Annotated in this window: 34 protein-coding genes; 5 read left to right on the forward strand and 29 right to left on the reverse strand. The window is 44.5% G+C overall.

What is annotated here, in order from left to right:
* Positions 1 to 109: 109 nt before the first annotated feature.
* From codY to sigK, 6 genes are all read right to left on the reverse strand, one after another.
* Positions 110 to 904, reverse strand: a complete 795-nt coding sequence (gene codY, locus LKD42_RS08605) for a GTP-sensing pleiotropic transcriptional regulator CodY (RefSeq protein ID WP_022118873.1) — start codon at positions 902 to 904, stop codon at positions 110 to 112.
* Positions 905 to 1066: 162 nt separating this feature from the next.
* Positions 1067 to 3142, reverse strand: coding sequence for a type I DNA topoisomerase (gene topA, locus LKD42_RS08610; RefSeq protein WP_248835445.1), 2076 nt, complete (start codon positions 3140 to 3142; stop codon positions 1067 to 1069).
* Between the two features lie 72 nt (positions 3143 to 3214).
* Positions 3215 to 4387 (reverse strand): DNA-processing protein DprA, encoded by a 1173-nt coding sequence (dprA, locus tag LKD42_RS08615; protein WP_226911816.1) that lies wholly within the window; start codon positions 4385 to 4387, stop codon positions 3215 to 3217.
* Complete coding sequence (locus LKD42_RS08620; protein WP_248835446.1) at positions 4338 to 5861, reverse strand: YifB family Mg chelatase-like AAA ATPase; 1524 nt, start codon at positions 5859 to 5861, stop codon at positions 4338 to 4340. Before LKD42_RS08620 ends, dprA begins: the two co-directional genes overlap by 50 nt.
* 113 nt (positions 5862 to 5974) lie before the next feature.
* A complete protein-coding gene (locus LKD42_RS08625) occupies positions 5975 to 6505 on the reverse strand; it encodes a 4'-phosphopantetheinyl transferase family protein (RefSeq protein WP_173887176.1) in 531 nt (176 codons plus the stop codon).
* Positions 6506 to 6619: 114 nt separating this feature from the next.
* Positions 6620 to 7270 carry an RNA polymerase sporulation sigma factor SigK gene (gene sigK / locus LKD42_RS08630; RefSeq protein ID WP_147631621.1) on the reverse strand — a complete coding sequence of 217 codons (651 nt, stop codon included), beginning with the start codon at positions 7268 to 7270 and terminating at the stop codon, positions 6620 to 6622.
* A gap of 176 nt (positions 7271 to 7446) precedes the next feature.
* Between sigK and LKD42_RS08635 the strand changes: the two genes are divergently transcribed.
* Together LKD42_RS08635 and LKD42_RS08640 are read left to right on the forward strand one after the other, a co-directional pair.
* Entirely contained in the window at positions 7447 to 8646 is a 1200-nt protein-coding gene (locus LKD42_RS08635) for a metallophosphoesterase (RefSeq protein ID WP_248835447.1), read from the forward strand.
* 250 nt (positions 8647 to 8896) lie between these two features.
* Positions 8897 to 13459: a glycoside hydrolase family 2 TIM barrel-domain containing protein gene (locus LKD42_RS08640; RefSeq protein WP_248835448.1), complete on the forward strand. Its 4563-nt coding sequence runs from the start codon at positions 8897 to 8899 to the stop codon at positions 13457 to 13459.
* A 122-nt stretch (positions 13460 to 13581) separates the two neighbouring features.
* Here LKD42_RS08640 and LKD42_RS08645 read toward each other — a convergent pair whose 3' ends face one another.
* The 9 genes from LKD42_RS08645 to mtaB all read right to left on the reverse strand — a co-directional run bounded on the left by LKD42_RS08645 (position 13582) and on the right by mtaB (position 20434).
* Complete coding sequence (locus LKD42_RS08645; RefSeq protein ID WP_248835449.1) at positions 13582 to 14808, reverse strand: peptidase U32 family protein; 1227 nt, start codon at positions 14806 to 14808, stop codon at positions 13582 to 13584.
* Between the two features lie 19 nt (positions 14809 to 14827).
* Entirely contained in the window at positions 14828 to 15475 is a 648-nt protein-coding gene (locus LKD42_RS08650; protein WP_147631675.1) for an O-methyltransferase, read from the reverse strand.
* Between the two features lie 4 nt (positions 15476 to 15479).
* On the reverse strand, positions 15480 to 15866 hold the full coding sequence (locus LKD42_RS08655; RefSeq protein WP_248835450.1) for an endolytic transglycosylase MltG: 387 nt from the start codon (positions 15864 to 15866) through the stop codon (positions 15480 to 15482).
* 47 nt (positions 15867 to 15913) lie between these two features.
* The gene (locus tag LKD42_RS08660) at positions 15914 to 16273 is read right to left on the reverse strand and encodes a YlbF/YmcA family competence regulator (RefSeq protein WP_147631626.1); all 360 of its coding nucleotides are present in this window, start codon (positions 16271 to 16273) and stop codon (positions 15914 to 15916) included.
* Between the two features lie 15 nt (positions 16274 to 16288).
* Positions 16289 to 17953, reverse strand: coding sequence for a ribonuclease J (locus LKD42_RS08665; RefSeq protein WP_022118860.1), 1665 nt, complete (start codon positions 17951 to 17953; stop codon positions 16289 to 16291).
* 37 nt (positions 17954 to 17990) lie between these two features.
* Positions 17991 to 18245 carry a DUF1292 domain-containing protein gene (locus LKD42_RS08670; protein WP_147631627.1) on the reverse strand — a complete coding sequence of 85 codons (255 nt, stop codon included), beginning with the start codon at positions 18243 to 18245 and terminating at the stop codon, positions 17991 to 17993.
* 28 nt (positions 18246 to 18273) lie between these two features.
* Positions 18274 to 18738 (reverse strand): Holliday junction resolvase RuvX, encoded by a 465-nt coding sequence (ruvX, locus tag LKD42_RS08675; protein WP_022118858.1) that lies wholly within the window; start codon positions 18736 to 18738, stop codon positions 18274 to 18276.
* Positions 18723 to 18992 (reverse strand): IreB family regulatory phosphoprotein, encoded by a 270-nt coding sequence (locus LKD42_RS08680; protein ID WP_022118857.1) that lies wholly within the window; start codon positions 18990 to 18992, stop codon positions 18723 to 18725. Before LKD42_RS08680 ends, ruvX begins: the two co-directional genes overlap by 16 nt.
* A 128-nt stretch (positions 18993 to 19120) precedes the next feature.
* A complete protein-coding gene (gene mtaB / locus LKD42_RS08685; protein ID WP_022118856.1) occupies positions 19121 to 20434 on the reverse strand; it encodes a tRNA (N(6)-L-threonylcarbamoyladenosine(37)-C(2))-methylthiotransferase MtaB in 1314 nt (437 codons plus the stop codon).
* Positions 20435 to 20531: 97 nt separating this feature from the next.
* Between mtaB and LKD42_RS08690 the strand changes: the two genes are divergently transcribed.
* Positions 20532 to 20765: an HPr family phosphocarrier protein gene (locus tag LKD42_RS08690; protein ID WP_022118855.1), complete on the forward strand. Its 234-nt coding sequence runs from the start codon at positions 20532 to 20534 to the stop codon at positions 20763 to 20765.
* Positions 20766 to 20863: 98 nt separating this feature from the next.
* On the opposite strand, the gene thiI is transcribed toward LKD42_RS08690, so the two are convergent.
* The 9 genes from thiI to hrcA form a co-directional block, all read right to left on the reverse strand.
* The gene (gene thiI, locus LKD42_RS08695; RefSeq protein WP_248835451.1) at positions 20864 to 22042 is read right to left on the reverse strand and encodes a tRNA uracil 4-sulfurtransferase ThiI; all 1179 of its coding nucleotides are present in this window, start codon (positions 22040 to 22042) and stop codon (positions 20864 to 20866) included.
* Between the two features lie 69 nt (positions 22043 to 22111).
* Positions 22112 to 23269 carry a cysteine desulfurase family protein gene (locus tag LKD42_RS08700; protein WP_022118853.1) on the reverse strand — a complete coding sequence of 386 codons (1158 nt, stop codon included), beginning with the start codon at positions 23267 to 23269 and terminating at the stop codon, positions 22112 to 22114.
* A complete protein-coding gene (locus LKD42_RS08705; RefSeq protein WP_248835452.1) occupies positions 23269 to 24015 on the reverse strand; it encodes a 16S rRNA (uracil(1498)-N(3))-methyltransferase in 747 nt (248 codons plus the stop codon). Before LKD42_RS08705 ends, LKD42_RS08700 begins: the two co-directional genes overlap by 1 nt.
* Positions 24016 to 24030: 15 nt before the next feature.
* On the reverse strand, positions 24031 to 24987 hold the full coding sequence (prmA, locus tag LKD42_RS08710; RefSeq protein ID WP_173898044.1) for a 50S ribosomal protein L11 methyltransferase: 957 nt from the start codon (positions 24985 to 24987) through the stop codon (positions 24031 to 24033).
* Positions 24988 to 25181: 194 nt separating this feature from the next.
* Positions 25182 to 27695, reverse strand: coding sequence for an LPXTG cell wall anchor domain-containing protein (locus LKD42_RS08715; protein ID WP_248835453.1), 2514 nt, complete (start codon positions 27693 to 27695; stop codon positions 25182 to 25184).
* A gap of 267 nt (positions 27696 to 27962) precedes the next feature.
* A complete protein-coding gene (gene dnaJ, locus LKD42_RS08720) occupies positions 27963 to 29132 on the reverse strand; it encodes a molecular chaperone DnaJ (protein ID WP_022118849.1) in 1170 nt (389 codons plus the stop codon).
* 167 nt (positions 29133 to 29299) lie between these two features.
* Positions 29300 to 31168 (reverse strand): molecular chaperone DnaK, encoded by a 1869-nt coding sequence (gene dnaK / locus LKD42_RS08725; protein WP_173866101.1) that lies wholly within the window; start codon positions 31166 to 31168, stop codon positions 29300 to 29302.
* A 56-nt stretch (positions 31169 to 31224) separates the two neighbouring features.
* Positions 31225 to 31839, reverse strand: coding sequence for a nucleotide exchange factor GrpE (gene grpE, locus LKD42_RS08730; protein ID WP_248835454.1), 615 nt, complete (start codon positions 31837 to 31839; stop codon positions 31225 to 31227).
* A gap of 12 nt (positions 31840 to 31851) precedes the next feature.
* Positions 31852 to 32895: a heat-inducible transcriptional repressor HrcA gene (gene hrcA / locus LKD42_RS08735; RefSeq protein WP_022118846.1), complete on the reverse strand. Its 1044-nt coding sequence runs from the start codon at positions 32893 to 32895 to the stop codon at positions 31852 to 31854.
* 209 nt (positions 32896 to 33104) lie between these two features.
* Here hrcA and LKD42_RS08740 point away from each other — a divergent pair, with 209 nt between their 5' ends.
* Complete coding sequence (locus LKD42_RS08740) at positions 33105 to 33827, forward strand: SGNH/GDSL hydrolase family protein (RefSeq protein ID WP_248835455.1); 723 nt, start codon at positions 33105 to 33107, stop codon at positions 33825 to 33827.
* Between the two features lie 108 nt (positions 33828 to 33935).
* Here LKD42_RS08740 and hemW read toward each other — a convergent pair whose 3' ends face one another.
* The 4 genes from hemW to gpr form a co-directional block, all read right to left on the reverse strand.
* The gene (hemW, locus tag LKD42_RS08745) at positions 33936 to 35093 is read right to left on the reverse strand and encodes a radical SAM family heme chaperone HemW (RefSeq protein ID WP_248835456.1); all 1158 of its coding nucleotides are present in this window, start codon (positions 35091 to 35093) and stop codon (positions 33936 to 33938) included.
* 1 nt (position 35094) lies between these two features.
* Positions 35095 to 36909 (reverse strand): translation elongation factor 4, encoded by a 1815-nt coding sequence (gene lepA, locus LKD42_RS08750; protein ID WP_248835457.1) that lies wholly within the window; start codon positions 36907 to 36909, stop codon positions 35095 to 35097.
* Between the two features lie 80 nt (positions 36910 to 36989).
* Positions 36990 to 38249 (reverse strand): stage II sporulation protein P, encoded by a 1260-nt coding sequence (gene spoIIP, locus LKD42_RS08755; RefSeq protein WP_022118842.1) that lies wholly within the window; start codon positions 38247 to 38249, stop codon positions 36990 to 36992.
* 43 nt (positions 38250 to 38292) lie between these two features.
* Positions 38293 to 39207: a GPR endopeptidase gene (gpr, locus tag LKD42_RS08760; protein WP_022118841.1), complete on the reverse strand. Its 915-nt coding sequence runs from the start codon at positions 39205 to 39207 to the stop codon at positions 38293 to 38295.
* Between the two features lie 255 nt (positions 39208 to 39462).
* Here gpr and rpsT point away from each other — a divergent pair, with 255 nt between their 5' ends.
* Complete coding sequence (gene rpsT, locus LKD42_RS08765) at positions 39463 to 39726, forward strand: 30S ribosomal protein S20 (RefSeq protein ID WP_022118840.1); 264 nt, start codon at positions 39463 to 39465, stop codon at positions 39724 to 39726.
* Between the two features lie 79 nt (positions 39727 to 39805).
* On the opposite strand, the gene holA is transcribed toward rpsT, so the two are convergent.
* Complete coding sequence (gene holA, locus LKD42_RS08770; RefSeq protein ID WP_147631643.1) at positions 39806 to 40783, reverse strand: DNA polymerase III subunit delta; 978 nt, start codon at positions 40781 to 40783, stop codon at positions 39806 to 39808.
* Between the last annotated feature and the right edge of the window lie 152 nt (positions 40784 to 40935).

Genomic DNA, 40935 nt, shown 5'->3' on the forward strand with positions numbered 1-40935 from the left:
GAGCGTTTATCTCAGTCGGAGATTGTACTCCCACTGAGAAAGACTTGTTATTACTCACCACTTGCAGAAGTGGGAGTTTTCTCGACTGAGATAAAACAATTTTACGTGCTTATCCCTGGGCGTTCTCTTTTCGTTTCTTTTTAATATCATCCAGTTCCTGAAATACCACATCATTCAGGACTTTGATGTACGTTCCTTTCATTCCGGAGGAACGGGACTCAATCACACCTGCACTTTCAAATTTCCGAAGTGCATTTACAATAACCGAACGTGTGATTCCGACACGGTCTGCGATCTTGCTGGCTACCAGAATGCCTTCTGTTCCGTCCAGTTCATCGAAAATATGGATGATCGCCTCAAGTTCTGAGAAAGAAAGTGTACTGATAGCTGATTTTACGATTTGAACTTTACGATTCTCCTCCGCATTCTCTTCATGCACAGAACGCATCATTTCCAGACCGACCACGGTCGTACCATACTCGCTGAGGATGATATCATCAATATCATATCCTTCTCCGCATTTGTACATAAATACCGTACCGAGACGCTCTCCTGCAATATCGATCGGATTGATAATCGCCTGATATTTTTTCACATCTCCGCTTTCAAATCCCAGTGTCTCCAGATTGACATTTTCTTTTGTAGATAAAACACCCAGAAAACGTTCATTCAGAAGTTCATCAATGTGGCCCCCAACTTCATCATCGATCAGTTCTTTGATTTCTTCTACGTTTGGTGTGATGCTGATTCCAAGTACTTTTCCTTTTTTGCTGATCACAAGCACATTGGACTCCAGAATTTCTGACAGTACTTCACAGATATCATTGAATACGACTTTACTGCTGTTGTTGTTGTGTAAAAGTTTGTTGATTTTTCGAGTCTTGTCTAATAACTGTACACTCATCGCTCTTCTCCCTTCTGCCTTTTTTGTCTTTTGCACGATTTCCCCTGCTATTCTTGGCATATTTTTAATTTATCATAATTCTTTTGAATTTTCAATATATTTAACGCAAAAAAGCTGCAAACAGCAGCTTTTTTTGCTTTTCTGGCGTGAAATTTCGCACAATTATTCTTTTTGAAATTTATTCTCAATATAACCGCATGCTTCATTGATGCAAAGAAGCTTATTTCCCTTCTCAACCATAATGCCTCCGCATTTCGGACATTTTTCTTTGGAAGGTTTCTGCCAGGACATGAAATCACAATCCGGATTATTTTCACATCCATAATACTTTCTACCCTTTTTGGTCTTTCGAAGCACAATGTCTTTGCCGCATTTCGGGCATGCCACACCGATCTTTTCCAGATAGGGTTTGGTATTTCGGCACTCCGGGAATCCCGGGCAGGCAAGGAATCTGCCATGCGGACCATATTTAATGACCATGTTGCGGCCGCACTCTTCACAGACAATATCGGTCACTTCGTCTTCAATCTTGACTTTTGCAAGTTCTTTCTCTGCATTTAAAACTGCTTCGTCCAGATCCGGATAGAAATTGCTGACAACCGTTTTCCAGTTGACCACGCCTTCCTCCACTTTATCCAGCAGAGATTCCATGTTTGCTGTAAAATTGACATCCACAATACTCGGGAATGCCTGTACCATGATATTGTTTACGACTTCTCCAAGTTCTGTCATATACAGGTTTTTATTTTCTTTTGCCACATAGCGGCGGTTGATGATCGTGGTGATCGTCGGTGCATAAGTACTTGGACGTCCGATTCCAAGCTCTTCCAGCGTTTTGACAAGAGCGGCCTCTGTATAATGTGCCGGCGGCTGTGTAAAATGCTGCTTTTCCTCAAAACTCTTAAAGTTCAGCTGTGTCTCTGAGGAAATTTCTTTCACGAGAAGATTTCCCTCGCCCTTTTCTTCTTCGTCCTGCACATAAACTGCCATAAAACCGTCAAATTTTTTCTTGGAGGCGGATACATGGAAACGGTATCCGGCTGCATCGATTTTAACGGAAGTCGTAGTATACTGTGCATTTGCCATACGGCTTGCGGCAAATCGTTTCCAGATCAGCTGATACAGACGGAACTGATCTCTTGTGAGCGATTCTTTTAAAGCAAACGGTGTCCTCGTGATGTCCGTCGGACGGATTGCCTCATGAGCATCCTGGATCTTTTTACCGCTCTTTTTCTCCTGCACAGCTGCAGAAACGTATTCTTTTCCGTAGTTTTCTTCGACATAAGCTCTCGCTGATGCATCGGCTTCATCGGAAATACGCGTGGAATCCGTACGCAGATAGGTGATGATACCAACGGTCCCGCTGCCCTTTACATCCACTCCTTCATATAACTGCTGTGCAACACGCATGGTTTTCTGTGTGGAGAAATTCAGCACCTTGGAAGCTTCCTGCTGAAGCGTACTGGTTGTAAACGGAACCGGAGCTTTTTTGGTACGTTCTCCTTTTTTCACTTCCGCCACCTGGTACTTTGCACCTTCCAGCTTTTTCGTGATCGTATCCAGCTCTTCTTTTGAATGAATCGTTTTCTTTTCTTTTTCCGTACCGTAAAATCTGGCAGTCAGCGGTTTTCGCTCTCCCGGAATCGTAAAATCGGCATCCAGGGTCCAGTATTCTTCCGGTATAAAGGCTGCGATTTCTTCCTCGCGGTCTGCAATGATCCGTAGAGTGACAGACTGTACACGGCCTGCACTTAAGCCTCGTTTGACTTTCGCCCACAGAAGCGGACTGATCCGGTATCCAACCATACGGTCCAGCATACGTCTTGCCTGCTGTGCATCCACCAGATCCATATCGATCGCACGCGGATGTTTCAGAGATTCTTTTACAGCTGTTTTCGTAATTTCATTGAAGGTAATCCTGTGGATATCTTTTTCTTCCAGTTTCAGTGCCTTTGATAAATGCCAGGAGATTGCTTCTCCTTCGCGGTCAGGGTCCGTTGCAAGATATACTTTATCTGACTTTTTTACAGACTTGCGAAGTGCTGCCAGAATATCTCCCTTTCCGCGTATGGTAATATATTTCGGTTCATAATTATTTTCAACATCAAACCCCAGCTGACTTTTTGGCATATCACGTACATGTCCGTTTGATGCTGCGACATCATAGTTAGAGCCAAGAAATTTTTTGATGGTTTTTACTTTGGTAGGTGACTCAACAATAATCAGATATTTTGCCATATGTTTACCCCTTTTTCAACTGTTTACGCCCAAAATCGGTGCAACGGCTTTCACAGTGCTTATTGTTTTTCCTCAGACCTTCGAATAATGATTTTTTACATCCTCCGCAACAAGCCCGCACAGCATCAGGCGAACCAGTATTGCACTTACTTTCTGCGGGGTGAGGTTTGTCTCATCTGCTATGCTCTGAAGATTTTTCGCCTGAAATTCCAGAACACTATACACCAAATTTTCTTCGCTTTCAAGTGCAATGTATGTTTTTTTTGTGTTTGTATGATTTTTTTTCTTAATTTTAAGACGTTCCAGGATCTGATCTGTGGAGAGAAAAATGCCGGCTCCCTGGTCGATCAGGCGGTTGCATCCGGCACTGAGTGCATCTCCGGCTCTGCCCGGCAACACCATAACATCTCTGCCCTGTTCCAGTGCCTGATCTGCTGTGATGAGTGATCCGCTTTTTTCTCTTGCCTCTATCACGATCACCAAATCCGAAAGGCCACTAATAATGCGATTTCGCATTGGGAAATGAAAAGGAAGCGGACTGCTTCCCGGCGGATATTCCGATAAGACTCCTCCATTTTTCAGTAAATTCTGATACAGATCCCGGTTCTGCATCGGGTAACAGATATCCGGTCCGCATCCAAGTACCGCATAGCTCTTTCCGCCTCCTTTTATGGCAGCTCTCTGGGCAGTGCCATCGATTCCTCTTGCCATGCCGCTTACAAGTGAAATATCATATCCTGCCAGCTCTTCTGCGATCTTTACCGCAAAATGTCTGCCATAGGCACTGCACAGTCTGGCACCGACGATCGCCACGGTCTTCTCATTTTCCTTTGGAAGCTCACCTCTTATAAAAAGTCCGAACGGATAATCATAAATTTCTTTTAATTTCTGCGGATAGGATGTATCTTCACAGCTGATAAAACGTATGCCTTTTTTCTGCATTTCATTCCATGCCTTTTTCGCATCCCAGGCAGCTTTTTCACGAAAAAAGGCTTTCTTATGTTCTTCATTTTTCCAAAAAACTTCACCGATTTCTCTTTCATCGGCCTGCCATATTTCTTCCGGCGTACCGAAAAAATCCAGCAGCATCTGTTTTTCTTTTCTTCCAAAGCTTAAGATACTGCAAAGCCAGAACCATTTTTCTCTCCGTTTTTCATCCTCTGTTTTTTCTTCTTTTTCCTGCATCCCTTCTGTCTCACCTCCAGATCTGCCGCTGTTCAAAAATGCGGTAACCGATCGCCTCATACAGATGTTCTTCGGCAATCTGTTCTTTCTGCTCCATATCCGCAATAGTACGGGCTACCTTCAAAATCTTATGACACGCTCTTGCCGTAAGATCCATTTTCTCATAAGCATCCCGTAAAACTTTCTTTTCTTTTTCTCCGGTCCTACAATATTTTTTAATACCCGCCGCATCCAGATCGGCATTATAGCGATAACCGGTATCCCGATAACGCTCCCTCTGGATCTGCCCCGCCAGCTCAACTCTTTTTCGTATCGTCTTGGAATCTTCACTCTTCTTTTCACAGATCAGTGCATCGTAATCTACTCTTACGGCCTCCACACTGATATCCATGCGGTCAAGGATCGGGCGGCTGATCCGGCTCTGATAACGGCGTATCTCCGCCTCACTGCAGATACATTTCTCAAGATTGGGAAAATTCCCACACTTGCAGAAATTGGTGGCTGCAACGATCATACAGTCTGCCGGAAACACATAGCTCCCATACACTCTTGAAATATGGACTCTTCGCTCCTCCATAGGCTGCCGCAGGATTTCGATCGTTTCTCTTTTAAATTCTGCCAGTTCATCCAAAAACAGGACACCTTTATGTGCAAGACTGATCTCTCCCGGCCGCGGAATCCTGCCTCCGCCTGCCAGGGCAGAAGGCGATATGGTATGGTGCGGTGCACGGAATGGACGGTTTCTGATCAGCGCCTGTTGACTGGACAGTAAACCTGCCACACTGTAAATGGAAGATACTTCCAGACTCTCTTCCATTGTCAGGGACGGCAGAATACCCGGCATACATTTTGCAAGCAGCGATTTCCCGGCTCCGGGCGGTCCCATCATCAGAAAATGATGTCTTCCGCCGGCCGCAATCTCTGCGGCTCTCCTCACTGCACTCTGACCGTGAATATCTGCAAAATCAGGAATTTCTGTTTCTTCTATATTATATACATCTTTTTTGATTTTCCCGGGGATTGTGCCTTTCTGAAGATAGTGCAATACTTCTTTTAAGGTACTTACTCCGACAATGTGGATATCCGATACCATTTCTCCTTCTGTGCGGTTTCTCTCCGGCAGGATACAGGTATGACATCCGTTTTTTTTTGCCAGCTGAACAATGGGCAACGCCCCTTTGATCCCTTTGACTTCTCCATTTAATCCCAGCTCACCTGCCACCAGGACACCTTTTAAAGTCTCCATGGGCAAAAGCTGGTACGCTGCAAGAATGGCAAGTGCTACCGGAAGGTCATAGCTGCTGCCGTCTTTATGTATGTCTGCCGGAGAGAGATTGACTGTGATTCTTTTCGGACGAAGCTGGATTCCGCTGTTGCGAAATGCTGTCATAACCCGATCCTGTGCTTCTTTTACTTTCGCTGACAGATCTCCCACCATGGAAAATCCCGGAAGCCCTTCACTGACATCTGCTTCTACAAAAATCGGCAGACCCTGGATTCCGCAGATGGCTGCGGATAAGACTCTGCTGAACATATTCTTTTCTCCTTTGATTCGTTGTGATAATGTGCCGAAATGGCGGAAATAATGATAGATTGTTTCCAGTTTATCATATTTTCTTTTAAAATGCAACACTTTCTTTTCAAACGTTACAGATTATTGTTTTCATTTTCTTCCATATAAATAACAGAAAGGTTCGAAAGCATTTTTTTTGTTTTCAGACAGACTGCCGCCTGAAAATCTTCTCCGTCCAGAAAGAAAAAATGATACACTTCCTCATAGGTCTTTCCATCGAGCACTTCGGAAAGATCCAGATTCGAAAGCTTCTGCCGGATGCCTGTTCCGATGCATTTCAGATAACTTTCTTTTGCCGTCCAGATTTTGCTGAAATATCTGATCTGCACGGCAGGATCTTCGATTGCGAGTAACATCTTTTTTTCATTTTCATGGCATACCGCACGGATCAGACGTTCCGTCGGATGGATCAGACGTTCTATGTCCACGCCAAGCGGTGTTTCTGCAATCCCGCATAAAATGCCGGCATCCGCATGACTGTAATTAAAACAAATCTCCGGGTATTCCGGAAAGTAAGGCTTTCCGTAGATTCCTTTTCCAATAGCCGGCAGTTCCTTTAACGAATATTCTTTTCTGATGCCGTAAAGGAGTACTCTTTTTGCCATATTGCTCTGTATTTTATGCCGTGCGGCACTTTTTTCCATTCTTTCTTTTGTTCTCATAAGATAGATCACGTTCTTTTCCTCCTTCGCACAGTGTAACACGCTTTTTTTTTCCTGTCATCTGCTTTCGCGTATGCCTGTTTTTCCTTTTTCCCGAAAACAGGAACGCAGTTTGCTCAGGGCATTTTTCTCAATCCTGGAGACATACGACCTGGAAATACCAAGTTTCTGTGCAATTTCCCGCTGTGTTGTTTCCTTCTGTCCAAAGATCCCATAACGCAGACTCAGTATCTGTCGCTCCCTTTCATTTAACTGTGCCATATAATGATACATTTCACGGATTTCCTGCTTTTTATTGATCATCTCTGCCAGGTCTGTATTTTTTCCTTCCACGATATCTACCAGGCAGATTTCATTTCCTTCTTTATCCATACCGATCGGTTCGTAGAGAGAGACTTCTTTTGAAGTCTTCTTTTTTAACCGCAGCATCATCAGCAGTTCATTGTCAATGCATCTTGCCGCATAGGCCGCCAGTCTGTTGTTTTTCGTATGATCAAAGGTCAGGACTGCCTTGATAAGGCCAACCGTCCCTATGGATATCAGATCATCTGCATCTTCATCCGGATGCTGATACTTTTTAGCCACATGGGCAACCAGCCTCAGATTACGTTCAATGAGAATCTGCTTTGCCTCCTCGTCGCCTTCTTTATACTTCTGGAGATAGTATTTTTCTTCTTTGACGGTAAGTGGTTTTGGAAATGTCTTCAAAGAAAAACCTCGAAGCAGATTTATATTATCATATGCTGATTTTCTTTTTGCTGTGCCTTTCCACTTTTTTCTTTTTTAATCCTGTGCTATACTGACAGAAAAGATATTGAGATCAAAAGGTCTTTTGACCCTGGCATCACAGAAAGTAAAGTTTCACGATCACAAAGGAGATTCTTATGGCCGCACTTTTTCTTGCACCCTTTTATCTTGCGGTGTGCTTTTATGTTTTAAACTGGATGTTAAAATGGATGGCCGTCTGCAATAATATTTTTGCTCTGGCTGCTTTCCGCTATGGATTTTCTGCCCTGTACATTCTGACAGCTACCACTTTGCTGTCTTCTTTTCTGATCAAAAAGCCGGATGGACTGCATCGGACTTTAAAACACATCAGCAATCTGTGGCTGGGCACATTTCTCTATGCCCTGATCGGTATCGGCATTGCAGATTTCATCCGCATCCTGCTCTATTTTTCTCCGCTTGCCGATGCTTCTTGGTTTCATTCCAAACTGATGTTTGCAGCCACCGGCTTTTTTACCGGCGTTCTGATCCTTTTTTTCAGTTTTTATGGATTTTTTCATGCCAAAAAACTCTACACAACAACCTGGAATATCTCCTCTGCCAAAAGCTGCAGCGGACATGACACTCTGAAGATTGCCCTGATTGCCGATCTGCATCTGGGCTATAACACAGACGAAATTTTTCTGAAACGCCTTGTAAAACGGATCAACAAACTGCAGCCGGATCTGATCATCGTGGCAGGGGATACGTTTGACAATGATTTTCATGCGATAAAACATCCTCAAAAATGTGCATCCATTTTATCCGCTCTGAAAAGCACGTACGGAACTTACTGCTGCTATGGAAATCACGATCTGGACGAGGCGATTCTCGCCGGTTTTACCTTCGGCGGACAGAAAGAAAATGCCGATGAACGGTTTGAGCAGTTTTTTCACGATGCCGGCATGACTCTGCTGGATGACGAAGTCCGTCTGATCAAGAACCACTTCTATCTAATCGGAAGAAAAGATCCTGCACGCTGCAAAAAACTGATTTCCGAAAAAGAACGCTTAACTCCGAATCAGCTTACACAACATCTGGACAAGTCCAAACCGATCCTGATCATCGACCATCAGCCAAAAGAACTTTCGCTTCTTGCGGATGCCGGTGCTGATCTGATCCTTGGCGGTCATACGCACAACGGGCAGCTTTTCCCCGGCAATCTGCTCCTGCCGCTGATGTGGGAGAATCCTTACGGTCTTCTGAAAAAAGGAAATGCCTACAGTGTTGTTACCTCAGGTGCCGGTGTATGGGGACCGAATATGCGTCTTGGAACAAAAAGTGAAATCTGTCTTGTAAAAATGCAGTTCCATTCTTGAACAGTTCTTCTTTAAGACAAATTTTCACCGATTTTATATGGTAATTGTGAAATCTTTTCACAGTTGCCATATTTTTTATTTTAGGTATGGTCATTTTTACCTGTTAGTGTTAAAATTGTAACACACGTTTGTACATCAGAAACAAATTTGCCCTTTTCAAGTCGAACGCATATGAGTTCTGGCATATTTGCACTCTGTATGCTACAACGTCTGCAACCAAAGATTCTATATTCATTCAAAGGAGAGTTCTATGAAAAAGAGAATGAAACAATTGATGGCCGTTATGCTGTCAGTTGCCCTGTGCGTTCCGGCAATCCCGGGTGCATATGGATACGCTGCCACTTCCGGCACGACCTTCACACAGGAAGAGGAAATTGCCCTTTCCGGACTTGGTTCCGAAAGAAGTACCCTTTTTAATGATGGATGGAAATTTTCCCTTTCTGATCCTTCCGGTGCAGAAAGCACCTCTTTCAATGACGGTTCCTGGGATGCCGTAACCCTTCCGCACGATTTCAGCATCAGCCAGAATTTCACAACATCCGGCGAAGCAGAAAGCGGATTCTTACCGGGCGGAACCGGATGGTACCGTAAAAGCTTTACCGTACCTTCAGGATGTGACGGAAAGTCTGTTATCCTGAGTTTTGACGGCGTTTATCAGAATGCCTATGTCTATGTCAACGGCAAACAGGTTGGTGAAAACCACTACGGATACACCTCTTTTGCTTTTGATATCAGCAAATATCTGGTATGCGACGGTCTCACAGACAACGTGATCGCTGTCAAAGTTGTCAACAAACTTCCTTCCAGCCGCTGGTATTCCGGAAGCGGTATCTACCGTGATGTAAAACTGATCGTTGCCGATCAAATCCATGTAAGCCAGAACGGCACACAGATCACAACCCCGGATATCGAAAATGGTGTCGGAACTGTTTCTGCAAAAGTAAAGGTTGCAAACAGTGGAACCTCTTCTGCAAACATCACTGTCCGCAATACCGTTTACGACAAAAAAGACCAGAAAGTTTCAGAGTCTGCCGAAACTACTCTGACGGTTGAAGCCGGTTCTTCTGCGGAAGCTTCTACAAACAACGTTGTCACCAATCCGTCCCTCTGGTCTTTGGATGATCCGACGCAGTACTATGTACGCACAGAGATCCTTTCCGGCGGCAATGTGATCGATACTTATGATACCGCATTTGGCTTCCGCTGGTATAAATTTACAAAAAATACAGGATTTTCTTTAAATGGTAAAAATGTAAAACTGAACGGTGTGTGCATGCATCACGATCAGGGAGCTCTCGGCTCTGCTGCCTACTACGATGCCATGTATCGCCAGCTTTCCATTCTGAAAGATATGGGCGTGAACCTGATCCGTGCTACACACAATCCGTATGACGAAGATTTCATCGATATCTGCGATGAACTTGGTATCCTTGTGATCGAAGAAGCTTTTGACGGATGGGAACTTGCAAAGAACGGAAACAGCAACGATTTCTCCGTTTACTTTAACAAGACTCTGACCGGTGACAATGAGATCCTGGACGGTGACACTTCCATGACCTGGGCAGAATTTGCCATCAAATCCATGGTAAAACGTGACCGCAACGATCCTTCTGTGATCCTCTGGTCTCTTGGCAATGAGATTGACGAGGGATGTTCCGGAAGTACTGCAAACTATCCGACCATCGCCGAGAACCTGATCAATTGGATCAAAGAAGTAGATACGCAGCATCCGGCGACTCTCGGAAGCAACCGCAAAACAACGATCGGAAATATTGCCGGTGCCATGGCTAAAGTTGTTGCAAGCGGCGGTATTGCCGGTTACAATTACGCAAGCAGCAGCGATCTTGACCGTCTTGCAGACTATAACGGCGGCGTGATCCTGGCAAGTGAGACTTCTTCAGCTACCAACAGCCGCGGTATTTATGTTTCTACCGCAAACAACCAGAACGTAGACGGCAAACTCCATCTGACATCTTATGATACTTCCAAAGTAGGCTGGGGTAAAACAGCCCATGACTCTATCTGGGATACCGTAACGAAAGATAAAGTTGCCGGCGAATGTGTATGGACCGGTTTTGACTACATCGGTGAACCGACTCCTTGGAACGGTACCGGCACTGGTTCCGTATCCGGCGGCAATCCTTATCCGAACAGCAGCTACTTCGGCATCGTTGAAACAACCGGTTTCCCAAAAGATACTTACTATCTGTATCGAAGCCAGTGGAAACAGGATGACACGACCCTTCATCTTGTAACTGCATGGGACAGCGACAATATGATCAACAAGAACGGCAAAACTCCGGTATGGGTTTACTCCAATGCTGCAAAAGTGGAACTTTACCGCAATGGCAAAAAAGTCGGTACTGCAACACGTAAAGTCAACACAACCGCAGCAGGTCATAAATATTATACCTACACAACACAGTCCGATGACAGCAGCGTATGTACAACTGGGTCCGGAACAAATTCCACATCTTTGTACAGTGTATTCAACGTAGCTTACGAAAAGGGAACGATCTCTGCAAAAGCTTACGATGAATCTGGCAAAGAGATCACAGAGGTGAACGGAACTTCTTCTGTCAGCACACCGGACGCACCGGCAAAGCTTGCTGTAAGCAAAGATAAAGAAACCATCACCGCTGATGGAAGCAGTCTTTCTTACATCACAGTAGATGTCACCGATGCAAACGGAAATCTGGACACAACTGCAACAAACAACATCCGCTTCACTCTGACCGGCGACGGTGAGATCGTTGGTGTTGACAACGGTGACCAGGCAACAGTAAGCAAATATCAGCAGGCTTCTGTCCTCACTGGCACAACTTCCGCAAACATCAATGCCTATGCCGGAAAAGCTCTGGTGATCGTACGTTCTACAAACAAAGCCGGAAACTTTACCGTAAAAGCAGAATCCGACAGTCTGACCGGCGGTGAAGCTACCGTAACAACCGTCAGTGCTTCGGATGGCAGCAACACTTCCATGACAAGCTACCGTATGACAAAACATCTGTATGCACCGGTCGGATCTTCTGACATTGAGCTTCCTGCAAGTGTGACTGCTTCTTATGCAGACGGAACAACAAAAACCTGCAAGATCACATGGGGCACCTATGACAAAGCATCTTTGAAAACAGCAGGTTCTTTCCGTATTGAAGGTTCCTTCACAGACGGAACAGAAACCGTAGATGTTTACATAACCGCACATATTTACGGCAAGATCAAAGTTGCAGAAAATTATTCCTGCATCACAAAACCAAATACCATTCCGGAACTTCCAAAAACTGCCATGACTTACTACGCAGACGGAACTGCTTTTGAAGCACGCGAGATTACCTGGGATATGAACGGTGTCACCGCAGATACTTTCAAAAATATTGGTGATATTGTAACCATCAACGGCAAGGTTTCTGCTTTTGGTGAGACCTACCCGATCACTGCAAGCGTACGTGTTGCAGAACCGGAGGTTGACAAATACGATAACGTGGCAACTGCTGCCCTGCATCTGACTGACAACGGACCATACAATGATACACTGAGAGCCATCATTGACGGAAATCGTTCTGACAATGGTTACAGCGACTCCCGCTGGAGTACCTGGGGCAAGCGAAACGATTCCACACACGGCGATGCTGTGATCACCATGGACTGGGCAACTGCGGTTGCTACCAACCAGATCAACCTGTTCTATTTCTATCAGCCAGCCACCGATTCTCTCTCTACACTGCCGACAAAGGTAAAATTTGAATATACACTGAGCAGTGGTTATGAAAACGGCGAAATTGTTTCCAATGACTGGAAAGAAATCACACCGGTCGGTGAACCGGAAGAGATCAATGATTCTTCTCTGCATCAGTGGACCAAAGGTCTGAGCTACAAATTTGCAGAAACGATCAACCCGATCGCAATCCGCATCACCTTCAGCTATACCGGTTACATCGGTCTGAATGAATGTGAGGTGATGAGTCCTAGCACTTCCTACTATGCAAAGACAAGTGCAGATTTAAGTGCAATCAAGATTGGCAATACCGAACTTACTCCGGGAACCGATAACAGCTTCGAGATCGAAGAAACTTCCTTTGACGGACTGAGCTTCACCAATCCGGAAAATGCTTCCGTCACCGTTATCCCGGTAAGCAACCGCGAAATCAAAATTGTTTCCGTAGCTGAAGACGGAAAGAGTCGCAGAACTTATTCTGTTGTTCTGAAAAATGTACCGCTGATCCCGGAGGAAACGGAAACTCCGGACTCTCCGAAAGAAACCGAAACTCCGAATACAAAAGAAACAGAGACTCCAAACACCAAACCGGACACACCTTCTACGGACAAACCGCAGACACCTTCCACTCCAGCTCTCAAAAAAGGTGACACCTTTAAGGTTAAAAACATCCAGTACAAAGTCCTGAATGTTTCCAAAAAGACGGTAGCCGTTGTCAAGGGAACAGACAGAAAACCGGGTAAAGTAACAAAAGTAACGATTCCAAACACTGTAAAAGATGCTGCAGGCAAAACCACCTTTACGGTAACTCAGATCCAGGCAAATGCATTTAAAAACTACAAAAATTTGAAATCTGTCATTATCGGAAAGAATGTTACGTCCATTGGCAAAAACAGCTTCTACGGATGCCAGAAACTTAAAAAAGTAACTTTCAAGGGAACTTCTGTAAAAACGATTAAATCCAAAGCCTTCAAAAAGACGGCTTCCAAAGTGACCGTAAGTGTTCCAAAGAGCATCCGGAACAATAAGAAAAAAGCGGCTGCTTTCCAGAAGAAGCTGACCAAGAGTGGCATGAGCAAAAAACTGAAGCTGAAATAAGAAAGTTTGATCATCATACAGCAAAAAAGATGCGAGTCCATTGCGGATTCGCATCTTTTCGTTTATAAAGGACTATTTTCTTTCATTTAATTGTTTTCTCATCTAAAGCTTTTTGGGTCATCTTACTCTTTTCTTCTTAAAATATCATATGCTTCTGCCCTGCCGCCTTCCAGCTCTATATGCAGGATCTGTTTGGAATGCGGTGCACTTTCCTGTTCTTCACCGTCCTCATTGAGGATCCTCTTTACTGTAACCTCTACATTCTGACCGTCCGGTTTCATGATCTCAATCTGTTCACCGACACTGAATTTATTTCTCTGCTCAATGCGACAGCGACCTTCTGCATCGACTTCCCCGACGATACCAAGATAGGTATATTCTTTCACGTAAGTATTGTTATCGTATATCTGCGTGTTCTCATCCGGTCTTCCATAAAAGAAACCGGTCGTGAACTGACGGTAGGTACAGCTTGCAATCTGTGTGCGGTACCACGGCATATGCTCTTCATAAAGTTTTGGATCTTCCAGATAATCATCGACCGCTTTGCGGTACGTTCTTGCAACCGTTGCCACATAGAGGGCCGTTTTCATTCTGCCTTCGATCTTAAAGCTGTCAATCCCCGCATCAAGCAGATCCGGGATATGTTCGATCATGCAAAGATCCTTGGAATTAAAAATATAGGTGCCTCTTTCATTTTCATAAACCGGAAGATACTCACCCGGTCGTTTCTCTTCCACAACTGCATATTTCCAGCGACACGGATGCGTACAGGCTCCCTGGTTGGCATCTCTGCCTGTAAAATAACTGCTGAGCAGACATCTTCCGGAATAAGAAATGCACATAGCTCCATGCACAAAGGTCTCAATCTCCAGACCCTCCGGAATGTTTGCACGGATCTCTTTGATTTCCTGCATGGAAAGCTCCCTTGCAGAAACCACTCGCTTCGCTCCCAGTGTATGCCAGAAATGATAGGTAGCATAGTTTGTGTTATTCGCCTGGGTACTGATATGGCGTTCGATTTCCGGACAGATACGTTTTGCGATCTCAAACACCCCCGGATCGGCAATGATCAGTGCGTCCGGTTTCACTTCTTTTAATTCTCTGAAATATTCCTCAACGCCCTCCAGATCCCGGTTGTGTGCCAGGATATTGGCTGTCACGTAAACTTTCACGCCATGCTCATGGGCAAAGGCAATGCCCTCTTTCATATCTTCCATCGAAAAATTCTTGGCTTTTGCACGCAGTCCAAATGCTTCGCCTCCAATGTAAACGGCATCCGCTCCAAAGATGACCGCCGTCTTTAATACTTCCAGGCTACTTGCCGGCACCAGCAATTCCGGTTTCCTCATCGTTCTTCCTCCCATTTATCTATTCCTTTATTTTCACGCTGAGTGTTGCTCCATCCCCGATCGGCACAATGCTGGTCATCAGATGCTCATTATGTTTCAGTTCATAGAGATACTCCCGCATCCGTTTGTATATTGTCCTGTTTCTTCGCTCTACTGCATAATGGGACTCGATAATGTCACCATCCTGCAGCACATTATCCGAGATCAGGATGCCGCCGACTTTCAGCAGACGCATCACATCCGGCAGAAAATGAATATACTGCCCTTTTGCAGCGTCCATAAAGATAAAATCATAAGAACCCTCAAGTTCTGCAAGAATCTCTGTGGCATCCCCTTCCAGAAAACGGATCTGTGACTCCTTCCCGGCTTTTCTGAAATTTTCTTTTGCGATCGGAATGCGTTTTTCATACTTTTCAATTGTTGTGATTTTGGCTTCTTTTGGTGCATATTCACAGAACAGCAGTGTGGAAAATCCAACTGCTGTCCCTACTTCCAATATATTGACCGGACGCTGCATCTGCAGCAGCACCTTGAGAAAGCTCTGCATTTCTCTTCGTATGATCGGCACATGATCTTCCAGTGCTTTTACCTCAAGCTCCGTCAGGAGGGGGGTATTTCCCGTATCCAGGGAGTTGATAAAAGCTGTCATTCTTTCATCTACTATCATATCGTTACTCCGTCTCAGTCTCTTTTTCATCCGCCCGGCTCAGTACTCTCAGCATCTCTTTTGCTGTCTGTGAGGTGTTCAGTACATAGCTTCCGGGCTCAATTTCTCCTTTATATTCAGAAAGCAGATATTGAATGCGAAAAACATTCTTATCTTTGATCAGTTTCTTCTCTTCCAGAAGCTTTGCGATTTCACCAAAGGACATATCTTTGGTGATCGTAACTGCTACCTTTTTTCCGGGAGCCTCACTCATCGCTTCCTGTGCAAATATCTGATATCCGAATGTGTAGGCCCGTCTGCCGGTAAAAATCAGAACAAGCACAAGAACCGCCAGCAATACGATTTTCACGGCAATGCCGACTGCAATTGATTTTGCACTGTTCTCTTTCATGCACCCTCTCCTGTCTTACCAGTACATTAATCCTGCAAGGAACAGTACTAGTCCGTTTCTATGATATCTGCAAAATTTTCAATTTCCATATCCACAGATGTCAGTATCTCATCCGCACATCTCTGAATGATCCTGCATATCTGAAGCTCCGCTGCCAGATACTCCTGTATAACCGGATTCTTCCGCATATCTTCGTATTCCCGCTCCAGATTCTGCACATCATCAAACAGATCGTAAGCATTGCTTCCATTCTGAAGCAGATAATTCTTTTTGCGGAACTCATCCAGCCTCTGTCGAAGCTGCGGCTCTTCGGATACTTTTCTGCTCACTTCCCGAAACGCTTTGTACGCTTCGCTTCCGCGAAGTGCAGCCGAAAGCTGCACCGTATATTCCTTTATTTCATCCATTTTCTATCAGCCCCATCATACTTCCATAATGATCGGCAGGATCATCGGGCTTCTCTTTGTTCTCTTCCAGAGGAACTCGCTTAAGCTGTCACGGATTGCTGTCTTTAAACGTCCCCAGTCGGTCACTCTTCGATCCATGCAGTCCTCAATAGCTTCTTCTACCACATGTTTTGCTTCATCCATCAGTCCTTCGGATTCTCTGACGTATACAAATCCTCTGGATACAATATCCGGACCTGCAAGAACTTGATTGCTGTATTTTTCAAGCGTCAGTACCACGATCAGAATACCGTCCTCCGCCAGATGCTGTCTGTCGCGAAGAACGATATTTCCGACATCACCAACACCCAGTCCGTCTACCAGGATCGCTCCGGTCTGTACACGGTCTACAACCTGTGCTTTTTCTTCATCTAACTCCAGAACATCTCCTGAGGACAACAGGAAAATATTATCCTTTGGAATACCAAGACTCTCCGCAACCTGTGCCTGTGCTTTCAGATGACGGTATTCACCATGCACCGGAATCGCATATTTCGGATGAACCAGAGAATAGATCAGCTTGATCTCTTCCTGACATGCATGGCCGGATACGTGGGCATCCTGGAAAATAACATCCGCCCCTTTCATCGAAAGCTCATTGATCACTCGGGAAACTGCTTTTTCATTTCCCGGGATCGGGTTGGAGCTGAAAATAACGGTATCGCCCGGCTTGATCTGCACTTTACGATGCATGTTGGATGCCATACGGGAAAGTGCCGCCATGGACTCGCCCTGGCTTCCGGTTGTGATCAGCACCATTTGCTCATCCGGATAATTCTTCATCTGATCCAACTCGATCAGGGTATTCTCCGGCACGTTCAGATAGCCAAGCTCTGCCGCTGTGCTGATAACATTGACCATACTGCGACCCTCTACCACACATTTGCGTCCATATTTATAGGCAGAATTGATGATCTGCTGTACACGGTCCACATTGGATGCAAACGTTGCAATGATAATCCTTGTATTTTTATGCTCTGCGAAAATATTATCAAACGTCTTACCAACGGTACGCTCGGACATCGTAAATCCTTTTCGCTCTGCATTGGTACTATCGCACATCAGTGCCAGCACACCCTTTTTGCCGATTTCTCCAAAACGCTGCAGATCGATCGCATCTCCGAATACCGGAGTGTAATCCACTTTAAAGTCACCGGTGTGCACCACGATACCTGCCGGTGAATAAATTGCAAGTGCAGAAGCATCTGCAATACTGTGGTTTGTCTTGATAAACTCAATGCGGAATTTCCCAAGATTGATCGACTGTCCGTGTTTTACGACTTTTCTCTTTACGGACTTTAGAAGATTGTGCTCTTTGAGCTTATGCTCGATCAGTGCGATCGTAAGTCTTGTCGCATAGACCGGAACATTCAGTTCTTTTAATACATATGGCAATGCTCCGATATGATCCTCATGACCATGCGTAATGACAAAACCTTTTACTTTATGTGCATTGTTTTTCAGGTATGTGATATCCGGTATCACAAGGTCGATCCCCAGCATATCGTCCTCAGGAAAGGACAGCCCACAGTCAACCACAACAATACTGTCTTCGAATTCAAAGGCAGTAATGTTCATGCCGATCTGTTCCAGACCGCCCAGAGGAATGATCCTCAATTTGGAATTGTTAATATTTTTCAAAAATTTTTACCTCCTGTTTCTTTTCCGTTCAGGCTCTTTATTCAAATTCAATATCATCCAGCATTTCCTGGAAGATTTTTGAAACTGCCTCTAATTCATCATCGTCATCCACGATCTCATATAACGCTTCATCCTCACCTGGCTTTGACAGATCTTTCAGGATCAGTGCTTCTGCCTCATCGTCCTCGGAATCCGTTACCAGAATATAGCTGATGCCGCCAAGTACTGTCTGTTCCAGTACATAAAACTCAACCATCTGATTGTCCGCCAGTGTAAATGTAATTTTCTCCATAATAAACCTGTTGCAGCCCTGCTTCAAATCACTCTGGCTGCGTCCTTTCCCTTTTCATTCCTTCATGATCTAAATAACCCTGAAGAATATAGACAGCTGCAAGTTTGTCCACATACTTCTTACGGTCCTCTCTTCGCACGCCGCTCTCCATCATCGTCCGATGTGCCTCTACTGTGGTCAGTCTCTCATCCCACATCACAACCGGCAGACCGGTACGCTTCTCCAGCATTTTCTGAAATTCCAGAGATTTTTCCGCACGGTCTCCCACGGTATTGTTCATATTTTTCGGGTATCCAAGCACCAGGATCCCGACATCATACTCTGCGATCAGTTCTTCGATCCGTGCCAGCGTCTTCCTCAGTTTGTTCTCCTGAGTCCTGCGGATGATCTCCACACCCTGTGCAGTAATCCCAAGCCCGTCACTGACTGCGACTCCAACCGTCTTGGAGCCGTAATCCAGTCCGAGTGCTCTTTTCTTTACTTCTGTTCCCATGTTCTGTTTTTAATATACTCCTTCAGAAGTTCTTCTACCAGCTCATCACGTTCCACTTTCATGATCATGCTTCTTGCATTTTTATAGCTGGTGATATAAGTAGGATCGCCTGACATAATGTAGCCTACAATCTGGTTCACCGGATTATAGCCCTTTTCTGCCATTGCGTCATAAACAGTATCCAGGATCTCTTTTACGCGATATTCCGGATCTGTATTTACTTTGAAATATTGTGTATTACTGATATTTGCCATTCTTTTCACGTCCTTACCGTACAAACTATACTTCTATTCTAATATAACTGTCTGAAAAATTCAATTGTTTTTTGTAATTAATGCTTCTTCGCGTGATTTTTATAATGGCTTTGAAAACAATCCGCTGCTCAGGACCGAGCTTTTGTGCACAGCAGACAGTCCTGACAGCGTTCTTTTCCTGCCTTTACCAAAAGAATCTGATTGTCTAAATTTTCCGTCGTCTCCATCAACATGCGAATATACTCCATGGTATGGCCGGATGCATAAACCTTCCCGTCAATCGTCACGCTTTCTTCAAAGAGTACTTTTGTGACGGTTTCGCTGATTTTTTCTTCAAATCGCTGCTTCCGCACCTTGCCGTCTGCGATCAGGATCGCACTTCTTCTGTGTGCCACATCAGACGGCACCTGATTTTCCATGACGGCTGCTTTCGTTCCTTTTCTTCTGGAATACTGGAAAATATGCGTTTCATAAAAATCTACTTTATTTAAGAAATCTCTGGTGATTGCAAACTCTTCCTCGGTTTCTCCCGGAAATCCGACGATCACATCGGTCGTCAGGGCCGGATGTTTAAAGTACTTGCGGATCAGTATGCATTTTTCATAGTATTCTCCTGATGTGTATCTTCGATTCATTCTTTTTAAAGTTGCATCACATCCACTCTGCAGGGAAAGGTGGAAGTGCGGGCAGAATTTCGGAAGAGCAGAAAGTGTTTTCACAAAATCTTCTGTAATAATACCCGGTTCCAGTGACCCAAGACGAATACGCTCGACCCCCGCAACCTCATGCACTGCGAGGATCAGTTCCTGCAGTGTGCTGCCATGATCGATCCCGTAAGAACTCAAATGGATACCGGTAAGAACCACCTCTTTGCATCCATTGCCTGCCAGCGTTTTTACTTCCTCTACGACCTCTTCTTTTCTGCGGCTGCGTACACGACCTCTCGCATAGGGAATGATGCAGTAGCTGCAGAACTGATTACAGCCATCCTGTACTTTCAGATAGGCTCTGGTGTGTTCCACCGTTTTTTCCAGAGACAGTTTCTCATACTCTTTTGTGTGATTGATATCGATCAGAGATTCCTGCACGGCACTGCGTTCATAATGTTCCAGAATACTGACCAGATCTTTTTTGCGGTTATTTCCGATAATAATGTCGATTGCAGAGTCTTCTTCCAGCTCGGTTCCTGCTGCCTGCACATAACATCCGGCCGCCACCACGATCGCATGCGGATTCATTTTCTTTGCTTTGTGCAGCATCTGTCTGGACTTGCGGTCTGCCATATTCGTCACCGTACAGGTGTTGATCACATAAACATCCGCCCCCGGTGCAAACGGCACAATCTCATACCCTGCTTTTTCCAGAAGCTGCTGCATCGCCTCCGTCTCATATGCATTTACCTTGCATCCCAGATTGTGGAATGCCGCTTTGCGTTTTTCCATATTTTATCCAATTCCTTTCTTTTAAGCTTGACAGTCTCCTCCGAAATGGGTATGATTAATGTATACAAAAACACATATTACAGGAGGTTTTATGACAATGAAAACTGTACAGATTTCTTTAAATTCGATTGATAAAGTAAAGTCATTCGTAAACGAAATTACAAAATTTGATTATGATTTTGATCTGGTATCCGGAAGATACGTAATCGACGCAAAATCTATTATGGGTATTTTCAGTCTGGACCTTTCCAAGCCAATCGACCTGAATATCCATGCTGAAGATGATTCCGATGTAATTCTTCAGGCATTAAAACCATACATCATCGACTGAAAAATCACATAAAATTTCAGATTTCTTTTGATTTTGATATTTTTAACTGCCGCAGTTCTCCTGCGGCAGCTTTTTTGTAACCATTTTTCCGTGTCTTTTTATTCTACCCAGAGTGTCTCAGCTGTATCGATTGCTTTTTTCACCATCTCGTCGATCTCTTCCTGCAGTTTCTCTTCACTGCGTTTGATCACTTTGATATTCGGTTTGGTAACCGGATGTTTTGCCACAAAGATCGTACAGCAGTCTTCGTACGGCTGGATCGATGTCTCATAAGTATCGATCTTCAGGGATACATCCACGATCTCCTGTTTATCAAAACCGATCACCGGACGGAATACCGGAAGGGTGCAGACTTCGTTGGTCGCTACAAGACTCTGCATGGTCTGGCTTGCTACCTGTCCGATGCTTTCTCCTGTGATCAGTCCCAGGCATCCGGTCTCTTTCGCGATGTGCTCTGCGATACGCATCATGTAACGTCTCATAATGATTGTGAGTTCATCATGAGGGCATTTATCATAAATATACAGCTGAATGTCCGTAAAGTTTACGACATGCAGAACGATCGGTCCGCTGTATTTCGACACCAGACGTGCCAGGTCAACCACTTTCTGTTTTGCACGCTCACTGGTGTATGGCGGTGCATGGAAATAAACGGCATCAATCTTAACGCCGCGTTTTGCGATCATGTAGCCTGCAACCGGGCTGTCAATTCCACCGGATAATAGAAGCATAGCTTTTCCGTTTGTTCCGACCGGCATACCACCAGGTCCCGGAATGATCTTTGAATAGATATAGATCTTTTCACGAATCTCCACGTTCAGGGTGATTTCCGGATGATGCACGTCAACGCTCATATTCGGAAACGCTTCCAGAATACGCTCGCCAAGATCTGCATTTAATTCCATGGAATTTTTCGGATAATTTTTTCTTGCTCTTCTTGCATTGACTTTGAACGTATGCTCTCCATCCGGATATACGCGTGCCATATAATCGATCACTTCCTGAGAAAGCTGATCAAATCCTTCATCATTTACTTTCAGTACCGGACAGATACCCACAATACCGAAAACTCTCTGCAGTGCCTCCACTACTTCTTCAAAATCAAACAGGCCTTCGCTCTCCACAAAGATACGTCCCTGTTCTTTTCGTACATTAAATTCACCTTCCACTTTCTTCAGTGCATGGCGAATCTGTTTTACCAGTGCATCTTCGAAGAGATAACGGTTTTTTCCCTTGATACCGATCTCTCCGTATTTGATTAGAAATGCATGAAACATAGATTTCTTTTCTCCTTTTCTTTTCCTGTATCGCAGTTGTTTCGTATATTCACAGTTACATCATATCTTTTAATGTCTGCTGTATCTGCGGAGCACCATAAGCAGTTCCTTTAACTGCTGCAGGCAGTATTCCAGCTCTTCTTTTGTTGTATTCTCACAGAAACTGAATCGCACGGTAGAATCCAGCAAATCTTTTTTCAGACCAATTTCCTTTAATACCGGACTGACCGGAAGTTTTTTGTTGGAAGAACATGCTGAACCGGAAGATACCTGAATCCCCCGCTCTTCCAGTGCATGGAGCAACACTTCGCTTCGCACGCCTGCAAAGCTCACACTTACAATGTGCGGTGCTCCCTGATCCCCCGGAAGGCTGTTCAGAACCGTATCCGGTATTTTCTGCACTTCTTCCATGAAAAACTGTTTCAGCTCACAGAGATGTGTCACTTTTTTATCAAAATCCGTGTAGGCTTCTTTTGCCGCACAACCAAGTCCGGCGATTCCAGGCACATTATCTGTCCCGGAACGCATCCCTTTCTGCTGGCCTCCGCCCAGGATCAGCGGATGGATCTTCACTCCGTTTCGAACATAAAGGAATCCGACTCCTTTTGGTCCATGCAGCTTATGTCCGCTGACCGAGAGCATATCAATGCCAAGTTTTTTCGGATAAATACGGTACTTTCCATAGGCCTGGATTGCATCCACATGCCAGAGTGCCTTTGGATTTTTTTCTTTGATGATCTTCCCGATCTCTTCGATCGGCTCCAGAGTCCCGATCTCATTATTGACATACATGGTGGACACAAGAATCGTATCTTCCCGGATCGCATCGGAAAACTTCTGAAGATCTATTCTTCCATAGCGGTCTACCGGTATGTAACTGACCTCAAATCCCTGCTCCTGAAGATAGATCATCGGCTGGATCACGGCAGCATGTTCGATCGCCGTTGTAATAATGTGTTTTCCGGCACGTTTGTTTGCCATCGCCGTTCCGATCAGTGCCCAGTTGTCTGACTCGGTTCCGCCAGAAGTAAAATAAATCTCTTTTTCATCTGCTTTTAAAGTAGCCGCAATGTCCATTCTGGCTTCGCGAAGATATTTTTCTGCCTCCATTCCCTTGTCGTGTCTGGATGACGGATTTCCGAAATCCTCCATCATCACTTTTACGACGATGTCACGCACACCTTCGGAACATCTTGTCGTTGCTGAATTATCCAAATATGCCTGCATTATTCTCTGCCCTCCAACTGAAACATCAGAACCGAAAGCACCGCCATACCGGCAGTTTCCGTCCGCAAGATCCGTTTTCCCAGTGTAATCGGGCTGATGCCATTTTCCTGTGCCAGTACAATCTCACTTTCATCAAATCCGCCCTCCGGGCCAATGAAAATACCGATAGACTGCCCCGGCTGTATTGTCTCAAATATCTGTTTTGTCTTTTCCATGTCTTCCGCCAGCTCATAAGGGATCAGCGTGATATCCAGATTTTTTGCATAATCCACAGCCTGACCAAATTTCACAACCTCGTGGATATGCGGAATGATATTTCTCCTAGACTGTTTGGCTGCACTTTCTGCAATGCTCTGCCAGCGTTTCTGCTTCGCTTCCGCCTTTTTTGCATCCAATTTTACAACTGCCCTTTTCGTTGCCACCGGGATGATCTCATACACTCCAAGCTCTACTGCTTTCTGAATGATCAGTTCCATTTTATCGCCCTTTGGCAGCCCCTGGAACAGATAAATTTTCGATGGCAGCTCACGGTTTGCCTCTTCCACCCACATAATGTGCAGATGTGCCACATCTTTTTCATATCCGGCAATTTCGCAGCGATACTCTTTTCCGGTACTTTCCTCATGGATGCAGATCTGTTCTCCAATCTGAAGGCGCAGTACATTTTTCATATGATTCAGGTCGCTTCCGCGGATGATGATCTCTTTTTCACCGATTGCAGATGAGTCTGCAAAAAAATCGTACATAATCTTCCTCCGGTACTATGCCTGTTTTCTTGCAGTGACAGAAACCCATTCGCCCTGATGTGTAACTTCCAGAACTTCCAGTCCTGCATCTTTTACTGCTTTTACGACAACGTCTTCTTTTACATCCAGAATACCGGAAGTAATATAAAGAGCTCCCGGTTTCATCTGATGGCAGATCACCGGCGTCAGTGGGATCAGGACATCTGCCAGAATATTTGCCGTTACAATATCATACTTTTCATATCCGACCTGATCCTGCACGGCTTTATCATCAATGATATTTCCGATCATCACATCCATGCTGCCTTCCGGAATCTGGTTTGCTTCCAGATTTTCTCTGGTAGCAGAGATCGCACATGGATCAAGATCTGTACCGACCGCATGACCTGCTCCCAGTTTCAGTGCTGCGATGGACAGGATACCGCTTCCGGTGCCGACATCCAGGATCTCCATACCGTCCTTCACATATTTTTTCAGCTGACGCATGCAAAGCTGTGTCGTCTCATGCATACCGGTACCAAACGCCGTGCCAGGATCAATATGAATGATCATCTTATCCTTATCTTCCGGTTTTACTTCTTCCCAGGACGGGATGATCAGGATATCATCCACATAAAACTGATGAAAATACTGTTTCCAGTTGTTGATCCAGTCCTTGTCTTCGGTCTGGGATTCTGTGATTGTTCCCTCTCCGATATCCACAAACATACGAAGCTCTTCCAGAGCATCTTTTACATTTGCAAGCAACTCTTCTTTATCTTCTTTCTCATCCAGGTAAAAGTTCAGATAAGCGATCCCGTCATCTGCCGGTCCGTCTGGAAGAATATCGACAAACATCTGCTGTTTGTCCTGCTCCGTCAACGGTACTTTATCTTCAATTTCTACGCCTTCCACGCCGGCTTCTGCCAGTGTGGAGATCACGATATCTTCTACTTCTGATCTTGTTTTTAACGTAAATTTATTCCATCTCATAAATGTCAAATATCCTTTCGTATATATAATGCCAGATTAACAAGATTTTTTATTTCAAAATGATGCTACACCGTTTGTTCCTGTACAAAATAGTATGATAATCCATACATGTCTGTTCGTACTTTACAGCCACAAAATAAGAGGTGTTTTTACACACCCCTTATCATAACATCTGTGCTTACTTTTTAAAAGTACTATTTTTCTTCCTTTTTCCGCTTCTTAAGCGTCAGTGCAAGTGCTGCTCCGGAAACAACAAGTGCTGCTGCCACCGGCACAACCGGTGTAGTATCCCCGGTCTTTGCTGCTGTATTGGTGCTGCCCGAAGAAGAGCTGCTGCTTCCGCTTCCGGAAGTAGAACTGGATGTTCCGCTTTCATTTGCCTTAAACGTGATGGATTTCTTCACATCATCTCCCTCACTGTATACCCACTTCTTGCCATCATATACATATTTGCGGAATGTTGCCACGATTGTATAAGTGCCGGCCTGTGTCGGAGTCATCGTAAAGGTCTGTGTGGACTTATCTCCCTTCCAGGTTGTGGTATCCGTCAGTTTCCAGGAATACGGTACATATTTTTCATCATCTGCTGACGGTTTGTAATCCTTGTCATCCACATAAGTAGAACCGGTTGCTGTAAATGTCAGTGCTGTATTTAACTTTTGTGTGGAATTATCCGTTACACCGGTGAATTTCACATCGCTCTCTTTTGCTTCCTGCGGAGCACGCAATGTCTTTACCGATACCGAAACCGGATCACTTGCCAGATAATTGTCGGATTCCGGGATTCTTGTATAAATCTTATAGCTTGTTCCCGCCTTCAGATCCTGCTCTTCACCGTCTACTTCATTGACATAGGTGATCGTGGAAGCTTTCTTCGCCAGTTTCCATTCATCATCCTTTGCCTTTTCCGAATAAGCATATTCCTGACCGGCTACGGTCTTGTATTTCAGATACTGATAATGACGTTCGGTCACTTCCGGCTTGGTCAGTGTGATGCCGAGGGATTTCATCAGTTTCTCAGTAAGAGGAGCCTTTGTGATCTCTGCGGAGATATCAAGTGGTTCAATCGTATATTTTTTATCTAGATCAGAACCTTCTTTAAATTCCAGTGTTACAGTAACTTTTGAAGCCGTTGCCACATCTGATGAATCATATGTATATGTTGCCGTTTTAAAATATGCCCCTACACTTCCACCAGCTGCAACTGCTTTTGAAATTTCATTAGCATCCTGTGTTTCTGTATTTACAAAGCCACTTAATTTACATGCATCTGCTGCCTCTGTTGTTCCATCATAAGTCTTTGTGATTTTGCTTTGAGAAGTTGTACTTGATTTTGCAGGAACAACGCTCGGTGTTAATACCTTTTTTTCAACTGTATAATTAACAGTTCCTGAAAGTGTATGTTCATATCCCAATTTATCTTTTACGGTTACTTTGGAAATTTTATACTCTTCTGTCGTTGGAATCTGATATTTATTGTTCTTTGTAATTTTATATCCACCTAATCCATCGGACACACTCTCCACTTTAAGTGCATCATCCATACTGCTGTCATAATTTTTTGCATTCATTTTAACAGAAGTTATATAATCATTCTTATCTGTCACTTTAACAATCGCTTTATTACTAAGTGTCTCCTCACCATAGGTGCTGGTAACATCTCCACCTACTGTGACCGAAGAAGTTGCTGTATCTTCTACTTTCATGTTACCAGAAGCGTATGTCCAATTTTCCGTTGTAATAGTTAGATCCGATTTATTTTCAATCTTTGTCTCATATGTCTGCACTATACATTTCGCTGTTGCGAGGTTATCTACATATACCGTAACCTTTCCATCTGCATCACTCCATACAATGCTTTCTCCTTTTACACTGCCACCAACAGTTATACCAGACACTACACACGGTACATCCGCTTTACCAACTGAAAGCGTCAGCTTTTTCAATTCTTTTGCACTTCCGCTACTGCTTTTCACAGTACTGCCTGATTTCACTTTACACGCAATCGCACCCTGTGTAAATACAATATTTGTACTTGTAATCTCAGCACTGCCAAGAAGTGTACCCCCATTTACTGTTAAATTTGCAACCGATATCTCGCCTGAAACCGATAACTTTCCGTTACTTACTTCTGTACCTTCACTTCCCCCCTTTTCGAGAATCACAGTACCTTCACCGGTTATTTTATCAATGGTATTCGTCTCCGTTCCAAGTAAATATACATGAAGTGTTTTTCCTGCATCTACACGGACTTCTGAAACACTTTCTCCATTATTCATAACGATTGTAGCTTCATTTCCTGTAACGGTCAGAACTCCATCTATTATGTCACATCCATCTTTGTTCGCAATATCTCTCGTCTTTTTCCCAACTGCACCTTTTTTTTGTCCGGCTTCGCCTTCTGTTTGAGGTGTCTGCTCTGTTATCACTGCTTCGCTCTCAATAACTGCCTGTGACTCACTTTCCGGGACAAAACCACCCTTGATCTCAGTTTCTTTGTCTTTGTGATGTTTTGTTTCTTGGTTTTTTGTCTCTGTTTCTGTATTTGCAGACTCACTTTCTGTATCACTTGAAATAACCTGTACTGCCTGCGTATCGCCCTCAGAGCTGTCTTTTCCTGCCGCCAGCACAGATGCCGGAACCATGGAAACTGACAGGCTGAAAGACATACATATAATCATTAACTTTTTCAGTAATTTTAATTTCATATCCAATTTACCTGCTTTCACCAAATCTATGTATAAAGCTACAGTTATACTTATACATCATATTCTATTCTTTTCAAGCTTTCTTGTCAACGTCAGAAACCTTAAGTTTCTGTTACGTCATACACGAATCCTGTTTCTGCATATCAAAACAGCAAGTATTTTTATGGTGAAAATGTTTCCTTTCCGATAACTTTCACGTACAAAAATGCACCGCGGATCTCTCCCGGGTGCATTTTTTGAATTTCAGCTTTTTTATTGTTCTCAGGGTCAGTCTTCAAATGTTTCTTTTATTTTTTCCATAAAGCTCTTCTTTTTCGGCTTTTCCTGTTTACTATCGTTAATCTTACCGTTGACTGCCTCATCATACTTACGCAGGTATTCCTTTGCCTCTTCGTTCAGCTTTGTCGGAACCTGAACAACAAGTGTTACATAATGGTCTCCGCGGATATTTTTGTTGCGAAGAGAAGGCACACCTTTTCCTTTAAGACGGATCTTGGTATCCGTCTGTGTTCCAGGTTTGATATCGTATGCCATATCGCCGTCTACGGTTGTGATATGGATCTGTCCGCCCAGTGCTGCCTGTGCAAAGGTGACAGGAGCAGTAGAATAAATATTCATATCCTGTCTCTGGAAGATCGGATGACGTTCTACCTGAACTTCAACCAGCAGATCCCCTCTTGGGCCGCCGTTTACACCCGGTTCACCCTTTTCACGAATACGGATGCTCTGTCCGTTGTCAATACCGGCCGGGATCGTCACTGCGATCTTCTTGCGGTTTGTGATGTAACCGCTTCCGTGGCAGTCCGCACATTTCTCTTTTACGATCTTACCGCTTCCGTTACAGTCCGGACAGGTCTGTACATTTCTTACCGTGCCAAACAGGGACTGCTGTGTATATACGATCTGACCTTTACCGCCGCATTTCGGACAAGTTTCCGGACTGGTTCCTGGTTTTGCACCTGTTCCATGGCAGGTTGTACACTCATCCTTCAGATTCAGATCCAGCTGTTTTTCGCATCCGAATACTGCCTCTTCAAAGGTAATCCTTACCGCTGTCCTGACATTGGCACCTTTCATCGGTCCATTGTTTGCACGTCTGCTGCGACCGCCTCCGAAAAGATCTCCGAAAATATCACCAAAGATATCTCCCATATCGCCGCCGTTGAAATCAAAGCCGCCGAATCCTCCGGCACCTCCGCCGCCCTGTTCAAACGCAGCATGTCCGAACTGATCATACTGTCTGCGTTTTTCTGCATCGCTTAACACGGCATATGCTTCCGATGCCTCTTTAAATTTCTTTTCTGCTTCTTTGTCTCCCGGGTTCATATCTGGATGATATTTTTTTGCAAGCTGACGGTATGCTTTTTTAATGGTAGCTTCATCCGCCCCTCTGTCAACGCCGAGAACTTCATAGTAATCTCGCTTATTCTCTGCCATCTTTAATCCTCCACATGCACGGCAACCTTCCAGAACCTGCCTGTTTGCAGTTCCTTACGGCCTGATTGCTGACACAAGGCAGGAATGAACACATCCCTGCCTGTGTATATTGTAACTGTTTAGCATCTTAACAGTTACGATGCAAAAATTTATTAAAAGTTACTTTTTTATACTTCTTTGTAATCACCGTCTACAACATCATCAGACTGATAGCTGCTGTTATCTGCTCCGGCATTCATATCAGGACCTGCCTGAGCTGCTCCATTTGCCTGTGCCTGCTGCTCATACATCTTTGCAAATACTTTCTGAGCACTTTCCATCAGTTTTTCTTTTGCTGCTTTGATCTCAGCAACCTGTGACTCTGTCATTTCTTCCGGATTGCTCTTTGCGATCAGGTCTTTCAGTTCGTTCAAGTCAGCTTCTACTGCTGTCTTGTCATTTGCATCTACTTTATCGCCAACTTCTTCCAATGCTTTTTCGGTCTGGAATACCATAGCGTCTGCATCGTTTCTTGTGTCGATTGCTTCTTTTCTCTTCTTATCCTGAGCTTCGTACTCAGCAGCTTCTTTGACTGCTTTGTCGATATCAGACTCAGACATATTAGATCCGGAAGTAATGGTGATGTGCTGTTCTTTTCCGGTTCCCAGATCTTTTGCGGATACGTTTACGATACCGTTTGCATCAATATCGAATGTAACTTCGATCTGAGGCACACCTCTTCTTGCTGGTGGGATACCATCCAGACGGAACTGGCCAAGAGATTTGTTATCTTTCGCAAACTGTCTTTCACCCTGTACAACGTGGATATCAACAGCTGTCTGATTATCTGCTGCGGTTGAGAAGATCTGGCTCTTCTTGGTCGGGATGGTTGTATTTCTCTCGATCAGTCTTGTTGCAACACCACCCATTGTCTCAATAGACAGTGACAGCGGAGTTACATCCAGCAACAGGATATCGCCTGCACCGGCATCGCCTGCCAGTTTACCACCCTGTACGGAAGCACCAAGTGCTACACACTCATCCGGGTTCAGAGATTTGCTTGGTTCATGTCCGGTCAGAGCTTTTACTTTATCCTGTACAGCCGGAATACGTGTAGAACCACCAACCAGCAGTACTTTGGAGATCTCGCTTGCTGTCAGACCTGCATCTCTCAGTGCGGTGTTAACAGGTGTAGCGGTTCTCTCTACCAGATCGTGTGTCAGTTCATCGAATTTTGCTCTTGTCAGATTCATATCGAAATGTTTCGGACCTTCAGCAGTTGCTGTGATGAATGGCAGATTGATGTTTGTGGTTGTTGCAGAAGAAAGCTCTTTCTTTGCTTTTTCAGCAGCTTCTTTTAATCTCTGCAGTGCCATTTTATCGTTTGACAGGTCTACGCCCTCATTTTTCTTGAACTCAGCCAGCATGTAGTCTGTGATCTTCTGGTCGAAGTCATCACCACCCAGTCTGTTGTCTCCGGCTGTTGACAGTACTTCGATAACGCCGTCACCGATCTCAATGATGGATACGTCGAATGTACCACCACCTAAGTCGTATACCATGATCTTCTGTTCTTTTTCATTGTCCAGTCCATATGCCAGAGCTGCTGCGGTCGGCTCGTTGATGATACGTTTTACATCCAGACCTGCGATCTTACCGGCATCTTTGGTTGCCTGACGCTGTGCATCATTAAAATATGCCGGTACCGTGATAACTGCTTCGGTAACTTTTTCGCCCAGGTAGTTTTCTGCATCTGCTTTCAGTTTCTGCAGGATCATTGCGGAAATCTCCTGCGGAGAATATTTCTTGTCGTCGATGGTTACACGATAATCGGTACCCATATGTCTTTTAATAGAAGAAATTGTTTTGTCAGCGTTTGTAACTGCCTGACGTTTTGCAGGTTCACCGACCAGTCTCTCACCTGTTTTTGTGAATGCCACAACAGATGGTGTTGTTCTTGCACCTTCTGTATTTGCGATAACAACCGGTTTGCCACCTTCCATAACTGCTACACAGCTGTTCGTTGTTCCTAAGTCAATACCAATAATTTTACCCATGATAAATTCCTCCTGTTTTATTCTGCTTTTATACTGAATTTTGTCAACTTTTTAATTTAGTTTGCTACTTTTACCATGCTGTGGCGAACCACACTGTCACGGTACATATAGCCTTTCTGAAGTTCTTCCGCTACGACATTTTCGCCGTACTGTTCATCTTCCACATGCATCACTGCATTATGGAAATTCGGATCGAACTCATTTCCTTCTGCCTCGATGGCTTTTACTCCGAGCTCTTCCAGGCTTGCTACAAACTGTTTGTAGATCTTATCCATACCCTGTGCAAATGGCTGTTCTTTTTCCTCATCGGAAAGAGTTGCCAGTCCGCGTTCGAAATTATCGATCACCGGAAGCATCTTTTCAATGACACTCTTTGCACCGACCTCAAACATGGCTGCTTTTTCTTTTTCCGTTCTTTTACGGAAATTATCGAACTCTGCCATCTGGCGTTTCAGACGATCAGTCAGTTCTTCGATCTGCTCGTCTTTTTTATCTTTCTTTTCTTTTTTCTTACCAAAGAAGCCTTTCTTTTCCGGCTGTTCTTCTTTTGCGGCAGCTGTATCGCTTTCTGCCTTTTCCGTTTCCGGATGTTTTTCTTCTCCTGCAGTCGGTTCTGCAGTTTTTTCTATTTCTTCATCAGCAGGCTTTGTGTTTTTTGTTTCCTCTGCCATACAATCACCTCTCTAGTTGTCTTCTTTTTTCTTACCAAATATATCATCCAATTGAGTTGTCAGTGTTTTTAAGGTACCGACAACTCTGTCATAATCCATTCTTTTCGGTCCGATGATACCGATCGTACCTCGCATACCATCGCCCAGCTCGTAAGTAGCTGTCACAACACTGCAGTCCTTCATCGTCTGCACCGGTGTCTCATTTCCGATGTAAACCTGAATGCCGGTGTTCTTGTCATCTGCCATCGTATCGGCTACCAGATCCGCCAGCTGTTTCTTTTCTTCAAAGGTACCGATCAGGCTGCTCGCCTTTTCACTGTCTGACAGTTCCGGATATTTGAAGATGTTCGTCGCTCCGCTTGTATAGATCTCCATCTCTTCTTCATCCATCTGGATCGCTTCTGCGACTGCATCCAGAACGCTGTTTACAACCTCGCTGTGGATACCAGCCTCCTCTTTGATCTTTGCGATCGTTGTCAGATTGATCTGATCCATCGTAAGACCATTCAAACTGGTGTTAAGCAGAATGTTCAGCTTCAATACCGTTTCCTGATCCAGTCCGTGATGAAGCGAGATCATTTTATTCTTCACTACGTTGCCTTCCGTAACAACAACAGCTAACAGCTGATCTTCGCTTACTATGGAAAGCTGGATAAACTTAAGCTTTGTTCTGTGGTACTGCGGCCCTGTGATCATCGAAGCATAATTTGTGTTGGCTGCAAGGAACTGTGCCACACGTTTCAGGACCATTTCCATCTTATCCTGCTTTTCGATCATCAGCTCCTTCATTTCCGTTACCTGCTGTTCTTTCTCTTCCATCAGGTGGTTCACATACAGACGATAACCAAGGTCTGAAGGAATCCTGCCGGCTGAAGTATGCGGCTGGATGATGTATCCAAGCTCTTCCAGATCTGCCATTTCATTTCGGATGGTTGCGGAGCTCAGATTCAAATCCGCATATTTGGAGATCGTCCTCGAACCAACCGGCTCTCCCGTCTCCAGATACGTCTTGATGATCGCCTGAAGTATCTTCCACTTTCTCTCATCTAACTGCATCCTTGAATCCTCCTTCCTGTTATTAGCACTCATCTTAGTGGAGTGCTAACATCCTTGTACCTAAAATAGCACTACGCATATTCTTTGTCAAGAGGTTTTTTTCATTTTTTATAAAAATTGACTTTTTTCCGGAATGCGTTATACTAAAGAGGTCAGAAAAACAGAATCTGACCTAAAAAAACGATCACATAAAATTTCAGGGGGTTCTTATGAAACGAAAAACCACAAATCTTGTCATTGTACTGCTCAGTTTTCTGATTGCAACTCTGATCGCACTGGCCGTATTTATGACCTGGTTTACAAAGGAACAGACCGCTTTTCTGGAAAAAAGCTTACGTGATACGAAAAATGAACATTCTGTGCAGGATTCATCTGATACCGCAGACACTTCTGACCATAATGTCTCCTCTTCCTGTCATCACTTTCTTTTTGTCGGAGATTCCAGAACGGTCGGCATGGAGGAAGCCATGCAGGATTCCGATGATGCGGATACCTGCTCTTATATAGGAAAAGTTGGGGAAGGTTACTACTGGCTTGTGAACGAGGGCATCGATCAGCTTCGCACCTCTCTTTCCAAAGAGCCGGATGCTACTGTTGTGTTTAATCTTGGCGTCAATGATCTGAGTGAGATCGACCGTTATCTTGCGTTTTATCCTCAGATTTTTGCAGAATATCCGGACGCTTCTTTCTATATTATGTCTGTGAATCCGGTAGGCGATGCATGCTCCGGTGCTTCCAACGAAGAAATCCGGGATTTTAATGCAAAATTAAAAGAATCTTTTCCGGATCAGTACCTGGATTGCTATGATTATCTGGAACAGAATGGTTTTTCAACGGTAGATGATCTTCATTATACAAACGATACTTACCGTGCGATCCATGATTATACCGTAAGTGCAATTTCAGAAATGGAAAATCCGCAGGCATCATAGTTGGGGACTTTTGACACCCACATCATAAAATGGCAGAACAAACATTTCAGCTTGTTCTGCCATTTCTGTATAAAGCGAACATTTGCAATCCGCTTTTCTGTTTTATCTTTATCCGAGCAAAAACTCAGAAAGCACCATGTTACTTAAATCAATCCCTTTTTCTGTCAAGGAAATGCGGTCCTTTTCAATTCTCAGCAATCCTTTTTCTGTGAGCTTTTGGATCTCCCTTTGGTAGATCACCGTCAGCGGACAGTGAAAATGCTCTTCAAATGCAGACAGGCTGACGCCTTCCATCATGCGAAGTCCCAAAAACAAGGTTTCTTCGATCTGATTGTCTTTTGTCAGCACCAGTAATTCCTTTTTTGAGAAATCCCGGTTTAAGTATTCCTGCAGATCATCGGTATTTTTATAACGGAGCGGATTCTGCAATGTGGATGCTCCAAGTCCAAAACCGATGTAGTCCACTCGTTTCCAGTATCCGACGTTGTGTCTGCATACATACCCTGCTTTTGCATAATTCGATATCTCATAACGATGATATCCATATTCGGAAAGAATCTCTGCCGTATCCTCGTACATCTGACGTTCCTCATCCTCCGAAGGCAAAAACTGCGGTTTTTCTCCGGCTTCTCTTTTTGCGGCATCCTGTCTGTAACGCTTTGCAAACGGCGTTCCATCCTCGATGATCAAACTGTAGGCGGAGATATGCTCCGGTCCAAGTTCACATACCTTTTTCAGAGTACAGCGATAGCTCTCTACACTCTGACCCGGAAGCGCCGACATCAGATCGACATTGATATTCGCAAATCCGATCCTTCTTGCCAGATAAAAATTCTCTTTGAACTGATTGTACGTGTGGATACGTCCTAAAAGCTTTAACTCCTCCTGATCTGCGGACTGCAGCCCCAGGCTTAAACGATTGATCCCTGCTTTTTGGTAAATCTGCAGTTTTTCTTCCGTCAGTGTCCCCGGATTGCATTCAATCGTAATTTCCGCATCTTCTCGGATATCCGGGAAACGCTCCCGGATCGCCTGCATGATCCGAATGATCTCACTGCCCTCCAGAACAGAAGGGGTACCGCCACCGAAAAAGATCGTAGATACCACGTAATCCTCCGCCAGATCAAACTGACGGATCTCTTCTATCAGACAGTTGACATATTGTTTCTGAATTTCTTTTTCTGCCGGAAAAGACAAAAAATCACAGTATGCACATTTCCGAACGCAGAATGGGATGTGCAGATATAATTCCAGTTCTTTTTTCATATTATTTATCATCCAGCTTCAGTACGCTCATAAATGCTTTCTGCGGAATCTCCACGCTGCCGACCTGACGCATACGTTTCTTTCCTTCTTTCTGTTTTTCCAGAAGCTTTCTCTTACGGCTGATATCACCGCCGTAACATTTTGCAAGTACGTCCTTACGCATTGCTTTTACAGTCTCTCTGGCGATGATCTTGCTGCCGATCGCTGCCTGGATCGGGATCTCAAACAGCTGTCTTGGAATCTCCTCTTTTAATTTTTCGCACATCTTGCGTCCGCGTTCATACGCCGATCCTTCAAATACAATAAAGGAAAGGGCATCGACTTCTTCTCGGTTGACCAGAATATCCAGTTTGACAAGTTCGGAACGCTTGTACCCTTTCATTTCATAGTCAAAAGATGCATAACCTCTGGAACGTGATTTCAGAGCATCAAAGAAATCGTAGATGATCTCATTGAGCGGAAGGTCGTATTTGAGCAGTGCTCTTGTCTCTTCCATATATTCCATGCCAAGGTAAACACCTCTTCGCTCCTCGCAGAGCTGCATGATCGAACCGATGTATTCGGTCGTGACCATGATCTCGGCACTGACCATCGGTTCTTCCATGTACTCGATCTCAGCCGGATCCGGAAGGTTTGCCGGATTTGTCAGCTCCATCACTTCTCCGTTTGTCTTATGGACTTTATAAACAACGCCAGGAGCCGTTGTCACAAGATCCAGATTGTATTCTCTCTCCAGACGCTCCTGAATGATCTCCAGGTGAAGCAGTCCTAAAAAGCCACAGCGGAAACCAAAGCCAAGTGCGATCGATGTCTCCGGCTCAAACTGCAAAGATGCATCGTTTAACTGCAGTTTCTCCAGTGCATCTCTCAGATCCGGATATTTTGCTCCGTCTGCCGGGTACATACCGCAGTAAACCATCGGATTTACCTTTTTATAACCAGGAAGTGGCTCCGCACATGGACGGTCTGCATCCGTAATCGTATCGCCGACACGGGTATCTTTGACATTTTTCAGACTCGCTGTGATATAACCTACCATACCGGCACGCAGTTCATCACACGGGATAAACTGTCCTGGTCCGAAATAGCCGACTTCTACGACTTCTGCCTCAGCCTTCGTCGCCATCATGCGGATCTTTGTGCCGCGTTTTACAGTTCCTTCTTTGATCCGGCAGAAAACGATGACACCTTTGTAGGCATCATAAAGAGAATCAAAGATCAGTGCCTGAAGTGCTGCTTTCGGATCACCCTGCGGGGATGGGATCTTCTGCACGATCTGCTCTAAGACCTGATCAACATTCAGCCCGGTTTTGGCTGAGATACGCGGTGCATCCTGTGCCTCAATGCCGATCACATCCTCGATCTCATTGACCACGCGGTCCGGATCTGCACTTGGAAGATCGATCTTGTTGATAACCGGAATGACATCCAGATCGTGATCCAGTGCCAGATAAACATTTGCCAGTGTCTGTGCCTCGATGCCCTGTGCCGCATCGACAATCAGGATCGCTCCGTCACAGGCTGCAAGGCTTCTGGACACCTCATAGTTAAAGTCCACATGTCCCGGAGTATCTATCAGGTTAAATACATACTCTTCGCCGTCTTTTGCTTTGTAGATGATACGGACGGTCTGTGCTTTGATTGTAATGCCACGTTCTCGCTCCAGATCCATATTATCAAGTACCTGTGCCTGCATCTCACGGCTCGTCAAAAGGCCGGTCATTTCAATGATGCGGTCTGCCAGTGTGGATTTGCCATGGTCAATATGTGCTATAATACAAAAATTTCTGATATTCTTCTGATCTATACCTGCCACAATTCTATCTCCTTATTCCTAAACTTGCATTCTAAGTGGCATTTTAGCACATATTGTCTTTGTCTGGCAATCTTTTTCTGCTATCTGCCGGCAAGCACCCTGTCCAGGATATCTGCCAGCGGCTCCATGGCATTTTTCTCTTCTTCTACGGTGTTCAGCTGGCTGCCCGCCTCGATCAGCAGCGCCCGCGGCTTCAGATGCAGATTGTAGCGAAGACTCTGAAGATAAATATGTCTGGTGAACCCCGGATAATATTCCTGTGCTTTGATCTGAAGCTGAAAGGAAAACGCCAGATTCTCTTCAATATACGGATTAGGCAGATAGTCAACGTTTCCGTTTCTCGCAGTCCGGCTCAGCCCGTTAAAAAACATGATCTTCGCTACCTGTTTGCCATCGATCTGCGTGACCAGCTTCTCCCCATCCAGCCCATCCCGGTGCAGGTCGATCACCACCTCAACCGTTGGATTGGCCGCAAGAATGCTGCTGATCTCAGTCTCCGCCAGATTGTATGCCGTGTTGCGATCCAACACACCGTCTATCATGTCAAATACGCTTGTATTATGGATTACATTATATCCATACTTGTTTTCCAGCAGCTCTGTCAGATAATTTCCCATGCCCACAATCGTATCAGAAATATTTCCTTCTTCCGAATCTGCAAATGCTTCCTGCGAATGGGTATGATAGATCAGAATCTGCGGCACAGATGCATCTTTTTTTATGCGAAGATCCTGACCTGCAAGTTTCTCTGCATTGATCTGCTCCGGATCCGCTGTCGTAGATGCATCTACGGTATAATAATTTCCGACCAGCGTCTGGAAATCCTGAAGTTCTTCCATATTTACCGTTTCCTGCTGTTCTTTTGTTTCTTCGGTCTGTGCTTTTTTGTTTTTCTTTCTCTTTTTCTTTTTTACTGCTTTTTGAATAACCGTTTTTTCTGTCTCCTCCATGGATTCTGCTTCTGCCTTCTGCGGCATCTGATCCTGTGTGTTCTGTACTTCTGAAGACTTTTGCGTTTCCTGTGTTTTTTCACTTTCCGGATTTTTTTCTGTTTCTTCCCGTACCGTCAGCTGCGGCTCTTCTGATAAGAAATAGGACTCCTTGCTCTCCCAGTAAGTCAGAAGCGGAACGACTTCTTTTGTAAGCAGGGAAAGCCAGCTTTGATTCTCTGTACCTTTCACTGGTGCAAGTGTAAATACCGGTGCATAGAGCTGTGCTGTTTTCCTTGTCAAATTTTTGCCCCCACCTGCGATCGACACACCCTTCACCAGAACATAAAGCCCCAGGCCGAAAATGACTGCCCACAGACTTCCGTGTATCCAGTTTTTAAAACGCTTCATGCCCTCACCTCATTCATTGCAATATATGAGGTGTTTTTTTTCATTATGCAAGCTGAAGGGCAAGATTGAGCCCTTCTGAAATCGTATAGCTCAGACGTTTCACCGTCTCATCAATATCCTTGGGCGTCACAAACATCGTATTTAAATGTGATGGAATCCTTTCTTTGATCAGCTGATATTTCTGTGCATAATCTTCCATATCAAGGGCATGAATCAGGCTCTCCATCGTATCATTGACAATGGTTGCCGCATCTACAACAGTGGGCACGCCGATGGCAATGACCGGAATGCCAAGAACCTGTTTATTTAAACCATTTCTGTGATTTCCGACACCGGAACCCGGATTGATTCCGGTATCTGTGATCTGGATCGTACGATTCAGCCTGCGTGTACTGCGGGCTGCCAGAGCATCCACTGCAATGATCAGGTCTGGATGCGTTTCCTTTACCACGCCTCTGATGATCTCCAGCGTCTCCATGCCTGTCTGAGCCATCACTCCCGGAACGATGCCGCTGACCGGATTTCGCTGTTCTTCCCCAAGCGAAGCTGCCCCGAATTCCCGGATCATATGCCTGGTGATGCAGATGTTGCCAACCACATAAGGTCCGAGTGCATCCGGTGTCACATCCCGGTTTCCAAGTCCAACGATCAGCACCGATTTTTCCCCTTCTCCCATCAGACTTTTCAGATGTTCTGCCAGTTTCTGCGATATTTCCCGGTGATAATCCTCATCCGGTGCCGACATATTCGGGGCTTCCATGGTAATATATGTCCCGACTGGTTTCCCCATCGTTTTTGCCCCGTTTTCTGTCTCGATCACCACCCTGGTCGTATGGATCTCCAGTTCTTCATCGTCCTCCTCTTCAATCCGCACACCCCGAATTTTTACGTCATCTTCTTCAAAACTTTCTCTTGCTTCCAGTGCGAGGTCTGTTCTGATACGAAATCTTCCAAACATGCTCTGTTCCCTCCTGCTGTTTCGTTTTTTTGCCTGATTTTGTTTCCATCTGATCTGCTTTTATCAGTGTCTGTAATTCTTATCGAAATATTCCATATTTTTTCAAAATTTGATATTGACATTTGGCAGGCTTTGGTTTAGACTATGAGAGTATGTTTGAAGTATGTTCATTAGAACGTCCGTGTCCGGCTTTAATGTAACAGAAATCATATCATTTTATAGAAAAATTAGAATAAAAAATTGGAGGTGTACAGATTGGCTAACATCAAATCCGCAAAGAAAAGAATCCTGGTTAACAGAACAAAAGCTGAGCGTAATAAATCTATCAGATCTGCTGTTAAAACTGCTATCAAAAAAGTAGAGGTTGCAGTTGTTAACAAAGATAAAGAAACTGCAGTAAATGCACTGGGTGCTGCTACAGCTATCATCAACAAAGCTGCATCGAAAGGCGTTTATCACAAAAACAACGCTGCTAGAAAAGTTTCTCGTTTAGCAAAAGCTGTAAACAGCTTAAATTAAACCAATTTTTATAAATATATAACCCATCAGGTACCGTCAGCCTGATGGGTTTTTTATTTTGAAGGCAAAAACACTCTTATCAACTCGAATATTTGACAAGCAGAAGCTCCACGCTCATCACATCGTTCATACGCCCTGTTTTGACTGCCTCTTCCATCCTGACGCAGTCCTGCAGAGCTTCTTTTAAGGTTTTCAGTGAAAAGTATTCTGCCTGTCGCAGACAGTTCCGCACAATAAATCCTGCCATTTTCAGACGCTCCGAAATCGTTTTTGCACTGTATCCTTCCTCGGAAAGCTCTTTTACCTGCATCAGAAGATTAAACTGGCGTGTGATCAGATAGAGAATACGCATCGGCGGTTCTTTTAATGCCAGCAAATCATAGTAAAGCTCCATAGCTTTCTTCTGCTTTTTCTCTGCCATCGCATTGATCATATCGAAAATTTTATTTTCCGTCTGCTCACTGCAGATCACTGCGACATCTTCTTCGGTAATGGATTCTTTCTCCATACAGTAACAGATCAGTTTTTCCAGTTCCTGGCGTATCCGCTCCATATCCGTCCCCGTTTTTTCCAAAAACTGTTTCATCGCACCGGAAGTGATCATTTTTCCCTCTGTTTTCAGTATACCAAGTATCCATCTGGTCAGCGTCTGTTCGTTCTGTGCCGTAAACTCAACCACACTGCCTTTTTTGCTGACTGCTTTATAGAGCTTACCTCTTTTGTCTACTTCACTTTCCACAAACAGCATGATGGTTTCCTCTGGTATGGACGGGATGTATTCTGCCAGCTGCTGATTAGCGTTCTTAAAAAATCCGCTGTCCTCGATCAGAAGCAGGCGATGTTCTGCAAAGAACGGCATGGTATCCGCCTGTGCGATCATTTCCTTTACATCGATGCCTTTTCCGCTGTAAATGCTCAGGTTAATAGTATCCCCTTCCGGAAGAACTGCATTTTTTAAGCGATTTTTGTATTGCTGCTTCAGATAGGCTTCTTCTCCATAGAAGAGATATACCGGCTTAAAGCTTCCTTTTTTGATATCCTCCACCACAGACTTCATATGGTTTCCTTTCTTCTGTCATGGCATCCGAAACAGATTTATCTTAGTCGGAGAAGACTCCCACTTCTATAAGGACGAGCAACAAATTTGTCTTAGTGGGAGTGCAATCTCCGACTAAGATAAACGCTCCGCGAGGATGCACAGCGATTCTG

The organism is Hominisplanchenecus faecis, from assembly GCF_020687205.1.
Lineage (GTDB): Bacteria > Bacillota > Clostridia > Lachnospirales > Lachnospiraceae > Hominisplanchenecus > Hominisplanchenecus faecis.

What these genes read in the sequence shown, in the direction of transcription:
- dnaJ (WP_022118849.1), bottom strand. Translation starts at nt 29,132, where the DNA reads ATGGCAGAGAATAAGCGAGATTACTATGAAGTTCTCGGCGTTGACAGA.
- prmA (WP_173898044.1), bottom strand. Translation starts at nt 24,987, where the DNA reads ATGAGATGGAATAAATTTACGTTAAAAACAAGATCAGAAGTAGAAGAT.
- LKD42_RS08705 (WP_248835452.1), bottom strand. Translation starts at nt 24,015, where the DNA reads ATGTACGATTTTTTTGCAGACTCATCTGCAATCGGTGAAAAAGAGATC.
- codY (WP_022118873.1), bottom strand. Translation starts at nt 904, where the DNA reads ATGAGTGTACAGTTATTAGACAAGACTCGAAAAATCAACAAACTTTTA.
- hrcA (WP_022118846.1), bottom strand. Translation starts at nt 32,895, where the DNA reads ATGCAGTTAGATGAGAGAAAGTGGAAGATACTTCAGGCGATCATCAAG.
- thiI (WP_248835451.1), bottom strand. Translation starts at nt 22,042, where the DNA reads ATGTTTCATGCATTTCTAATCAAATACGGAGAGATCGGTATCAAGGGA.
- LKD42_RS08740 (WP_248835455.1), top strand. Translation starts at nt 33,105, where the DNA reads ATGAAACGAAAAACCACAAATCTTGTCATTGTACTGCTCAGTTTTCTG.
- LKD42_RS08655 (WP_248835450.1), bottom strand. Translation starts at nt 15,866, where the DNA reads ATGAAAGAGAACAGTGCAAAATCAATTGCAGTCGGCATTGCCGTGAAA.
- grpE (WP_248835454.1), bottom strand. Translation starts at nt 31,839, where the DNA reads ATGGCAGAGGAAACAAAAAACACAAAGCCTGCTGATGAAGAAATAGAA.
- spoIIP (WP_022118842.1), bottom strand. Translation starts at nt 38,249, where the DNA reads ATGAAGCGTTTTAAAAACTGGATACACGGAAGTCTGTGGGCAGTCATT.
- LKD42_RS08715 (WP_248835453.1), bottom strand. Translation starts at nt 27,695, where the DNA reads ATGAAATTAAAATTACTGAAAAAGTTAATGATTATATGTATGTCTTTC.
- holA (WP_147631643.1), bottom strand. Translation starts at nt 40,783, where the DNA reads ATGAAGTCTGTGGTGGAGGATATCAAAAAAGGAAGCTTTAAGCCGGTA.
- LKD42_RS08660 (WP_147631626.1), bottom strand. Translation starts at nt 16,273, where the DNA reads ATGGATGAAATAAAGGAATATACGGTGCAGCTTTCGGCTGCACTTCGC.
- LKD42_RS08650 (WP_147631675.1), bottom strand. Translation starts at nt 15,475, where the DNA reads ATGATAGTAGATGAAAGAATGACAGCTTTTATCAACTCCCTGGATACG.
- ruvX (WP_022118858.1), bottom strand. Translation starts at nt 18,738, where the DNA reads ATGGGAACAGAAGTAAAGAAAAGAGCACTCGGACTGGATTACGGCTCC.
- hemW (WP_248835456.1), bottom strand. Translation starts at nt 35,093, where the DNA reads ATGAAAAAAGAACTGGAATTATATCTGCACATCCCATTCTGCGTTCGG.
- LKD42_RS08620 (WP_248835446.1), bottom strand. Translation starts at nt 5,861, where the DNA reads ATGTTCAGCAGAGTCTTATCCGCAGCCATCTGCGGAATCCAGGGTCTG.
- topA (WP_248835445.1), bottom strand. Translation starts at nt 3,142, where the DNA reads ATGGCAAAATATCTGATTATTGTTGAGTCACCTACCAAAGTAAAAACC.
- LKD42_RS08700 (WP_022118853.1), bottom strand. Translation starts at nt 23,269, where the DNA reads ATGCAGGCATATTTGGATAATTCAGCAACGACAAGATGTTCCGAAGGT.
- dprA (WP_226911816.1), bottom strand. Translation starts at nt 4,387, where the DNA reads ATGAGGCGATCGGTTACCGCATTTTTGAACAGCGGCAGATCTGGAGGT.
- LKD42_RS08625 (WP_173887176.1), bottom strand. Translation starts at nt 6,505, where the DNA reads ATGGCAAAAAGAGTACTCCTTTACGGCATCAGAAAAGAATATTCGTTA.
- LKD42_RS08670 (WP_147631627.1), bottom strand. Translation starts at nt 18,245, where the DNA reads ATGGAGAAAATTACATTTACACTGGCGGACAATCAGATGGTTGAGTTT.
- LKD42_RS08680 (WP_022118857.1), bottom strand. Translation starts at nt 18,992, where the DNA reads ATGGCAAATATCAGTAATACACAATATTTCAAAGTAAATACAGATCCG.
- dnaK (WP_173866101.1), bottom strand. Translation starts at nt 31,168, where the DNA reads ATGGGTAAAATTATTGGTATTGACTTAGGAACAACGAACAGCTGTGTA.
- LKD42_RS08645 (WP_248835449.1), bottom strand. Translation starts at nt 14,808, where the DNA reads ATGAGGAAACCGGAATTGCTGGTGCCGGCAAGTAGCCTGGAAGTATTA.
- LKD42_RS08635 (WP_248835447.1), top strand. Translation starts at nt 7,447, where the DNA reads ATGGCCGCACTTTTTCTTGCACCCTTTTATCTTGCGGTGTGCTTTTAT.
- mtaB (WP_022118856.1), bottom strand. Translation starts at nt 20,434, where the DNA reads ATGGAAAAACGCAAAGCGGCATTCCACAATCTGGGATGCAAGGTAAAT.
- gpr (WP_022118841.1), bottom strand. Translation starts at nt 39,207, where the DNA reads ATGTTTGGAAGATTTCGTATCAGAACAGACCTCGCACTGGAAGCAAGA.
- LKD42_RS08640 (WP_248835448.1), top strand. Translation starts at nt 8,897, where the DNA reads ATGAAAAAGAGAATGAAACAATTGATGGCCGTTATGCTGTCAGTTGCC.
- LKD42_RS08690 (WP_022118855.1), top strand. Translation starts at nt 20,532, where the DNA reads ATGAAAACTGTACAGATTTCTTTAAATTCGATTGATAAAGTAAAGTCA.